Origin of the sequence: Micromonospora sp. NPDC049240, assembly GCF_040647835.1 — a bacterium.
Lineage (GTDB): Bacteria > Actinomycetota > Actinomycetes > Mycobacteriales > Micromonosporaceae > Micromonospora.
In genome coordinates this window covers 165,846-219,729 of the sequence record NZ_JBEZCX010000008.1, presented here as the reverse complement: position 1 = coordinate 219,729, position 53,884 = coordinate 165,846, and the positions used below count along the sequence as shown (strand labels likewise).

The window sequence follows — 53,884 nt, the reverse complement described above, 5'->3', positions numbered from 1 at the left end:
GGGGTGCGCTGGTGGCGGTCCTGTTGATGGTGATCCTCGGGGTGGCCGGGATCTTCGCCGTCTCCTGAGCCGCGCCGGGCGCCCCGGCGAACCGGAGCGCCCGAGCGGGGCCGTGCCCCTGACCGCCCGGTCAGGGGCGGTCGCCCTGACCGTCGCTGTGCGGCAACCGCCCGGTCGGGATCACCCCGAGCCGGCCGGCCTGGAAGTCCTCGACCGCCTGGATCAGCTCGGCCCGGGTGTTCATCACGAACGGGCCGTAGTGCGCCACCGGCTCGCGGATCGGCTGGCCGCCCATCAGGTAGAGCTCCAGCGCCGGGGTGTTGCCGTCCTGCGTCCGGTCGGCGGTGATCCGCAGCGCGTCGCCGGGCCCGTGCACGGCGAGCTGACCCAGGTGGATCGGCTGCCGGTCGGTGCCGACCGTGCCCCGGCCGGCCAGCACGTAGACGAGCGCGTTGAAGTCCGGCCGCCAGGGCAGGCTCAGCTCGGCCCCGGGCTGCAACGTCACGTGCGCGATGGTGATCGGCGTGTGGGTCGAGCCCGGCCCCCGGTGCCCGGCGATCTCGCCGGCGATCACCCGGATCAGGCCGCCGCCGTCGGGCGTGGTGAGCAGCGCCGACTCCCGGCCGCGGATGTCCTGGTAGCGCGGCGCGCTCATCTTGGCCACCCGGGGCAGGTTGACCCAGAGCTGGAGACCGTGGAACAGGCCGCCGCTCATCACCAGCTGCTCCGGCGGCGCCTCGATGTGGAGCAGGCCGCTGCCGGCCGTCATCCACTGGGTGTCGCCGTCGGTGATGGTGCCACCACCACCTGTCGAGTCCTGGTGGTCCATGATCCCGTCGATCATGTAGGTCACCGTCTCGAAGCCCCGGTGCGGATGCCACGAGGTGCCCTTCGGCTCACCCGGCGCGTAGTCCACCTCGCCCATCTGGTCGAGGTGGATGAACGGGTCGAGATCGGTCATGGAGACCCCGGCGAAGGCGCGGCGGACCGGGAAGCCCTCGCCCTCGTAGCCGCTGGGCGCGGTGGTGACCCGGCGGACCGGGCGGTAGCTGGTGGACTCGTCGAGCTTCGGCAGGCGGGGCAGGACGAGGACGTCGTCGACGGTGATCGCGGGCATCACGGGCTCCTTTACTTGTCGGCCGGGGTGGACGACGCGACGCGGTCGGCGCGCAGGCGCCGGCCGAGCCGCTCGAAGACCCGGGTGAGGCAGGCGACCTCGGCGTCGTCGAGGTCGTCGATCAGGTGGGTGCGCACGGAGCGCCTGTGGTGCGGCGCGGCCTCGCGCAGGGCCAGCAGGCCGGCCGCGGTGAGCACGGCCTCGCTGCCGCGCCGGTCGGCCGGACAGGACTCCTTGGCCACCAGGCCGCGCTTCTGCATCGAGGTGACCTGGTAGGTCAGCCGGCTCGGGGAGAACACCAGCCGGTCGGCCAGCTCACCCATGCGCAGCCGCTGCCCCGGCGCCTCGGAGAGCAGCACCAGCACGTGGTAGTCGGCGAAGCTCAGCTCGCTGGCCACGCGCAGGTCGTCCTCCAGTTGGGTGAACAGCCGCTGGCTCGACTCGATGTAGGCCCGCCAGCAGGCCATCCGCTCCGCGTCCAGGCTCTCCGTCATGCCGCAAAGATAGCACTACTTAAAATTTAAACAAGTGCCTTCGACGTGGCCGCCAGCACAGTCCCGTCCGTAGGAAGTCGATCGGTCGAAATTTGAAGCGACCGCCCGGCTAGGGTCGGGGGATGGATGACCTCGACGTGCTCGACTGGCGGGAGCGGGTGGCCGGGCTCTACCTGTCCGACCTCGACCTGAGCGGGTTCCGGGCCGCCCGGGACGAGCTGTTCCGCAGCCACCCGAGCAGCCCGGTGCCACCCGCCGACCGGGTCGGGTTCACCGGACTGCGGTGGTACCCGCCGGACCCGGCCGCCGTGGTGGAGGCGCCGCTGCGGCCCGCCACCGGCGCGCTGAGCATCGACACCGGCGGGCCCGACGGGGTGGTCGACTACCGCCGGGTGGCGGTCGCCGAGACACCCTGGGGGCCGCTCACCCTGTGGTGGATCGACGCGTACGGGGGCGGGCTGTTCGTGCCGCTGCGCGACGCGAGCTGCGGCGACGGGTCGTACGGCGGCGGGCGCTACCTGACCGACACGGTGAAGGGCACGTTCGGGCGGGGCCTGACCGTGCTGCCCGGCAACCGGGTCCGGCTCGACGCCAACTACCTCTACAACCCGAGTTGCGCCTACGACGACCGGTGGGCCTGCCCGCTCGCCCCGCCGGAGAACCGACTCGACGTGCCGCTGCGCGCCGGGGAGCGGGCGTACCACTAGTGACGCGGAACGGGAGGGCCCCGACCGGGACCCTCCCGCGGGTGGCCGCCGGCCGCCTCAGCGGGCGGTGGCCCCGGTGGGCGTCAGGTGCATCCGACCGAGCATCTGCCGTGCCTGCTCCGCCAGCTCCGCGTCCACGGTGACCGCGTACTGGCTGGCCCGCAGCGAGCTGGCCGAGGTGAAGTCGCGCTGTCCACCGCTCATGGCGTGCGCGACCGCGCCGAACACGGCGCCCCAGATCGCGCCGATGACCAGCCCGACCAGGATCACCGCCAACCAGTTGCCGGCCGTGAAGATGCCGAAGAGCAACCCGATGAACAGGCCGAACCAGGCTCCGGTGCCGGCGCCCAACAGCGCCGCCCGGCCCGTGGTGAGTCGCCCCATCACGGTCTCCACAAGCGTCAGGTTGGTGCCGACGATCGACGTCCGTTCCACCGGGAACCGGTTGTCGGCCAGATAGTCCACCACGCGTTGGGCGGACGGATAGTCCGGGTACGAGCCGATCGTGACGGTCGGCGGGCCGGCCTGCGGCCCGTGCCCGTCCCCGCTCGGCGGCGTCGGGCGACCGCCCGGGCCGGACGGGAGGTTGTCGCTGCCCGGCATTCCGGGTCGCCAGGCCGCGGTCGGAGTCGAGGGTCTGGTCATGAGCATCCTCCTTCGTCAACCCGCCGCGTTCCCGACACCGGCGAGCGGTAACGCGCCGGCCCGCGCCGATCCGGCGAGGCATGGTGACGGCGAGGCCGGGTAGCCCGTGACGTGCGGACCGGACGGATCAGTGAGCACGGCTTCCTCGCCGACGGGCGCAGCGCCGCCCTGGTGGACACCGCCGGCGCGGTCAACTGGTGGTGTCCGGCCCGGTTCGACGGGCCGTCGGTCTTCGGGCGGCTGCTGGACGACGACGCCGGGCACTGGGCCATCCATCCGGAGGGCGAGTTCACCAGTACCCGGTCCTACCTGAACGACGCGCTGGTGCTGCGTACCGTCTTCACCACACCGACCGGGACGGTGGCGGTCACCGACGCGTTGGCGCTGGAGCCCGGCGCGCGCGGGCACGACGTCGGGCTGCGGTCGCCGCGGGTGCTCGCGCGGCTGGTCGAGGGGATCGACGGCGAGGTGCCGATGTGGGTGGACTACGCGCCGCGGTTCGAGTACGGCCGGGTCGGCGCCTACCTCACCGAGCACGACGGGGTGGTGGTGGCCACCGCCGGCGCGTGCCGGCTGGAGCTGCGCGCCGACGTGGACCTGACGTTCGCCGACGGGACCGCCGTCGGGCGGTTCACCGCCCGCGCCGGCAGCGCCCACCACTTCACCCTCGGGTACGCCCCGACGTACGCCGGTGGGACGCCGACGCTGCCCGACGCCGCCGAGATGGTGGCCGGGACGGTCGCCGGCTGGCGGTCCTGGGCCGAGCTGCACGACTACCGGGGGGAGTACCGCGACCTGGTCCGGCGCAGCGCGCTGGTGGTGCAGGGGATGACCTACGGGCCGAGCGGCGCGGTCGTCGCGGCGGCCACCACCGCGCTGCCGGAACAGCTCGGCGGGGACCGCAACTACGACTACCGTTTCGTCTGGCTCCGCGACTTCAGCCTGACGCTCCAGGCGCTCTGGCGGGCCGCCTGCCCGGACGAGGCGGACCGGCAGTTCACCTGGGTGGCCCGGGCGATGGGCCGGCTCGGCGACGCCCCCGCCCCGATCATGTACGGGGTCGAGGGGGAGCGGGACCTGACCGAGCACGACCTCGACCACCTCGCCGGGTACGCCGGCAGCCGGCCGGTGCTGGTCGGCAACGACGCCTGGCGGCAGCGGCAGAACGACGTGCTGGGCGAGGTGCTCGACGCGGCCTGGCTGATGCGGCACTACCTCGACCCGATGTCACCCGACGTGCGCCACCTGCTCCGCACGCTCGCCCACCAGGCGGTACGCGACTGGCACCGGCCGGACGCCGGGATGTGGGAGGCGCGCGACGCCGAGCGGCACTACGTCTCGTCCAAGGTGCAGTGCTGGACCGCGCTGGACCGGGCGGTCCGGTTCGGGTCGCGGCTCGGCGACCCGGCCGACGTGGCCCGCTGGGCGGCGGCCCGGGACGAGGTCCGGGCGGCGGTGCTCGCCCAGGGCTGGAACGAGCGGGTCGGCGCGTACACCGGCGCGTTCGACTCCGACGACCTGGACGCCTCGGTGCTGGTCATGCCGCTTGTCGGGTTCCTGCCGGCGGACGACCCGCGGATGCGCGCCACGATGGACGTGATCGAGCGGCGGCTGTCCCACAACGGCCTGCTGCGACGCTGGGACGGTGACCCGGCCGGCTTCGTGATCTGCTCGTTCTGGCTGGCCAGTTGCCTGGCCGAGGCGGGCGAGCTGGACCGGGCCCGGCGGTTGTTCGAGCAGCTCGCCGCGCGCACGAACGACCTCGGCCTGTACGCCGAGCAGATCGACCAGGTCACCGGCGAGCAGCTCGGGAACTTCCCGCAGGCGTTCTCGCACATCGGCCTGATCAACGCCGCCGGCCGGATCACCGAGGCCGCCGCGCGGTTCGCGCACGACCGACCGGCCGTGCCGACCGGCGCGGCCCGCACGGAGGGAGCACGCGGATGACCGGACGGCTGGCGGGCAAGACCGCCCTGATCACCGGCTCGGACTCGGGCATCGGCCAGGCCACCGCCATCGAGTTCGGCCGGGAGGGCGCCGACGTGGTGGTGCACTACCTGCACGACCACGCCGGGGCCAACCACACCCGGGCCGAGATCGAGTCGGCCGGCGGGCGGGCCGTGGTGGTGCAGGGCGACATCAGCGTCGAGCACCAGGTCGACGCGATGTTCGACGAGGCGCTGGCCGAGTTCGACCGGCTGGACGTGCTGATGAACGACGCCGGCGTGGACGCCTCCGGCATCCCGGTGGCCGACCTGGACACCGAGACCTGGGACCGGTGCATCCGCACCAACCTCTACGGCATGTTCTTCTGCTGCCGGCGGTTCGTCCGGCACCGCCGGGACGCCGGCGGCGGCGGAAAGATCATCAATATCACCTCGATCCACCAGGAGGTGGCCCGGGCCGGCGGCGCGGACTACGACGCCAGCAAGGGCGGCATGCTGGAGCTGGCCAAGAGCCTGGCGCTGGAGGTCGCCCCGATGCGCATGAACGTCAACAACATCGGGCCCGGGATGGTGCTCACCCCGTTCAACCAGGAGGCCATCGACGACCCGAAGTACCTGCACGAGCAGGTGCAGAGCATCCCGTGGAAGCGGGCCGCCGAGCCGGCCGAGATCGCGAAGCTGGCGGTGTTCCTGGCCAGCGCCGACGCCGACTACGTGACCGGGTCGACGTACTTCATGGACGGCGGCCTGATGCAGAACCAGGGCCAGGGCGCCTGAGCGGCGCCGCCGCGCCGGGTGCGGGAGGATGGCGCGGTGAAGCTGGTCGTCATGGCGGACACGCACGTGCCGAAGCGGGCGCGGGACCTGCCGGAACCGCTCTGGGCGGCGGTGGACGCCGCCGACGTGGTGGTGCACGCGGGGGACTGGGTGGACGAGGCGCTGCTGGACGCGCTCGAGGCACGGTCGCGCCGGCTGGTCGGCGTGTACGGCAACAACGACGGGCCGGCGTTGCGGGCCCGGCTGCCCGAGGTGGCCCGCGTCGAGCTGGCCGGGCTCAGGGTCGCGGTGGTGCACGAGACCGGGCCGAAGACCCGGCGGGAGGAGCGGTGCGCCGCCGCGTACCGCGACTGTGACCTGCTGGTCTTCGGCCACTCGCACATCCCGTGGGACACCGTCGCCCCGGGCGGGTTGCGGCTGCTCAACCCGGGCTCGCCCACCGACCGGCGGGCCCAGCCGTACGCGACCTACCTGACCGCCCGGGTGGCGGCGGGGCGGCTCGACCGCGTCGAGCTGCACCGCCTCCCCCCGCGCTGATCGCCGGGCTCAGCGCCCCCGGCCGGTCTCCGCCTGGAGCTCGTCGATCCGTCGGGACGCCTCCGCCTTGGTCAGCCCCTCCGGCACCGTCTCGCCCGCCTCCTGGGCCAGGGTGTGCAGGTAGGACTCCTGGGCCGCGGTGGGCGGCTCGTCGCCGGTCACCCAGTCGTCCGGGTCCTTGACGGCGGCGTCCGGGTTCACGGTGGTGCGGTCGTTGGTGCGGTCGGCCATGATGATCACCCTTTCTCGAACGGATGTGCCATTACCCCCGTGCCGGCCGGTTCATGCCGGCCGGCACCTACGATCAACCGATGACAGCGGACCGGGCGGGTGTGGTGGTGGTCGGCGCGGGCATCGCCGGGGTGGCGTGCGCGACCGAGCTGGCTCGGGCCGGCATCCCGGTCGAGGTGCGCGAACGCGCCCGGGTGACCGGTGGGCGAATGGCCAGCAAGCGCTTCGACGGGCGTCCCGCCGACCTGGGTGCCGCCTACTTCACCGTCGACGACCCGGACTTCGCCGCCGTGGTCGCCGGCTGGCAGGCCGCCGGGCTGGTCCGGGAGTGGACCGACACGCTCGTCGCGTACGGGCCGCGCGGCCGGGAGCAGGTGACCGGCCCGATGCGCTGGGCCGCCCCGCGCGGGCTGCGCTCGCTCGTCGAACACCTGGCCGCCGACCTGCCGGTCACGCACGACCGGCTGATCATGGTGGTCGAGCCGGGACCCCGGGTGGACGGCCGGGCCGCCGAGGCGGTGGTGCTCGCCATGCCGGGCCCGCAGGCCGCCCTGCTGCTCGACCCGGCGCTGGAGACGGCCACCCGCGCGGTGGCGACCCAACGCTGGTCGTCCACGCTCGCCGCGGTGCTGCACTTCCCGTCCCGCCGCTGGTCCGACTTCCGGGGCGCGTTCGTCAACGACCACCCGGTGCTGAGCCTGGTCTGCGACGACGGCGACAGGCGTGGCGACGGCGCTCCGGTGCTGGTCGCGCACACCACGCCGGCGTTCGCCGCCGGGCACCTGCTCCAACCGACCGCCGCCCGGCCGGAGATCGAACAGGCCGTCCGGGACCTGCTCGGGCTGCCCGAGCCGGCCCTGTCGACCCACGTGCACCGATGGACGTACGCCCGGCCGGTGGCGACCGGCGCGGACGGCACGTTCCACCTGGACGACGACGGGATCGGCCTGGCCGGCGACGCGTTCGGCCGGCCCCGGGTGCAGAGCGCCTGGCGGTCCGGCCACGATCTCGGTCGGGCGTTGGCCGCCCGGCTGCGCGGGGACTGAGCCGCCCCCGCCGGCCGTCGGGGATCGCTCAGCCGGCCGGCACCGGCTCCCTGCCCGCACCGGTCTCGGTGCTGTCCCGGGTGCGGTCGCCCGCCCGGTCCAGTAGCTGCATGACCGGCGTCGCGGCGACCCCGTGGGCCACCACCGAGACCACCACCACCAGGCCGACGGTGGCCCAGAGCAACTCCGCCTGCGGGAAGTCCGTCTTGCTGGTGGCGTACGCCAGGTAGTAGAACGAGCCGACGCCGCGGATGCCGAACGCCGAGATCACCCAGTGCTCGGCCGGCCGGCCCGGCGCGCCGCGCAGCGACAGCCAGCCGACCAGCGGCCGGATCACCAGCACCAGGCCCAGCCCGACCAGCGCCGCCGGCCAGGTGAGCGGCGTCAGCAGCCCACCGATCACCGCGCCCCCGAACAGCAGCAGCAACAGCACGGTGAGCAGCCGTTCCACCTGCTCCGCGAAGTCGTGCAGCACGGAGTGGAACTCGCTGGTGCGTTCGGCGGCCCGGATCGCCCGGGCGGCCACGAAGACCGCCAGGAAGCCGTACCCGCCGATCACCTCGACCAGCCCGTACGCGAGGAACGTGGCGGCCAGCGCGAGGAAGCCCTCGGAGTGCTTGGCCAGCCGCAGCGTGCTCGGGGCGCGGAAGAACAGCTTGCCGAGCAGCCAGCCGACCAGCAGGCCCCCGCCCACGCCGGCGGCGAGCTTGTAGACCACGTCCACGGCCACCCACTCGGCCAACCAGTCGGACGGGGCGAGGCTGGTGCTGGCGATCGCGATGGCGGCGTAGACGAACGGGAAGGCCAGACCGTCGTTCAGGCCGGCCTCCGAGGTGAGCGCGAAGCGCACCTCGTCCTCGGAGTCCTCCACGTCGGTCGGCTCACCCACCTGCACGTCCGAGGCGAGCACCGGGTCGGTCGGCGCGAGCGCCGCCCCGAGCAGCAGCGCCGCCGCCGGCACCAGGCCGGCCCACCACCAGCCGAGCAGCGCCACCGCGGCGATGCACAGCGGCATGGCGATGGCCAGCAGCCGCCAGGTCGACGACCAGCGGGCCCAGCTCAGCGGCCGGTCGATCTTCAGACCGGCGCCCATCAGGGCGACGATCACCCCCACCTCGGTGAGGTGGGTGGTCAGCTCCGGCGAGCGCAGCGGATCCGGTGTCGGCAACCCGGTCGGCAGCGCGAAGACCAGCATGCCGAGCCCGAGGAACGCGATCGGCATCGACAGTGGCCGCTTCTCCAGCACCCGGGGCAGGATGCCCGCCAGCAGCGCACCGACGCCCAGCAGAGCGAACGCGACATCGACCGGTTCCACGACCCCACCCTTCGGCCGCCCGGCGGCCGGGCGGAGGTGGTCAGCAGTGCCCCGAACCGCTGCCGGCTAAGCCTTTCGACGCAGCGGTGTTGACCGGCGGCTCAGCCGAGGGAACCGATCGCGCTGTCCGGCAGCCCGTCGAGCAGCTCGGCCGGGTCCTCGTACACCGCCACCGCGCCGGCGCCCGCCAGCTCGGCCCGGCCGGTGCCGCCGCAGGTCAGGCCGATGCAGGGGATGTCCAGCTTGCCGGCCGCGGCGACGTCCCAGACCGAGTCGCCGACGAACACCACCCGCTCGGCGGCCAACCCCGACTGTTCCAGCGCGGCGGCCAGGATGTCGGGGGCGGGCTTGCTCTCCTTCGCGTCGGCCGAGGAGGTGACCGTGTCGATCACGTCGTCGGCGTCCAGCGCGGCGCGCAGCACCGCCACCTCGTGCTCGGCCGCCGAGGTGGCGAGCACCACCCGCAGGCCCCGGTCCGCGCAGGCGTGCAACAGCTCCCGGGCCCGGGGCAGCGGCGCGAGCCGCTCCCAGTACTCCGCGTAGAGCGCGTCGTGCGCGTCGCGCAGGCGCCCGTCGGCGTCGGTGTCCCGTTCGGCGCCGAGCAGGTGGTCGAGGAGCTTGTCCGAGCCCATGCCGATGGACCGGTGGATCCGCGCCATCGGCACCCGGTGATCGGCCTGGCGCAGCGCCTCCCACCAGCTCACCGCGTGCAGGTAGGTGGAGTCGATCAGGGTCCCGTCGACGTCGAAGAGGACGCCGTGGCGCGTGTCGTCGGTCATGGCGTGCCTCCTACCCGGGACGGATGCGGGCGACGCGCGGCTCACCCGGCCGGAATGAGGATCTCGAACCAGACCGTCGAGCCACGTACGGTCGGGTCGGTGCCCCACGCGTCGCTCAGCTCCTCGATCAGGCCGAGCCCGCGGCCACGGCTGCTCAGCGTGTCGGTCTGGGCGCGGGTGACCTGCCCCCGGGTGCCCGAGTCGGCGACCGACACCAGCAGCCGCTCCGCGCTCAGGTCGATCTCGACCCGGGCGGCGGTGCCGGCGTGCAGCAGCGCGTTGGTGGTCAGCTCGCTGGTGCAGAGCACCGCCGCGCCGACCACCGCCTCGGGCACCTGCCACTCGGTGAGCTGGGCGGTCAGCCAGTGCCGGACCCGGCTCGGCGCGGTCGGCTCGGCCGGCACCTCCATGCCGGCCGACCGGCTGGGCCGGACCGCGTGCTCCACCGCCAGCACGGCCACGTCGTCCTCGGTGGCGCCCGGCACGGCGGCGGTCGCGACCGCGCACAGCGCCCGGGGGTCGCTGCCGTTCGCGGCGCTCACCGCCGCGCCCAGCCCGGCCAGCCCGGAAGCCAGGTCCTGCCAGCGTCGCTCCACCACGCCGTCGCTGTAGAGCAGCAGCGTGTCGCCGGGACGGAACGGCACGGTGACCGGGCGCGGGACGCCGCCGAGGCCCAGCGGTGGGCCGGGCGGCACCTCGACGAACTCCGCGGCCGGGCCGGCGTCCGTCCGGCCGCGCCGGATCAGCGGCGCGGGATGGCCGGCGCTGGCCAGCGTGACCTGCTCCCGGTCGGCGTCGACCACACCGAACACGACGGTGACGAACAGCTCGTGCGTGCCGCCCTCGACGCCCAGGCTCGCCACCAGCCGGTCCAGACCGCCGAGCACCGCGTCCGGCCGGGGATCGGACAGGGCGAGCGCGCGCAGCGCGGCGCGGACCTGACCCATCCGGGCGGCGGCCTGCACGTCGTGCCCGGCCACGTCGCCCAGCACCACGCCGAGCGCGCCGGTGGGCAGCAGGAACGCGTCGTAGAAGTCGCCGCCGGCGGCGTTGCCGTCGACGCCCGGCTCGTAGCGGGCCGCGATGCGCAACCGGGGCAGGTCGGGCAGTTGCTCCGGCAGCATGCTGCGTTGCAGCAACTGGGCGGTGCCGTGCTGGGTCTCGAAGCGGCGGGCCCGCTCGGCGGCCTGGCCGATCAGCTCCGCGGACGCGGCGAGCAGCGCCCGTTCCGCCGGCGACCAGGGGCGTGGCGCCTGGTAGCCCACGGTGAGCGCGCCCCGGACCACGGTCGAGCGCAGCGGCAGCGCGGCGAGCGCCCGGATCTTCTCGTCGTGCCGGTCCGCCGCGACGTCGCGCAACGGCTGCCCGTCGGCGGTGAACGAGGGCACGCCGCTGCGCGCGGTGACCACCGCCGGCAGCGTCGCGTCGGCGCTCGTCCGGCGCCACAACGGCGGCAGCCGCTCGTCGGCCTCGTCGAGCAGCTCGCCCCGGATCCGGCGGACCAGCCGCCAGGTGGTGCCCTCGTCGACCACGAAGGAGACCCGGTCGGCGTCGAACGAGTGCAGGCAGTAGCGCAACGTCACCCGGGCCACGTCGTCCAGGGTGAGCGTGCCGGAGAGCGCCGCGGCGAAGTCGCTGAGGCTCTGCAACTGCCGGGTGAGCTGGGTGGTCTGCGCCGAGACGGTGAGCACGCCGACGATGCGGCCGGTGGAGTCCCGGACCGGGGAGTGGCCGCGGGTGAACACCGCCGGCTCGGCCGGTCCGGCGCCCTGCCGGTCGGCCGGCAGCACCGCCTCGCGCTCCAGGAACGGCTCGCCCTGCCGGTAGACGCGCGCCAGCGCCTCGCCGGCGCCGGCCTCCCGCCACACCTCGGCGAACACCTCCGCCGCCGGCCGGCCCAGCGCGTCCGGGTGCCGATCGCCGATCAACTCGGCGTAGCCGTCGTTGTAGAGCAGGACCAGGTCGTCACCGAGGAGCAGGGCCATCGGTACGGGGGAGGACAGCACCACGTCCGCCACCGCGCGCACCGCCGGGTCCCAGCGCTCCGGGGCGCCCAACGGCGTACCGGCCCACGGGTGGGCCGCCGCTCCCGGAGTGGGGGCGGACGGCGTGGGAATCCGACCGACGGTGCCTGGCATGACCGCAGCCTAACCGGCGGGTGGCCGACGGGTTCCGATCATGCGGCCACCGTCGCTGCCGGTCACCGTCGGCGTGAACGTTAAGGGCAGGTCAGGGCCGGTTCGGCGGGTCATGTCGGGAAATTGCCCCGGTCCGGCCCGGCGTGCTGTCCAGAGCGACGGGTATGCGGGCGGCGCAGTTCACGCGACAGGAGGGACATCATGCCGAAAACCCTCGCGGTCGGCCAGGTCGACATCAGTGCGGCCTGGACCGACTTCTGGAGGTCGGTGCTGCTCTTCGTACCGAGGGCCATCGCGTTCATCGCGATCCTCGTGGTGGGTTGGCTCATCGCCCGAGCCGTCCTCAAAATCGTGGACGCGGCACTGGAACGGGTCGGGTTCGACCGCGCCGTGGAGCGCGGCGGGATCAAGCGCGCCCTGGAACGCACCAAGTACGACGCCAGCGACATCCTGGCCAGACTGGCCTACTACGCGGTCCTGTTGTTCACCCTGCAGTTCGCCTTCGGGGTGTGGGGACCCAACGCGATCAGCGACCTGATCCGCGGGGTGGTGTCCTGGCTGCCGCGGGCCTTCGTGGCGATCGTCATCGTGGTGATCGCGGCCGCCATCGCCAACGCCGTCCGGCAGTTGGTGTCCGGCGCGCTCGGCGGGCTCTCGTACGGCCGGATCCTGGCCGACGTGGCGGCGTTCTTCATCCTGGCGCTCGGTGTCATCGCGGCGCTGAACCAGGTGGGCATCGCCACCACGGTGACCACGCCGGTGCTCATCGCGTTCCTCGCCACGGTGGCGGGAATCCTGGTCGTCGGTGTCGGCGGTGGTCTGATCAAGCCGATGCAGAACCGCTGGGACGGCTGGCTGGACCGGGTCTCGGAGGAGTCCCGGGCGTTCCGGCAGCAGCGGCAGGGGCAGCAGACCGGCCGCGGCGACTACGAGCGGCGGATGGCCGACCGGGGCGGACAGCCGGCCCCGACCGGGCCGCAGTCGTCCATGTCGGGAGCGGGCACGTACCGCTCCGGCGAGCGGGGCGACGAGACGCAGCAGTTCCGTCGGCCGGGCGGCTGACGGCAGCACGGGTGACGGGGTGTCCGCGGGGCGATCGCGGGCGCCCCGCGCCGTGTCTCAGGCCAGGTGGCGCGGGTCCAGCGCGCGGGCCAGCAGGCAGACCGCGAGCAGCCGGGTGAGCAGCCAGCCCGGCGCGGACCAGTCGACCGGCCCGACCGGCGGCGTCCAGCCGTGCTCGGACGCCGCCTCCCGCAGCCCCTCGGCGTACCCGGCGAGCGCCGCCACGGTCAGCGGCCTGCGGTCACCGTGCAGGCTGTCGCGTACCCCGGCGGCGTGCTGGTCGACCTCGGCGAGCAGCCCGGGGTTCAGGCGGGCCGCGGCCAGGCCGGCGGCGCCGACGGCGGCGGTGAGCGTGGTGAGGGTCGACCGTGCGGCCACCGCCGCGGACGGGGTCGCGACCCGGTTGTTCGGCACGCGCATGGGGACCGAGGCTAGCCCCGCGCGGACCGGGGCGACCTCGGCCGACCGGACGATGCCCGGCTCGTCCGGGCGACCCGACCCGCCTCGGCCCCGGGGATTGAGCCGCCCGCGGCGGGGCAGAAGGGAACCACGCAGACGACGCAGCCGAGTCCGCGGAGGCACACGATGGGACAGCAGGCCGACGGACCGGACCGGGCGCACCGCCGGCCGGACGGGGTGAGTGACGCCACGGTCGAGGCGCTGGGCAAGCTCGGTGAGGCGCTGGAGTGCGTCGAGCGGGCCCGCGGCCACCTCTACGAGCTGCACCAGCTCATCGGCCACGCCGATCTGATGCTGGACGAGGCGGTGGAGCGGTTCCGCTCCGCCGGCCACCCGACCATCGCCGAGCGGATCGACCGGGACCTGCTCGGCCGCAACGTGATCGCGGGTCGGTGGACGTTCCAGATCGTCGAGGACTTCGACGACGGCTACCACGCGCTCTTCCGAGAGGTGGACCGGCAGGCCCGGGACGAGCTGGTCGGGGGCCGGCGGCACCTCTACGAGGCGGAGCTGAAGGAGCGGCGCCGCAGCCGGGGACGGCCGGGGCACGAGGCGCGCCCGGCCGAACGGTGATCAGTCGGAGGAGCGGGCCTGCGCCGGGCGACGGCGGCGGGCGCCGTCGTCGGCGATGATCACGGTCGCGACCATCAACGCGACCACCACGCTGAACAGCCAGGAGCTGTCGTCGCTGAACTTCGCCGCAACGGGAGCCTGGACGGCGGCGAGCAGGAAGCCCAGCCAGGCGAGGCGGCGCTGACGATTGGAGAGGAAAGCGGAGCCCTGATCCATCCCGAAATTCTTACGCGCCGGACCCGGAGAACTGCCAGCCGTTCGGCCGATTCTGGATGGGCTGTCCGTTTTCCCGACCGTCCGTACGGCAGTTTTTGTCGTTTCGGTCGATGCGCGCTCCCGGTTCCGGGCACTCGACGGTGCCCGGAACCGGGGTAAGTCAGATGCTGTCCGGTCCGGTCCGACCGGTGGTGGACGGCCGGTACGCCCGGTCCGCGTCGGTCATCTCCCGACGCTCGGCCTCCGCGCCGGCGCCCCGGTCCACCGCCTCCGGACCGTGGCCGAACGCGGCCTCCTCACCGGCGTCGTTCCCGGTGGCGTCGTCGGCCTGGCCGTCCAGCGTCGACCGGGCGATCGCCTGGTCCAGCTCGTGCAGGGGAGTGCGGTCCTCGTCGCGCCACTGGCGGTCGTTGTCGGTCATTCCCCTGCGGTACCCGGGCCGGATGATCGCAAACGGACCACGGGCACGGCGATGGCCGCCGGCGGAGCCGGCGGCCATCGGGGTTCGTGCGGGGGAGACGCTCAGGGGGTGGGGCGGTCGACCCCGCCGCGCCAGGCGCCGGTCTCCTGACCGCGTCGCTCGATGAACTGCTTGAACCGCTCCAGGTCGCCCTTGGCCCGGCGGTCCACCACGCCCAGCTTGTCGCCGGCCTGCTCGACCACGCCGTGCGGCTCGAACTCCATCTGCAACGTGACCCGGGTGTGCCCCTCGTCGAGGCGGTGGAAGGTCACCACACCGGCCTGCTGGGTGCCGCCGGTGGACCGCCACGCCACCCGCTCGTCCGGGAGCTGCTCGGTGATCTCGGCGTCGAACTCACGCTTCACACCGGCGATCTCCACGGTCCAGTGCGTCATCGTGTCGGAGAGCTGCCGGACCTCCTGCACGCCCTCCATGAAGTGCGGGAACTCCTCGAACTGGGTCCACTGGTCGTACGCGGTCCGGATCGGGACGTCCACATCCACGTGTTCCACAACGCCGCTCATGTCGGGGTTCCTCCTGTTCCGCCGGTGTGCTGTCGCGAACCGTGGGCCGGCCCGCTCACCAGCGCGTCGTCTCGTTCCTGTGCCCGAGTGCGGCCCACACCTCGGAAACCGTCTGGTAACGCGTGTCGTCCGGCAGGCCCTCCAGGGCGGCGACGATGTCCGCCGGCGCCTCGTTCTCCCGGGCGTTGGCCACCAGCGCGTCGCGGTCGCCGGGCAGCGCCGCCATGCCGATGAACCGACCCAGCCGGCTGCGCGCCTCCACGTCCGTGGAACTCATCCCCTGCGGGGAGCCGGTGCGCAGGTCGCCGGCCGGCGCCGTGGTGGCCTCCGGCTGGTCCTCGCCGGACGGCTCGGCCTGGCGGAACTCGTCGACCCGGGCACCACCCGTGCCCGGACCCTGGACCAGGCCGCTGACCTCGCTGCTCATCTGGTCGTCGACCCTGGGCGAGTGCTTGCTGCTGCCACGTTCCATGCCCTCAGGGATGCCCCGGGGGACCGCCGGTAAACCGGAGCCGGTCCGGCGGGCCGGTCATCCGGCCCGCAACCGGGCGGGCGGTGTCAGGAGTCGGCCGGCGCGCGGGGCGGCAGCACCGGCTCCGTCGGGTCCTCGACGCCGGCCTGTATCGCCCGGCCCCGCTGCAACTCCGCGTTGACCTGCACGCCGAGCATCAGCGCGCAGTTCGACAGGTAGAGCCAGACCAGGAACGCGATCACCGCGCCGAGACTGCCGTAGGTGACGTCGTACGAGCCGAAGTTCGCCACGTAGAGGCCGAAACCGAAGGACGCCAGCACCCAGGCCAGCAGCGCCAGCCCGCCGCCCGGGGTGAGCCAGCGGAAGCGCGGCTGCCGCACGTTCGGCGCGATCCAGAACAGCAGCGACAGCAACGTCATCGCGACCAGCGCGAGCAGCGGCCACTTCGTCACCGACCAGGTGGTCCGGGCCAGGCCGCCGGCGTGCAGCCGGTCGCCCACCGCGTCGGTGACCGGGCCGCTGACGATCAGCCCGGTGGCCACCACCGCCAGCAGCAGCATGGTCACCGCCGCCATGCCGATCTGGAGCGGGCGGAGCCGGTAGAACGGCCGGCCCTCCTGGACCCCGTAGATCGCGTTGGAGGCCCGGGTGAACGCGCCGATGAACCCGGACGCGGACCAGAGCGCGCCGAGCAGACCGAAGCTCAGCAGCGCCTTCGCCGGGCCCTGCTGCTCGACCACGGTGTGCACCACGCCGACGAACGCGTCGTTGCCGACGACCGAGCCGGCGCCGATCTCCCGGGCCAGGTCGATCACGGTGTCCACCGTGCGCGGGCCGTCGGAGACCAGCCCGACCAGGGCCACCACCACGATCGTGGACGGAAAGAGCGCCAGCACCCCGTAGTAGGTGAGCGCGGCGGCCCAGTCGGCGCAGTTGTCCTTGACGAAGCCCTGGCCGCTGCGCATCAGCACGCCCCGCCAGGTGCGCCAGTCGAGCTGGCGCATCCGGCGGGGGAAGCGGGCGCGGGTCGCACCGTCGACAGTGGGTGGTGTCGTCGCCGTCATGACCGCCTCCTCCACGCGCCGGTGCGCCACCGGGGCGTGGCCGGGCGGTACCCCACGGTGGAAATCGACAAACCGTGCACCGGTTTGTCCCCCGGACCGGAGGGAACGACACCTGACACCCGACCGAGACGGAGGTGGACGAGATGCCCGGGCGCGAGGTGTTGCCCAGCACGTTGAAACGGTCCCCCGCCAAGGCGCAGCGGACCTGGGAGAAGACGCACGACTCGGCGGTCGAGACGTACGGCGAGGGGGAACGCGCGCACCGCGTCGCCTTCGCCGCGGTCAAACACGAGTACGAGAAGGTGGGCGACCACTGGGAGGCCAAGGGCCGCAAGGGCCCGAGCGACAAGCAGGCCGCCGGCGGCGGACCGGCCCGGCGCGCGCCCACGGCCGGCGGGGTGGACGCCAACGCCACCAAGGACCACCTGATGTCGGTGGCGAAGAAGCTCGACGTGCGGGGCCGCTCCCGGATGACCAAGCCGGAGCTGGTGAAGGCGATCGAGAAGGCGAACAACAACGCCACCCGCAAGGCCCGCGGCGGTCGCTGACCCGCCAGGGGTACGACGAGGGAGCCCGGGACCGCGCGGTCCCGGGCCCGCCGTTGAGGGTGCTCACCAGTGGCCGCCGCCCGGTGCCTCCAGGTGGACCACCTTCACGGTGCTGAACTCGTCGAGCAGCTCCGGGCCGTACCCGAAGCCCTGGCCGCTGCCCCGGCGCGGCTGGGCGGCCCCGCCCGGCGCGCCACCGAACACGGCGTTGAGCTTGACGGTGCCCACCGGCAGCTCCCGCCAGGCCCGCTGCGCGTGGCTCATCGAGCCGGTCAGCACGGTGGCGGCCAGCCCGTACGGCGAGTCGGCCGCGCACCGCAGCCCCTCGTCGAACGAGTCGACCAGCACCACCGGCGCGACCGGGCCGAACGTCTCCTCGCGCACCAGCGCCATCTCGTGCCGGCAGCCGTCCACGACCGTGGCCGGGTAGAACGCGCCCGGCCCGCCCGGCGCCGCGCCCCCGGTGCGGATCCGGGCGCCCTGCGCCACCGCGGCGGTGACCTGCCCGTGCACGTGGTCCCGGTGCCGCCGGTCGACGAGCGGGCCGAGCTGGGTTTCCGGGTCGCGGCCGGGGCCCATGGCGAGCGCCTCGGCACGGGCCACCAACGCGTCGACGAACTCCTCCGCGACGTCGCGGTGCACGTAGACGCGTTCCACCGCGACGCAGATCTGCCCGGCGTTGGCGAAGCAGCCCAGCGCCGCCTGCTCGGCCGCCCAGACCGGGTCGACGTCGGCGTCCACCAGCAGCGGGTCGCTCCCGCCGTTCTCCAGCAGCACCTTGGCGCCGGTCCGCGCGCCCGCGGCGGCGATCGCCCGGCCGGTGCCGGTCGAGCCCACGTGGGCCACCACGTCCAGCTCCTGCCCGGCCAGCGTCGCGCCCACCTCGCCGCCGCCGGTGAGCAACGACAGCACGCCGGCCGGCAACGCCGAGTCCAGCGCCCGGGCCAGCAGCCAGCCGGTGCCCGGGGTGCGTTCGCTCGGCTTGAACACCACCACGTTGCCGGTCACCAGCGCCGCGCCGAGCAGGCCGCAGGAGACCGCCACCGGATCGTTCCACGGCGTGATCGCGGCGACCACGCCGCGCGGCTCCGGGGCCATGAAGTCCACCGCGGCGTGGCCGCCGTGCAGCGTCCGGCCGCCCCGCAGCGGGGCCAGCTCGGCGTACTGCCGGAGCGTGCCGACGCCCGCCGCCACGCCGCCGCGGGCGTCGTCGAGCGGTTTGCCCATCTCCGCGGTGGTCGCCTCGGCCAACTCGTCGGCCGCCGCCTCGACCGCGTCCGCGGCCCGGTGCAGCGCGGCGGCCCGCTCGGCCGGGGCGGTCGCCGCCCACTCCGCCGCCGCGCCCCGGGCCGCCTCCACCGCCTTGGCCACCTCGTCCACGCCGGCCACCGGCGCCCGGGTCACCGGCGTCCCGTCGGCCGGATCGTGGACGACCAACTCGCCGCCCTCGCCCCCGGCACCCCACACCCCACCTATGAGCTGCGCAACCGTGTACATGCCCGTGGTTGCCCCGGTCCGGGCCGGACAAACGCGTTTTGCCCGGTCACCGGCCGGGTAGGCGGATCGGATGACTTCCACCGCCGACGCCGTCGTCATCGGGGCCGGGCACAACGGGTTGGTGGCGGCCAACCTCCTGGCGGACGCCGGCTGGGACGTGCTGGTCCTGGAGGCCACCGAGGCGCCCGGCGGCGCGGTGCGTTCCGCGCACGTGACCGCCCCGGGCTACCTCAGCGACCTGTACAGCTCCTTCTACCCGCTCGGCTTCGCCTCCCCGGTGCTGCGCGGGCTGAACCTGGACCGCCACGGCCTGTCCTGGACCAACGCCCCCGACGTGCTGGCGCACCTGCTCCCCGACGGGCGGGCCGCGGTGGTCAACCGCGACCTGGACACCACCGCCGCGTCGCTGGAGGCGTTCGCCCCCGGCGACGGGGAGCGCTGGCGGCACGCGTACGCCGACTGGCTCCAGGTGGCGGAGCCGATGCTGGACGCCATCACCAGCCCGTTCCCGCCGGTCCGCGGCGGGGTGGGACTGTTGCGCCGGCTGCGGGTCGCCGGCGCGCTGCGGCTGGCCCGCCGGCTCGTGCTGCCGGTGCGCAAGCTCGGCGCGGAACTCTTCGAGGGTGAGGGCGGGCCGGCACTGCTGGCCGGCTGCGCGCTGCACACCGACCTGTCCCCGGAGGAGGCCGGCTCCGGCGTGTACGGCTGGCTGCTCGCCATGCTCGGCCAGCAGGTCGGCTGGCCGGTGCCGGTGGGCGGCGCGCAGCGGATCACCGACGCGCTGGTGGCCCGGCTGGTGGCGCGCGGCGGCCGGATCGAGTACGACGCCCGGGTCGAGCGGGTGCTCACCGCCCGGGGCCGGGCCATGGGGGTGCGGACCGCGGACGGGGCGGACTGGCGGGCGCGCCGCGCCGTGCTCGCCGACGTCCCCGCCCCGGCGCTCTACCTGGACCTGGTCGGCGCGGCGGCGCTGCCGCCCCGGCTGGTCGAGGATCTGGCGCACTTCAAGTGGGACGGCTCCACGCTCAAGGTCGACTGGGCGTTGTCGGCGCCGGTGCCGTGGCGGAACCGGGACGTCGCCGGCGCCGGCACCGTGCACCTCGGCGCGGACCTGGACGGCCTCACCACGTACGCCGCGGAACTGGCCCGGGGCGAGGTCCCGGTGGACCCGTTCCTGCTGGTCGGACAGATGACGGTGGCCGACCCGAGCCACTCGCCGCCGGGCACCGAGTCGCTGTGGTCCTACACCCACCTCCCGTTCCGCCGGAACTGGCGGGCCGAGGAGATCGCCGGGCACGTGGAGCGGATGGAGGAGGTGCTGGAGGCCGCCGCGCCGGGCTTCCGCGCGTCCGTCGTCGGGCGGCACGTGGCCGGTCCGGCCGATCTGGAGGCGGCCGAGCCGAGCCTGGTGGGCGGCGCGTTGGGCGGCGGCACCGCGGCCGCGTACCAGCAGCTCTTCCTGCGGCCGATCCCGGGACTCGGCCGGGCGGACACCCCGGTGGACCGGCTCTACCTGGCCAGCGCCTCGGCCCACCCGGGCGGTGGGGTGCACGGCGCGCCGGGCGCGAACGCCGCCCGCGCCGCGCTGGCCCGCGACCGCGCGTTCACCGGCCAGGTGTACGCCCGCGCGATCGCCGCCGCCCACCGCACCGTCTACCCCTGACGCCGCGCTGCCGCTGCCCCTGCCCCTGCCCCTGCCCCTGCCCGCGGTCCGGGCCCGGTGCCCGGCGCGCCTGACGCCCGACCGGGCGTCTCCCTGGCGGGATGATGCCATCACGGAAGGTAGTCGTTGTTGGGGGTCAGTGAGTGTCCATCCGCCGCCTTTGCTCTGCAGCCATCGACGCATCGGTGACGCAACGTGCCGACGGCGGGTCGCGTGCCGGCCGAACGGAAACGCTCGGTCGCAGGTCAGCGCGGTGCTGCGTCGAAGGCTGCAGAGCAAAGGCGGCGAGCATGTCACCTTACCGACGGCAAAGAAATCACGCTGCGTCATGTTGACGCAGCGTGATGGCTTGGCGTGCGACGGCTCGGTCAGGAGTCGATGTTGCGGTGGCGGGTGCGCAGCTTGAACGGCATCAGCGCGCTCTCGATCTTGGTGGCCGTGGTCATCTTCGAGTCGCCCTCGCGGCGCTCCTCGAAGCGGATCGGCACCTCCAGGATGGTGTGACCCAGCTTCGTGGCGAGGTAGTGCATCTCCACCTGGAAGCTGTAACCGTTGGACTGCACCCGGTCCAGCCCGATGGCGCGCAACGCGTCGGCCCGCCAGATCTTGAAGCCGGCGGTCAGGTCGCGGATCCGCACCCGCAGCAGCGTGTGCACGTAGAGGTTGGCCCAGCCGCTGAGCGCGCGACGGTAGAGCGGCCAGTTCTCGTCCAGCTCGCCGCCGGGCACGTAGCGGGAGCCGATGACCACGGACGCCTGGGTGGAGAGCAGCGCGCCGAGCATGCCGGGCAGCGCCTCCGGCGGGTGCGACATGTCCGCGTCCATCTGGGCGACGTACTCCGCGCCGTCGTCGATCGCGCGGCCGATGCCGTCCACGTACGCCCGGCCGAGGCCCTCCTTGCCGGGGCGGTGCACCACCAGCACCCGGTCCGGGTGCTCGATGGCCAGCTTGTCGGCGACCTCGCCCGTGCCGTCGGGGGAGTTGTCGTCCGCGACGAGCACCTTCAACCCGGGCAGTGGCAGCGCGAGGAGGCGCTCGACCAGCACCGGGAGGTTGCCCGCCTCGTTGTAGGTCGGAACGACGACGGTCAGGCGCGCGTCCGCCCACGGGGAGGGCAAGTGCACGGGTTCGATCATCACGGACTTCCTCGGTCGGCCGACAGGTTCACCTCAGAGGGTAGCCAGTCCGCTTTCCGGCGTCCGCACAGACGCCCCGCGATCGACGGCTCACCGCTCCGACTTCTGTCGCGTCGCGATGTCGGAGAGCCGGGCCAGCGTCTCCCGGTTCCGTAGATGCAGCACGAGGTCGTTCAGCTTGGTCCGGACCCACCGCAGCGGTCCGGCCGCGAAGTCCTCGCCGAGGGTGACCCGGGTCCGGCCGTCGTCCAACGGCTCCAGGACGAACGCCACGACCGCCTCGCCGGCCGGCCAGAGCCCGGCGCGCAGCACCAGCCGATGCGGCGCCTGACACTCCAGCACCGTGGACTTGTCCTGGAGCGAGAACGGCCACGGGCCGGCCCGGTGGTGCAACCGGCTGCCCACCCGGGGCCAGGTGTCGTCCACGTCCCGCACATGGGCGGTGCCCACCACCCAGTCGCTGTACGTCCAGCCGTCGGCCAGCACCTCGAAGACCCGGTCCGGGGGCGCATCGATCACTTTTTCCACAACCGCCACGAGTGTCCGGTACCCCGGGGCGGCCGTCGCTAACGGCAGCCGGGTTAGCTTCTCGGAGGCGGCGGGTAACCGGGGCTGACGTTTACTCCTCGGGGGGTCGGGAACCCGCCGCCCGTGCGACGGGACCACGAGCGGGATCAGTGCAGGTCAGCCCGGGTTTACCCGGGTGCTGACCGGCTCCCGTCCGGCCTGTACGAGGCGGTGCTGCTGGACCGCGACGGCACGCTGGTGGAGGACGTGCCGTACAACGGTGACCCGGAGAAGGTCCGGCCGGTGCCGGGCGCCCGGGAGGCGCTGGACCGACTGCGCGCGGCCGGGTTGCGGCTGGCCGTGGTCACCAACCAGTCCGGCCTGGCCCGGGGCTGTTTCACGGCGCACGACCTGCACCGGGTCAACGCCCGGGTCGAGGAGCTGCTCGGCCCGTTCGACAGCTGGCAGATCTGCCCGCACGCGGAGCCGGACCGGTGCGCCTGCCGCAAGCCGGCGCCGGGGCTGGTGCACGCCGCCGCGCGTGCGCTCGGCACCACGGCGAGCCGGTGCGTGCTGATCGGGGACATCGGCGCCGACATGGCCGCCGCCGCGGCCGCCGGCGCCGCCGGCGTCCTGGTGCCGACGCCCGCCACCCGGGCCGCCGAGGTGGCCGCCGCGCCGACCGTCGCCGCCGACCTGCCGGACGCGGTGGACACCGTGCTGACCCGGATGCGGCTGGTGGCCGCGCCGGCGCCCGACCGTCGGCGTCGCGCCGGCACCGTGCTGGTGGTCCGCAGCGACGCGGCCGGGGACGTACTGGTCACCGGTCCCGGCATCCGGGCCGTCGCGGCCGGCGCCCGCCGGGTGGTGCTGCTCTGCGGTCCCCGCGGCCGGGCCGCCGCCGAACTCCTGCCCGGCGTCGACGAGATCGTCGAATGGCCGTTGCCCTGGATCGACGCCCCCGCCCCACCGGTCGACCCCACCGCCATCCACGCGCTCACCGACCGGCTCGCCGCCGTGCACGCCGACGAGGCGGTCGTCTTCACCAGCTTCCACCAGTCCCCGCTGCCCCTGGCCCTGCTGCTGCGCCTGGCCGGCGTGCCCCGGATCAGCGCCGTCAGCGACGACTACCCCGGCGCCCTGCTCGACGTGCGCCACCGCGTCCCGGTCGGCGTGCCCGAACCCGAACGCGCGCTCTCCCTCGCCGCCGCCGCCGGCTACCCGCTGCCCGAGGACGACGAACCCGCGCTCCGCCTGCGCACGGACCGGTTGTCGCCCGTCCCGGCGGCGGCCGGAGCGCCCGGCTACGTGGTGCTGCACCCGGGCTCCTCGGTGGAGACCCGGGCCTGCCCGGTCGAGCTGGCCACCCGGGTGGTCCGGGTGCTCGGCGCCGCCGGCCACCGGGTGGTGGTCACCGGCGGGCCGGACGAGCGGGAGCTGACCGCGCGGGTGGCCGCCGCCGGCGGCGTCGACCTGGGTGGCCGGACCGGGCTGGCCGAGCTGGCCGCCGTGATCGCCCGGGCCGGCGCGCTGGTGGTGGGCAACACCGGTCCGGCGCACCTGGCCGCCGCGCTGGGCGTGCCCGTGGTCAGCCTGTTCGCCCCCACCGTCCCGTTCGGCCAGTGGGGACCGTACCGGGTTCCGACCGTCCGCCTCGGCGACGCGGGCGCGGCCTGCCGGGACACCCGCGCCACCACCTGCCCGGTCCAAGGCCACCCCTGCCTCTCCGCGGTCGAGCCGGGCCGGGTGCTGGAGGCGCTGCGGCTGCTCGGGGTGGCCGGATGAACATCCTGCTGTGGCACGTGCACGGGTCCTGGACCACCTCGTTCGTGCACGGCAAGCACCGCTACCTCATCCCGGTCAACCCGGCGCGCGACGCCTACGGACTCGGCCGGGCGCGCACCTACCCCTGGCCCGACAACGCCGTCGAGGTCACCGCGGAACAGCTCCGCACCACCGACGTCGACGTGGTCGTCCTGCAACGCCCCGAGGAACTCGACCTGGCGACCGAGTGGCTCGGCCGCCGCCCCGGCCGCGACCTCCCGGCCGTCTACGTCGAACACAACACCCCCAAGGGCGACGTCCCGAACACCCGCCACCCGATGGCCGACCGCGACGACCTGCTGCTCACCCACGTCACCGGATTCAACGAACTGTTCTGGGACAACGGCGCCACCCGCACCACAGTGGTGGAACACGGCGTCGTCGCACCCGCGGTCGAATGGACCGGCGAACTCGACCGCCTCGCCGTGGTGATCAACGAACCGGTACGCCGCTGGCGGGTCACCGGCACCGACCTGCTCGCCCGGTTCGCCGCGGTCGCCCCGCTGGACGTCTACGGCATGAGGGTGGCCGGGCTCGCCGCCCACCTCGGCCTGCCCGAGGACCGCCTGACCAGCCACGACGACGTGCCGCAGCACGCCATGCACGCCGAGCTGGCCAAGCGTCGCGCCTACCTGCACCTGTGCCGCTGGACCTCGCTCGGCCTCAGCCTGATCGAGGCCATGACGATCGGCATGCCGGTGATCGCGCTGGCCACCACCGAGGCCGTCGAGGCGGTACCGCCCGACGCCGGAGTGCTCTCCACCCGGGTCGACGTGCTGCTCGACGCCGCCCGGGGCCTGCTGGACGACCCGGCGGCCGCCCGCCGCGCGGGCGCCGCGGCCCGGGCCGCCGCCCGCGACCGCTACGGCCTGGAGCGTTTCCTCGCCGACTGGGACCGGCTGCTGGAGGAGGAAGTATGCGCATCGCGATGATCTCCGAACACGCCAGCCCGCTCGCCGTCCTCGGCGGGGAGGACGCCGGCGGCCAGAACACGCACGTCGCCGAACTCTCCGCCGCGCTCGCGGCAGCCGGACACGACGTCCGCGTGCACACCCGCCGCGACGCGGTGGACCTGCCGGTGACCGTGGCCGCCCCGGACGGGTACGAGGTGGTGCACGTGCCCGCCGGCCCGGCCGAGCCGGTGGCCAAGGACGACCTGCTGCCGTACATGCCGGCGTTCTCCGACTGGCTGACGGACCGGTGGCGCACCGAAGACTGGCAGCCCGAGGTGGTGCACGCGCACTTCTGGATGAGCGGGCTGGCCGGGCTCGCGGCGGCCCGGCGCACCGGCGTGCCGATCGTGCAGACGTACCACGCGCTCGGCACCGTCAAACGCCGCCACCAGGGCGCCCAGGACACCAGCCCGCCGGGGCGCGTCGACCACGAACGCGAGTTGGGCCGCGCGGTGGACCGGGTGGTCGCCCAGTGCCAGGACGAGGTCGCCGAACTGGTCCGGCTCGGGGTGCCGCGGTCCCGGATGACCGTCGTGCCGTCGGGGGTGAACCTGTCCACCTTCGACCCGCTGGGCCCGGTCGCCGACGCCGACGGCGGCCGGGCCCGCATCCTCACCGTCGGACGGCTGGTCGAGCGCAAGGGCTTCCAGGACGTCATCCGCGCCACCGCGCTGGTGCCGGACGCCGAGTGCGTGGTGGTCGGCGGCCCGCCCGCCGGGCTGCTGGAGACCGACCCGTACGCGATGCGGTTGCGGGCGCTGGCCCGGTCGCTCGGCATCGCCGACCGGGTACGCCTGGTCGGCGCCGTGCCGCGTGAGGAGATGGGCCGCTGGTACCGCTCCGCCGACGTGCTGGTGGCCGCCCCCTGGTACGAGCCGTTCGGGCTCACCCCGCTGGAGGCGATGGCCTGCGGCGTACCGGTGATCGGCACCGCGGTCGGCGGGCTGATCGACACGGTGGTGCCCGGCCGCACCGGCGACCTGGTGCCGGCCCGCGACCCGGGGGCGCTCGGCGCGGCGATCCGGGGCCTGCTGGCCGACCGGATCCGCCGCTTCGCCTACGCCACGGCGGCGCTGGAACGGGCCCGGACCCGCTACTCGTGGGCAACCGCGGCCGAGCGCCTCGGCGCGCTGTACGGCGAGGTGGCCGGCGTGCGTCGACCCACCCGGGTGGTCGCCTGATGACGGCCGCCCCGACGGCCGGCGGGACGGTGCTGGCGGACCACCTGACCCGGCTGGCCGGCGCGTTGCCGCCGCTGCGCGAGGCGGAACACCTGCTCGCCCGCTGGGGCGGGGAGCTGGCGCACCGCCTCGCCGCCGGCGGCCGGTTGCTGGTGGCCGGCAACGGCGGCAGCGCCGCCGAGGCCCAACACCTCACCGCCGAACTCGTCGGCAAGCTCCGCCACGACCGTCAACCCCTGTCCGCCATCGCCCTGCACGCCGAGACCAGCGCCCTCACCGCCATCGCCAACGACTACGGCTACGACGAAGCCTTCGCCCGCCAGGTCCGCGCCCACGGCCGACCCGACGACCACCTCCTCCTGCTCTCCACCAGCGGCACCAGCACCAACCTCCTGACCGCCGCGCACGCCGCCCACGACACCGGCCTGCGCTGCTGGGCCTTCACCGGACCCGCCCCCAACCCCCTCGCCGACCTCTGCCACGAGCGGCTGGCGGTCGACTCACCGGACGCCCAGGTGGTGCAGGAACTGCACCTGGTGGCCGTGCACGTGCTCTGCGAGTACGTCGACCGGGCGTTGCCGGCGGCGCTGGCCGCCCGGACCCCGGCCGGCCCGGTGCGCACCGGCGTCGAGGTGGTGCTCGGCGACCCGGCTCCGGAGGTGCAGACCCGATGAGGAGGTCGAGCATGGCGGGACCCGTGGTGGTGCTCGGTGACACGCTGCTGGACCGGGACGTCGAGGGGGCGGTGAACCGGCTCTGCCCGGACTCCCCGGTGCCGGTGCTCGACGAGACCGCGTCCGTCGACCGCCCCGGCGGGGCCGGCCTGGCCGCCGTGTTCGCGGCCGCGCTGGGCGCCGAGGTCGCGCTGGTCACCGCCGTCGCCGACGACGCCGGCGGGGCCCGGCTCGGCACTCTGCTCGCCGCCGCCGGGGTGCAGCTCTACGCGCTTCCGCTGGCCGGGGCCACGCCGGAGAAGGTCCGGCTGCGGGCGCGCGGGCGGGTGCTGCTGCGCCACGACCGGGGTGGGCCGACCGGGGTGCCGGGGGAGCCGGGGGAGGCCGTGCGGCGGCTGCTCGCCGGCGCGTCCGCGGTGCTGGTCAGCGACTACGGCCGGGGCGTCGCCGGGCACCCCGCGTTGCGTGCCGCGCTGGCCGCCACCCGGGCGCCGGTGGTGTGGGACCCGCACCCGCGCGGCCCGGCTGCCGTGCCCGGGGTGCACCTGGCCACCCCCAACGAGCCGGAGGCCCGGGACCTGGCCAAGACGCCGCCGGGCGGGTCCCGGCTGGCGAACGCGTCCCGGAGCGCGCAGGCGTTGCGCCGGCGTTGGCAGGCCGGCGCGGTCGCGGTCACGTTGGGCGGGGACGGCGCGTTGCTCTGCCACGCCGGTTCCACCCCGCTGGTGGTCCCGGCGCCGCCCGCCGAGGGGGACACCTGCGGCGCGGGGGACCGGTTCGCCGCCGCGGCCACGCTGGCGCTGGCCCGGGGCGCGCTGGTGTCCGAGGCGGTGCAGGAGGCGGTCGCCGAGGCGTCCGCGTACGTGGCCGGCGGAGGCGTGACCACGGCGTTGCCGGCGCCGGTCCGGGCCGTCGCCCCGACGGTGGTCGCCGCCGGTGGGGACCGGATCGGCGCGGTCGCCGCCGGCGAGGTGCTGGCCCGGGTACGCGCCGCCGGCGGCACCGTGGTGGCCACCGGCGGCTGCTTCGACCTGCTGCACGCCGGGCACGTGGCGACGCTCCAGGCGGCCCGGCAGCTCGGCGACTGCCTGGTGGTCTGCCTCAACTCCGACGCGAGCGTGGCCGGGCTCAAGGGGCCGGAGCGCCCGGTGGTGCCGCAGGGCGACCGCAGCCGGCTGCTCGCGGCGCTCGGCTGCGTCGACGCGGTGCTGGTCTTCGACGAGCCGACCCCGCACGCGGCGCTGTCCTGGGTGCGTCCGGACATCTGGGTTAAGGGCGGTGACTACGCCAGCGGCGGCGGCGCGGAGACGCTGCCGGAGTCGGCGATCCTGGCCCGCTGGGGCGGCCACACGGTGGTGGTGCCGTACCTGGCCGGGCGGTCCACCACCGACATGATCGCCGCGGCCCGCGCCGGCCGCGGCAGCGCCGGCTGGCCGGCCGGCCCGGTCGCGGAGACCGGTCCGGAGCCGGTCGTCCGGTCCACGGCGAAGGGAGCACGATGAACGCGCCTCGCAACCGGCCCGGTGCCGGGCCGACCGTGCTGGTCACCGGCGGGTCCAGCGGCCTCGGCGCGGCGGTGGTCGCGGCCGTGGCCGGCGCCGGTGGCCGGCCGCTCGTGCTGGACCGGCAGCGCCCCGCCGACGGGGTGCCGTGGGTCGAGTGCGACCTGGCCGACACCCGGGCCGCCGAGGCCGCCACCCGGGACCTCGCGGAACGCTCCGGCGGCCTGGACGCGGTGGTCACCGCCGCCGGCCTGGACGTGCCCGGGAAGCTGGCCGACGTGCCGGCGGAGACCTGGGAACGCATCGTCACGGTGGACCTGCTCGCCACCGCTGCGGTGATCCGGGCCGCGTTGCCCTTCCTGGAGGAGTCCCGGGGCACCATCGTCACGGTCGCCTCCACGCTCGGCGTCAAGGCGGTCGGCGACGCGACCGCCTACTGCGCGGCGAAGTTCGGGGTGGTCGGGTTCACCCGGGCGCTCGCCGCCGAGCTGGCCGGCGCGGTCGGGGTGACGCTGTTGATCCCCGGCGGCATGCGCACCGCGTTCTTCGACGAGCGCGACGAGCAGTACCGGCCCGGGCCGGACGCCGTGCTCAACGAGCCGGCCGACACCGCCGCCGCGGTGCTGTTCGCGCTCTCCCAGCCCGCCGGCTGCGCGGTCCGCGAGCTGGTGGTCTGCGCCGAGCGGGAGTCGTCGTACCCGTGATCCTGGTGCTGCGCGCGCTCGGGGTCGGTGACCTGGCCACCGCGGTCCCGGCGCTGCGTGGCCTGCGCGCCGGGCTGCCCGGCCGGGAGTTGGTGCTGGCGGCCCCGGCCTGGCTGGCACCGCTGGCGGCGCTGACCGGGGCGGTCGACCGGGTGCTGCCCACCACGGGACCGGACCGGATCCGGTGGACCGGGCCGCCGCCCGAGGTGGCGGTGAACCTGCACGGTCGGGGACCGGAGTCGCATCGGGCGCTGGCCGCCGTCCGGCCGGGCCGGCTGGTCGCCTTCCGGAACCCGCCGGCCGGCCACCTCGACGGTCCGGCCTGGGACGCCGACGAGCACGAGGTGCGTCGCTGGTGCCGGCTGCTGCACGCGTACGGCCTGCCGGCGGACGCCGGGGACCTGGCGCTGCGGCGGCCGGCCGCGGTCGGCGTACCGGCCGGCGTGACGGTGCTGCACCCGGGCAGCAAGGTGCCGGCGAAGCGCTGGCCGGCGGCCCGTTTCGCGGGGCTGGCGCGGGTGCTCACCGCGCGCGGCCACCGGGTGGTGTTGACCGGTTCGGCAGACGAGCGGGCGCTGGCCGCCCGGGTGGCCCGCGACGCCGGCCTGCCGCCGACGGCGGTGCTGGCCGGGCGGACCGGCCTGACCGAGCTGGCCGCGCTGGTGGCCGACGCCCGGGTGGTGGTGAGCGGCGACACCGGCGTGGCGCACCTGGCCACCGGGTACCGGACCGCCTCGGTGGTGCTGTTCGGCCCGGTGTCGGCGGCACTCTGGGGCCCGCCGCCGGAGCGGCGCCGGCACCTGGTGCTCGGCCGCGTCGAGGCCGCCGGATCCGACCCGGATTCGACCGGTTCCGGCGGGGTAGGAACGCATCCGGCGTTGGATGCCATCGGGATCGACGAGGTGGTGGCGGCGGTGGCCGAGGTGGAACGGGTCTCCGGTGCGGTTGCGGCGTAGCGACCCGGGCCGGGCGGGGTACGCCCGGCGGCGGCGCGGCAAGGGCTGGCTCTTCCTGGACGCGACTGGCGAACCGGTGCGCGACGCCGACGAGCTGGCCCGCCTGCGCGAGCTGGTGGTGCCGCCCGCCTGGCGGGACGTGTGGCTCTCGCCGCACCCGAACGGGCACATCCAGGCCACCGGCATCGACGCGGCCGGCCGCAAGCAGTACCTCTACCACCCGCAGTGGCGGCGCAAGCGGGACGAGGCGAAGTTCGACCACGTGCTGGAGGTGGCCCACCGGCTGCCGGCGCTGCGGGACCGGGTCGCGCACGACCTGACGCTGCGTGGGCTGCGGCGGGAGCGGGTGCTGGCCACCGTGACCCGGCTGCTCGACATGGGCGCGTTCCGGGTGGGCAGCGACCAGTACGCGACCGGCGACGACCCCACGTTCGGCGTGGCGACGCTGCGACCGGAGCACGCCCGCTCCCGCGGCGGGTGCGTGGTGTTCGAGTTCCCGGCCAAGGGCGGCATCGACCAGGTCCGCCGCGTCGAGGACGCGGAGCTGTGCCAGGTGCTGCTCAACCTGCGCCGGCGGCGGCGCGCCCAGGAGCGGCTGTTCGGCTACTGGGACGGTCGCGCGTGGCGCGACGTGCGCAGCGACGAGGTGAACGACTACCTGCGCGACGCCAGCGGTGGGGAGATGACCGCGAAGGACTTCCGCACCTGGCACGCCACCGTGCTGGCCGCCGCCGAGCTGGCCTCGGTGGGCCCGCAGCGGTCCGCCACCGCGCGCCGCCGGGCGGTGGCGGTGGTGATGCGCTCGGTCGCCGAACTGCTCGGCAACACGCCGACGGTGGCCCGCACGTCGTACGTGGACCCGCGCGTGGTCGACCTGTACCACGGCGGGGTGCTGGCGCCGGTGCAGCCGGAGATGCCGCGCGAGGCGGTGGAGAAGTCGGTGCTGGCGCTGCTGGAGGAGGAGGCGGCCGACTGACCCCCGACCGGCCCCGTCGGTCCTGGGGGGAAAGCGACGGGGCCGGAACCCGGGTGCCGTCCGATGCGGCGCGAGGGGATCACCGGGCGGCCGCCCGCGGCTGGACCGCCGCGGGCGCCACGCCACGGCCCCCCGTTACCAGCGGGTCGTCACCGTCGCCGGTGGCGGCCCGGGTTCATTGTGTCCGGGTCGAGTTGACTTCGGATGCCGTGCTGTTGACGATCCGTGCCTGTTCCAGGTGACGCGTCCGGAACGCCTGCGGCGTCTCCGCCTGGGTGGCCCGGAAGGCGCGGCTGAAGTGGGCCTTGTCCCGGAACCCCCAGCGGCCGGCGATGACTTGGATCGACCGGTCGGCCAGCGCCGGGTCGGCGAGGTCGCGCCGGCACCGGGCCAGCCGCTCGTCCCGGATGTACGCCGCGACGGTGGTCTCCTCGTCCTCGAAGAGCCGGTGCAGGGACCGCACCGACAGGTGGTGGGCGTCGGCGATCGTGCCGGGGCCCAGCGTCACGTCGCCGAGGTGCTGCCGGACGTACGCGTGCACCTGGGCGAGCAGCGCGCGGCGCCGGACGTCGGTCGGCACCGCCTCCTCGGAGACCAGGTGGCGACCGAGCAGCGTGGCGATCAGGTCGAGCGCGACGCCGCCCAGCCGGTCCGCGTCGACCGCGTGGTACTGGTCCGGATGGCTGGTGATCCGGATGAGGTAGTCGGCCAGCAGCGCGCCGATCCCCTCGGCGCCGGACATCCGGCTGGCGAACAGCGGGGTGAGCCGGCGGTGCGGCAGCGGCAGCGCGTCGTACGGGATGAGCGCCGCGATCGACGCGGCGGACCGGTCGTCGGCACGGTCGGTGTGGTGGCTGAGTTCCTGCGGCCGGGCGCAGTCGTAGAAGGTGAGGTCGCCCGGTGGGCAGACCCCCCGCTGCCCGTCCTGGTCGGCGATGCCGGTGCCGTTGAGCGTCAGCGCCAGCACGTAGCAGTCGGCGTCGGAGCGGCTGATCAGCTTGCGGGTCCGGATGCCGTCCAGCGACGGGTAGCGGTGCCGGATGAGCTGGATCGGCCCCAGTTCGAGGAACTCGGCCCGCGCCTCGAAGTTGTCGGCGTGCTCGGTGTGGACGCGCATCAGCGTGGGCGTCTGGGCGAGCATCTCCAGCCAGAGCCCGAAGCGGTCGGCGGCGGGTATCTGCGCCGTGTCGAAGATCTGCGCTTGCATCGGTGTGTCCATGAACGACCCCCGTGGTCTGTCGACATCCCTCCACAAACACGACGCCCCACGGGGCCGAAATGCGGCACCCGTGGGGCGTGACGTCCGTCATTGACGAACGTGGAAGCCTCTGTTAACTCTGCGTTCAGTCGTTGAGCACGTGGGAGAGTCGGTCCCGGAACCGGCGCTCGGAGTCGCTCACCACGTCCCCGCCGATGCCCAGGATGCCGCCGGTGGAGGCGGCGCCCACCACCTGCTCGGCGATCTCCACCAGCCAGTGCCGGTACGCTCCGGCCTGCCCCTCGTCCACCTTGCCGGTGAGCAGGGCGGAGGCCTGGCCGGCCCGGGTGAGCACGTCCTCGATCATCGCGGTCGGGTCGTCCGGCGTGATGACCGGCAGTTCCGCGCCGGTCTCCGGGTCGCCGACCCGGGAGACGATCTCGCCGGCCACGGCGGCCACCAGCGGGCTGGCCGACTCCCGGCCGGCGGCGATGGTCTCCAGCCCGGCCGCGTTCTCGGCCATGGTGCGCCGGGTGCCGTCGGACTCGGCGGCCGCCGCCGCGGTGAGCACCGACTGCGGCAGCCCCACCAGCAGCCCCCACTCCTCGTCCGAGACGCCGAACCGGGTGTACGCCGGCTGCTCGATCACGATCAGGTTCCTTTCGCCGCGGTCGTCGTTGTCGACGGGCACCGTCGCGGTGCCCGAATCAGGCTAGTCCAGCTCCAGCAGGCCCTGTTCGGACACCACGCGCACGGACAGCGTCTTGTAGCCCACCTCGTCGAAGAGCACCGTCATCCGGCCCTCCTCATAGCTGAGCACCAGGCCCGACCCCCACTCGGCGTGGCGGACCTGACTGTGCACCGGGAACGGCCCGACCGCGCCGTCGTTGGCCACGCTGGTGCCGGCGTGGCAGTTGTCGCAGTGGCCGCAGACCTCGCTCATCTGCTCACCGAAGTACGCCAGCAGCGCCTGCCCGCGGCAGCCGGTGGTCTCGGCGAACGCGCGCATCATGTCGGTCCGCGACCGGGTCACGGTCTGCTGCCGTTCGGCCTCGGCGCGCGCGGCCCGGCCGGCCTCGGCGGCGTCCGGCGCGTAGCGGGGCACCCCGACGCGTTGCCGGGCGCGGGGCTCGGCGGCGCCGATCTGCTCCAGCAGGGAGAGGTACTGGCCGAGCTTGCGCGGGCCCAGCCCGGTCAGCTCACGCAGTTCCTTGCGGGTGCGGGCCTTGCTCCGCAGCACCGCGGCCAGGTCGGACAGTTCCTTCTCGTCGGGCAGCCCGCCGCTGAAGTAGCGCTGGAGGCCGACGTCCTCGGAGCGCCACAGCAGCAGCACCCGGGACGGGGAGCCGTCCCGGCCGGCGCGGCCGATCTCCTGGAAGTAGCTGTCCGGCGAGTCGGGCAGCGCCATGTGCACCACCCAGGCGATGTTCGGCTTGTCGATGCCCATGCCGAACGCCGAGGTGGCCACCATGATGGGCACCCGGTCGGCGAGGAACGCCTCGTGCAGCTCGTGCCGCGCCGCGGTGGGCATGCCGCCGTGGTAGAACTCGGACGGGAAACCTGCCTTGGTCAGTCGCTCGGCCAGTTCCTCGGCCGCGCGCCGGGTCGGCACGTAGATGATGCCGGGCCGCTCGTCGTCGCGCAGCAGCGCGACCAGCCGCCGCCACCGGTAGTCCTCGGTCGGGCAGTGGGCCACCTCGAGGAACAGGTTCGGCCGGTCCAGCCCGGAGACCACCACCTCGGGCTCGCGCAGCCGCAGCCGGGCGATGATGTCGTCGCGCACCGGGGGCGAGGCGGTGGCGGTCAGCGCCACCACCGGCGGCCGGCCGAGCCCGTCGATCAGGTGGCCGAGCGCGAGGTAGTCCGGCCGGAAGTCGTGGCCCCAGGACGAGATGCAGTGCGCCTCGTCGATCGCCACCAGCGCCGGGGACAGCGAGCGGACCTCGGCCAGCCGGTCCGGGTTGCTCAGCGCCTCGGGCGTGATGAACAGGAACTCGGCCCGGCCGGCCCGGACGTCCTCGATCGCCTCGGCCTGCTGGGCGGCGCTCTCGTCCGAGCTGATCCGCACCGCGCGCAGCTCGGGCCGTTGCCGCTCGTTGAGCGCGGCGATCTGGTCCTGCTGGAGCGCGAGCAGCGGGGAGATGACCACGGTCGGGCCGGGGATCAGGCTGGCCGGGATCTGGTAGATCGCCGACTTGCCGGCGCCGGTGGGGAGCACCACCAGGGCGTCGTGGCGCTGCATGACGGCGCGCATGGCGGCCAGCTGGTTGGGCCGCAACGCGGTCCAGCCGAACAGGTTCTTCGCCGCGCGGCGCAGAGTGGTGGCGTGCCTGGTCAGTTTCATCAAGCGCCTCAGCTACCCCCGGAGTCCGACCCCGAAACCGGCCTCGGCGATCACCGCAGTCGGGGCAGCACGTGGCGGATGGTAGTGGTCGGAGATCCACAGTGCCTCGAAGCCGGCGTGTGCTCCTGACTGGACAGGAAGTAACCGATCTTCATGCGCCTCACCCTCCGCCGTGTCGGGACACCGACACCCCTACCCCGGCGGGCCCTGTCGTACCGGGTGTCAGCGGCGGAACATGGCCCGGATCGCGATCAGCAGGAAGAGCGCGCCGACCACCAGGCCGAGCAGGCGTACGCCGGGGATGTCGGCGGCGCCGGTGGCGTCCGCGAGCGGCAGGGCGGGCATGGACGAACTCTCCCACGGGGTGGGGCGGGACGCCAGCAGCTAACAGTAAGGATTGTTGACTATTTAGCTGCGCGGTGTGACCATGTCAGCACCCGTCGATCCCCGGCGGGTTCCGTGGGGATACGGGGGTAGCACAGCGTGAGGGAACGGATCGTGGGCGCCAGCGGAGACCTGGCGGCGCTCGCCGCCGCCGTCCTGCAACCCGGTTTCGTCGGCACCACCCCGCCGCCCTGGGTCTGCCGTTGGCTCGGCGAAGGGCTCGGCGGGGTGGTCCTGTTCGCCCGCAACGTCGTCGACCACGAGCAGGTCGCGACGCTGACGGCGAACCTGCGGGCGGAGCGGCCGGACGTGATCGTGGCGATCGACGAGGAGGCCGGCGACGTCACCCGGATCGAGTCGGCCCGGGGCAGCTCGCGGCCCGGCAACTTCGCGCTCGGCGCGGTGGACGACGCGACGCTGACCGAGGACGTCGCCCGCGACCTGGGCGCCGAGTTGGCCGCGGTCGGCATCACGCTCGACTACGCCCCGGACGCCGACGTCAACTCCAACCCGGCCAACCCGGTCATCGGGGTGCGCTCGTTCGGCGCCGACCCCGAGCTGGTCGCCCGGCACACCGCCGCCTGGGTGCGCGGCCTCCAGGCCGGCGGCGTCGCCGCCTGCGCCAAGCACTTCCCCGGGCACGGCGACACCCGGGTCGACTCCCACCTCGACCTGCCCCGCATCGGCGGCGACCGGGACCGGCTGGACGCGGTCGAGCTGGCCCCGTTCCGCGCCGCGGTCGCGGCCGGGGTCCAGGCGGTGATGACCGGCCACCTGCTGGTGCCGGCGCTCGACGAGGAGCTACCGGCCACGCTCAGCGCGCGCATCCTGGGCGGGCTGCTCCGCGAGGAGCTGGGCTTCCACGGCGTGGTGGTGACCGACGCGGTGGAGATGCGCGCGGTGTCCGACCGGTACGGCTTCGCCGGGGCGGCGGTGCGGGCGCTCGCCGCCGGCGCGGACGCGATCTGCGTGGGCGGGGAACGGGCCACCGAGGCCGACGCCCGTGAGCTGCGCGACGCGATCGTGGCCGCGGTGGTGCGCGGCGAGCTGCCGGAGGAGCGGCTGGCCGAGGCGGCGAAGCGGGTCGGTCAGCTCGCCGCGTGGAGCGTCGCCGCCCGCGCCCACCGCAGCGGTGGGCGGCCGGCCGCCGACGGGTCGCCGATCGGGCTGGCCGCCGCCCGCCGGGCCGTCCGGGTCACCGGTGACGCCGGGCTGCTGCCGCTGGCCGGGCCGGCGCACGTGGTGGAGTTCGCGCCGCCCCGCAACATCGCCATCGGTGAGGAGACCCCGTGGGGGATCGCCGCGCCGCTGGCCCACCTGACGCCGGGCACCACCACCGCCCGGTACGCCGCCGACGCCGTCCCGGCCGACCCGGCCACCGGCCCGGCCGACCGGCCGCTGGTGCTCGTGGTCCGCGACCTGCACCGGCACGGCTGGATGCGGGACGCGGTGACCCGGGCGCTGGCGGCCCGCCCGGACGCGGTGGTGGTCGAGCTGGGCGTGCCCGAGCTGGCCGCCGGTCGGGTGCACCTGGCCACCCACGGCGCCACTGCGGCGGCGGCCCGGGCCGCCGCCGAGCTGCTGGCCGGCGTCCGCTGAACTCCCGGCCCGGCCGGGTGGGGAGGTCCCCCGGTCGGGCCGGGCCTCAGGGCGCGTCGACCACCAGGTCGGCGTAGTCCGGGTGCCGTTCGATGAACGCGGCCATGAACGGGCAGCGGGGCACCACCCGGCCACCGTTGGCGCGCACCTGGTCCAGCGTGCCCCGGATCAGCGCGGCGCCCACGCCCTGCCCCTGGTAGCGGTCCTCGACCTCGGTGTGCGTGAAGACCAGCACCTCGCCGCGTGGCAGGTACGCGGTGAAGCCGGCCAGCGCGTCGTCGACCAGGATCTCGAAGCGGTGCTTGGCGGGGTTCTCCTCGACCAGGAAGCTCACCGGACCATTGTCCCCTCGCCGTCGGCCAGCCGGTCGAGTTCGGCCAGCAGCCGGTCCACCTCGTCGACCGTGTTGTAGTGGTAGACGCTGGCCCGCACCGCGCCGCCGCTGTCGCGCAGGCCCATGGCCTGGAAGTACTCGTACGCGTAGTAGTCGCCGGAGGAGAGGCAGAGGCCCGCCTCGCCGAGCGCCGCGGCGGTCTCCGCCGGGGTCCGCCCGGCCACCCGGAACGACACCGTGGGGCAGCGCCGGGCGGGCGCGCCGTACACCGTGACGAAGGGTCGGGAGGCCAGCCCGGCGAGCAGCCGGTCGAAGACCGCCTCCTCGTGCGCCTGGGCCGCGGCCAGGCCGGCGTGGACCCGTGCCCGGCGGTCGCCGGTCGCGGCCGGGTCGAGCGACGCCAGGTGGTCCACCGCGGCGGTCACGCCGGCCAGCAGCGGGAAGCTGGGCGTGCCGTACTCGAAGCGGTCCGGGACCGTGTCGGCGGAGGGCAGCAGCTTCGCCGGGCGCAGCGCCGCCCACCGTGCCGGGTCGGCGACCATCGCCGCCAGGTGCGGGCCGGACCACTTGTACGCGCTGGTGACCAGCACGTCCGCGCCCAGTGCGGCCAGGTCGGTGGGGCCGTGCGGCACCGAGTGCACCCCGTCCACGCAGACCAGGGCGCCGACCGCGTGCGCGGTCTTGGCGATCGCCGACACGTCCGGCGCGGTGCCGATCGCGTTGCTGCCGGCGGTCACCGCGACCAGCCGGGTGCGCTCGCCGACCAGGTCGGCGTACTGGCCGGCGGGCAGCTCACCGGTGGCCCGGTCGAACTCGGCCCAGCGCACCGTCGCGCCGGCCGCCTCGGCGGCCTGCACCCAGGGCCGGACGTTGGCGTCGTGGTCCAGCCGGGAGACCACCACCTCGTCGCCCGGTCGCCAGCCGGCGCCCAGCGTCCGGGCCAGCGTGTAGCTCAGCGCGGTGGCGCTGGGCCCGAGCACCACGCCCGACGGGTCCGCGCCGAGCAGGTCGGCGACCGCGGCCCGGGCGTCGGCGACCAGTTCCAGCGCGCGCCGCCCGGGCTGGAAGGCGGTGCTGCGGTTGCCCATGGCGGCGCGCATGGCGTCGGTCACCGCCTCGATCACCCCGGTCGGGGTCTGGGTGCCACCGGCGCCGTCGAAGTGGGCGAAGCCCTCGCCCAGCGCGGGATACGACCCCCGCACCCGGGCAACATCAAAAGCCATCCCCGCACCCTAGCTTGCGGGACCGGGAGCGGTGGTGGTGAGCACGTACCGTTGGGGAGGTGACGAACCGACGCGCCATCTTCCCCCCGACCCCCACCCGTCGTGCCGCCGGGCTGCTCGCCGGTCTCGCCCTCGGCGCCGCGTTGCTCGCCGGGTGCAGCTCCAACGGCGCCGACACCGACTGCGGCCTGGACGCCTGCACCATCACCTTCGACCGTGGCGTGGACGCCAGCGCCACCATCCTCGGCGTCGAGGCCAAGCTCATCGGCGCCCAGGACGACCAGGTCACCGTCGAGGTGGCCGGGGAGCAGCTCTCGCTCACCACCGGCCAGCAGGCCACCGAGGTCGGCGGCTTCCAGGTCAGCCTGGACAGCGTCACCGACCAGAACGTCACGCTGCGGGTGGCCCGCAACCCCAACAACTGATCGGATTCGGCCGGGCGGCGGTCGGTGGCGACGGGCGGTGACGTTTGGAAAACTGCACGTCGGGAGATTGAGGGCCCATGTCTCTCACCCGGAACGCCGGAGCCACCGCCGCCCAGGCCAAGAACAGCCGGTGGCTCGAACTGCTGACTCGCGCCGGTTTCATCGGCTACGGAATCGTCCACCTCCTCTTCGCCTGGCTGGCGCTACAGATCGCCTTCGGGAATTCCGGGGAGGAGGGCAACCAGAACGGCGCGCTGCGCACGCTCGGCGAGCAGCCGCTCGGCAAGTTCGTGCTGGTGGTGATCGCCGTCGGCCTCTTCGCCATGGCCATCTGGCAGGCCTCCGAGGCGCTTGTCGGTCACCAGTCCAGGACCGGCAAGGAGCGCACCTTCGAGCGGATCGCCTCGGTCGTCCGGGTGATCATCTTCGTCTGGCTGGGCTGGACCGCGATCAAGGTCGTCCAGGACGCCAGCTCCAACTCCTCGGACCAGCAGCAGCAGCTCACCGAGAAGCTGATGGCCTCCGACGGCGGCCGGTGGCTGGTCGCCCTCGCCGGTGTGGTGCTCGCCGCGGTCGGCATCGGCATGGTGATCTACGGTCTGAAGAAGAAGTTCGAGCGCAACCTCAAGACCGGTGAGATGAGCCCGAAGACCCGCCAGCTCACCCGTCGGCTCGGCATGGCCGGGTACGCCGCCCGGGGCGCCGTCTTCGCCATCGCCGGCCTGCTGATCGTGGTCGCCGCCGTCAAGTACGACCCGGAGAAGGCGCGCGGCCTGGACGCCGCCCTGCGGACGCTGCGCGACCAGGCGTACGGGCCGTGGTTGCTGGCGCTGATGGCGCTCGGCATCGCCGCGTTCGGTGTCTACTGCTTCTTCCAGTCCCGGTACCGCAAGGTCTGAGCCTGGTCGATACCCGGACCGCGGGGCACCATTGGGCCTTTGTGCCCGAATCCGCGCGGGCCGGAGGGAGAGAATGTCGTGCAGAGCTATCTGGTGACCGTCGCCGCCGCGCTCGCCGCGGCGGCGGTCGCGCTGGTGCTGGTCGAGGTGGTGCACCGGCTCACCCGCCGGCTCGGTCGCCGCTCGCTGCTGATGACCGAGCTGACCGAGCACTCGCACCGCGCGTTCCAGGTCGCCGCCACCGTGGTCGGCGTCCAGCTCGCGGTGCGGTTCACCACGCTCTACGCGGTGGGCAGCCCGTGGCGGCAGTTCGTCCTGCACACGCTGGTGCTGGCGATGATCGCCGCGGCGGCCTGGCTGGTGGCCTCGCTGCTGGTGGTGGCGGAGGACACCGCGTTGGCCCGGTTCCGGGTGGACGTGCCGAACAACCGGCACGCCCGTCGGGTACGGACCCAGGTGGTGCTGCTGCGCCGGCTGACCATCGCGGTGATCGTGATCCTCGCCGTCGGCGTGATGCTGATGACGTTCCCGGCCGTACGCGGCGTCGGCGCCGGCGTGCTCACCTCCGCCGGTGTGGTCGGTGTTGTCGCCGCGCTCGCCGCGCAGAGCCTGCTCGGCAACGTCTTCGCCGGCCTCCAGCTCGCCTTCAGCGACGCGGTACGCCTCGACGACGTGGTGGTGGTCGAGGGGGAGTGGGGCCGGATCGAGGAGCTGACGCTCAGCTACGTGGTGGTGCAGATCTGGGACGACCGCCGGTTGATCCTGCCCACCTCGTACTTCACCAGCAAGCCGTTCCAGAACTGGACCCGCACCGAGGCGGCGGTGCTCGGCACCGCCGAGTTCGACCTCGACTGGGCCATCCCCGTGCAGGCCATGCGGGAGGAGCTGCGTCGGCTCTGCGAGGGCACCGAGCTGTGGGACGGCCGGGTCTGCGTGCTCCAGGTGACCGACGCGACCGGTGGGATGGTCAAGGTCCGCGCGCTGGTCAGCGCCGCCGACGCCGGCAGCCTCTGGGACCTGCGCTGTCTGGTCCGCGAGCATTTGGTGACCTGGGTACGCGACCACCGCCCGACCGCCCTGCCCCGGCTGCGTGCCGAGGTGGGCGACGCGACCGGCCCGCTGCCCTGGCAGGTGGTGCAGCCGCGCCGGGCGGCCCGCCGGCCGGCCGACACCGAGGCGCACGACGACGCGCGGGTCTTCGGCGGCAGCGACGACGGGGACGCCCGCAGCGAGGTGTTCGTGGGCCGCGAGGACCACGCCGACGCTCGCCGCTGAGCCGTCGTACCCCCGATCGGAGCCCTCGGCCGCCCGCGCGGCGCCGGGGGTTCTCCGTGCGTGCCGAGCCTGGGGCGGACGGCCGGGGTTCGTAGCGGGCCGGGCCGGACGGGTTTGCCCGGCCGAGTTCCGGGGACCTGCTGCGCACGCCCCGGATTCCGGCTGGTCGACGCCGGGCGCCGGTGGCGCGCGGCCGGGCCGACCGGCCGCCCCGCGCAGGATTGACGGGCGGCGACTCCGGGCATACAGCGCGGTGATGAAGAAAGGAGGACAGCATGGCTGACGTCGCGAGTCACAGTACGTCCCGGACCGGGCACGAGCCGTCCACCGCGGAACTGGTGCAGCGGGCCACCGAACAGGTCACCCGTCTGGTACGGGACGAGTTGACGCTGGCCCGGGCGGAGCTGACCCAGAAGGGCAAGCACGCCGGGATCGGGATCGGTCTGTTCGGCGGCGGCGGGGTGATGGCCCTCTACGGCGCCGGCGCGCTGGTCGCCACCGTGATCCTGCTGCTGGCGCTGGTCATGCCGGCGTGGCTGGCCGCCCTGATCGTGGCGGTGGCGCTGTTCCTGCTCGCCGGGATCCTGGCGCTGGTGGGCAAGAAGCAGGTCAGCCGTGCCGTCCCGCCGGTGCCGGAGGCGACGGTCCGCAGTGTCCGGGCGGACGTCGACACGGTCACCGCCGCGGTGAAGGACGGGAGGCGGGCGTGACCGGCAACGGGAACGAGAAAGCGAACGGGAACGGGACCCCGGACGTGGCGGCGCTCCGGGAGGAGATCCGCCGGACCCGGGTGGAACTCGGTGAGACGGTGGAGCTGTTGGCGGCCCGGGCCGACCCGAAGGCGCTGGTGCGGCACTCCGCCGAGCAGGCCAAGGCGAAGGTGCGCCAGGAGGCGTCGCTGACCGTCGCCCGGGTGCGCACGCGGGCCACCGAGCGGGCCCGGCAGGTCCGGGCGCAGGCGTACGAGTCGGGTGAGGCGGTCGGGCGCAACCCGTTGCCGTGGGCGGCCGTCGCGGCCGGCGCGGTGGTGACCGTGGTGGTGCTGTTGGTGGTCCGAGGGAGGCGCAGGTGAGCGGCAGGATCGGCAAGGCGGCCTACAAGCCGGTGGGGGTGCTGCTCGGCCTGGCCGCCGGCACGGTCGCCGGAATGATCTTCCGGCAGGTCTGGAAGCTGACGGCGGGCGACGGTGACGCGCCGAGCGCCACCGACGAGGACCGCGGGTGGGGCGAGGTCCTGGCCGCCGCGGCGCTCCAGGGTGCGATCTTCTCGGCGGTGCGCGCCGCCGTGGACCGGGGCGGCGCGGTCGGCGTACGCCGGCTGACCGGGCACTGGCCGGACTGAACCAGCTCGATCGAAGGCCCCTTTCCCATCGCGTGGGAGAGGGGCCCTTCGCGCTTCCGGACCCCGGCCATCCGTCGATCTCCGGACAACTTTCAGGTCACATGTCGGAGAACTTCGTCCGGTAGGCTGTGCGAAGTTTTTGCGTACGTGGTTTGCTGTCTCACGCTGTTGCGAGACGCGTGGGTTGAGGGACGTTCCCTGCACGGGGGCCGCCTCAGGCGCCGCTGCTCGAAAACGGCCAATCGGCCGCACGGCGTGCTCGGCCGCCAGTTTTAGAAGGAGTTGCACATGGCGCAGGGAACCGTGAAGTGGTTCAACGCTGACAAGGGCTTCGGCTTCATCACCGTCGACGGCGGGGGTGCAGACGTGTTCGTCCACTTCTCGGCCATCCAGTCCAGCGGCTACCGCACGCTGGAGGAGAACCAGCGGGTGGAGTTCGAGATCGCCCAGGGTCAGAAGGGTCCGCAGGCCGAGCAGGTCCGCCCCATCTGAGCTGACACCGCGCCGGCCGCGCCGGCCGGTGCACGAAGCCCCGCATCCCGTACGGGAGGCGGGGCTTCTCCGTGTCCCGCCCGGCAGGCGTGCCGGTGCGCCTCAGCGGCGCCGGGCCCGCATGCCGAGCCAGAGCGCCACGAACCCGACCAGGACGACCACCGGGCCGACAAGTGCCCAGATCCGCCGGTCGGTCAGCACGCTGCCCTCGACGTAGCCGAGCCCCAGCACGGTCCAGAGCGCGCCGATCACCACCGCCAGCAGGCCCATGGTGAGCCGGAACCAACCCCTCATCGTGCCCCCTCCGACGACGTCCGCCCCACCCCAGCATGCCCGCCGACGCCGGTCGTGGGCGACGCCGCGCCGACGGGCCGGGCCGGTGCGGTCACCACCGGTCGTGCACCTGCGGCCGGATCAGCTCGTCGTAGGTGGCCCGCACGGAGGCCAGCTCCACCTCGGTCAGCGGCGGCTGGCCGGCCGCCTCGGCGTTGCGCCGGGCCTGCTCGGCGGAGCGGGCGCCGGGGATCACCACGGTCACGCCGGGCTGGTCGAGGATCCAGCGCAGCGCGAACTGCGCCATGGTGCGGTCGTCGCCGACCAGTGGTGCGAGCCGGCGTACCGCGGCCAGGCCGAGGTCGTAGTCGACGCCGGAGAACGTCTCGCCGACGTCGAACGACTCGCCGTGCCGGTTGAAGGTGCGGTGGTCGTCCGCCGGGAACGTGGTGTGCTCGTCGTAGCGGCCGGAGAGCAGACCGCTGGCGAGCGGGACCCGGGCGATGACGCCCACCCCGGCCGCGGCGGCGGCCGGCAGCACCCGTTCCAGCGGCTTGTGCCGGACCGCGTTGAGGATGATCTGCACGCTGGCCACGCCGGGTCGGGCGATGGCGGTGAGCGCCTGGTCGCAGGTCTCCACGCTGACGCCGTACCCGGCGATGCGCTTCTCGGCGACCAGCGTGTCCAGGCCGTCGAAGACGCGGTCGTCGGCGAAGACCGCGGTGGGCGGGCAGTGCAGCTGCACCAGGTCGAGCGTGTCGACGCCGAGGTTGGTCCGGGACCGGTCGGTCCAGGCCCGGAAGTTGTCGAGCGTGTACGCCTCCGGCGTCTGCGGCACCCGCCGGCCCATCTTGGTGGCCACGGTCAGCCCGTGGCCCGGGTGGGCCCGCAGGAACCGCCCGATGAGCTGTTCGCTGCGGCCGTCGCCGTACACGTCGGCGGTGTCCAGGAAGGTGACGCCGGCGTCGACGGCGGCGGTCAGCACGTCGAGCGCCGCGTCCTCACTGACCTCGCCCCAGTCGGCGCCGAGCTGCCAGGCGCCGAGTCCGATGATGCCGACGTGCCGGCCGAGCCGGTCGAAGTTGCGCTGTTCCACCCGGTCGAGCCTAGTGAGCGGGTTGCCGTGGCGCTCGTCGGGCCGTACGGTCGTTAGCAAGACGTACGTACGGTTTGGAGGCTGTCATGTGGGATCCGAGCACCTACCTGCGCTACTCCGACGAACGCTCCCGGCCCTTCCACGACCTGCTGGCCCGCGTCGGCGCCGAGCGCCCGCGCGCGGTGGTCGACCTCGGCTGCGGGCCCGGCACGCTCACCGCCGGGCTCGCCGAGCGCTGGCCCGGCAGCCGGATCACCGGCCTCGACTCCTCGCCCGAGATGATCGGCCGGGCCGCCGCCCTGGCCGCCCCGGTCACGTTCGCCGTCGGCGACGCCCGCGACTGGCGGCCGGCGCCGGACGTCGACGTGCTGGTCGCCAACGCGGTGCTCCAGTGGGTGCCCGGCCACCGCGAGCTGCTCACCCGCTGGGCCGTCGAGCTGCCGCCGGACGCCTGGCTGGCGTTCCAGGTCCCCGGCAACTTCGCCGCGCCGTCGCACCGCGCGCTGCGTGAGGTCGCCGGCCGGGACCGGTGGCGCCAGCCGCTCGCCGGGCTGCTGCGCGAGGCCCCGGTCGGTGAACCCGTCGACTACGCCACGCTGCTGACCGGAGCGGGCTGCGCGGTGGACGCCTGGGAGACTACCTACGTGCACCTGCTCCCGGTCGCCGGCGCGGACCACCCGGTGCTGACCTGGATGGAAGGCACCGCGCTGCGCCCCGTCCGGGCCGCGCTGGACGCCGCCGGCTGGGCCGACTTCCGGGCCGAGCTGGGGGCCCGCCTCGCCGAGGCGTACCCGGTGCGGCAGGGTCAGGTGTGTTTCCCGTTCCGCCGGATCTTCGTGGTGGCCCGCACCGGCGCCCGCGCAGAGGAGAACCCGTGACCGACCTGTCCACCTTCATCGCCGGCCTGCCCAAGGTGGAGCTGCACGTGCACCACGTCGGCTCCGCCTCGCCCCGGATCGTCGCCGAACTGGCCGCCCGGCACGAGGGGCGCAGCCCCGTCCCGGCCGACCCGGAGGCGCTCGCCGACTACTTCGCGTTCCGCGACTTCGCCCACTTCATCGACATCTACCTGAGCGTGGTGGACCTGATCCGGGACGCCGACGACGTCTGGCTGCTCACCCACGAGGTGGCCCGCGAGCTGGCCCGCCAGCAGGTCCGCTACGCCGAGCTGACCGTCACCCCGTACTCGCACGTGCACCGGGGCATCCCCGCGCCGGCGTTCTGCGAGGCGATCGAGGACGCCCGCAAGCGCGCCGAGGCCGACTTCGGCATCGCGCTGCGCTGGTGCTTCGACATCCCCGGCGAGGCCGGGCTGCCGGCCGCCGAGCAGACGCTGCGCATCGCGCTGGACCAGCGGCCGGACGGGCTGATCAGCTTCGGTCTCGGCGGCCCCGAGATCGGCGTGCCCCGGCCCCAGTTCAAGCCCTGGTTCGACCAGGCCCGCGCGGCCGGGCTCCGGTCGGTCCCGCACGCCGGTGAGACCACCGGGCCGGAGAGCATCTGGGACGCGCTGCGCGAGCTGGGCGCCGAGCGGATCGGCCACGGCATCTCCGCCGTGCTCGACCCGGCGCTGCTGGCCCACCTGGCGGAGCGCCGGATCCCGCTGGAGGTCTGCCCCACCTCGAACGTCCGCACCCGGGCGGTGGCCAGCCTGGACGAGCACCCGCTGCCGCAGCTCGTCGAGGCCGGCGTGCCGGTCAGCATCAACTCCGACGACCCGCCGATGTTCGGCACCACGCTCGACGAGGAGTACGCGGTCGCCGCCCGGCTGCTGAAACTCGACCCGCACGGGGTGGCCGCGCTGGCCCGCGCCGCGGTGGACGCCGCCTTCCTGGCGCCGGCCGAGGCGACCCGGATCAAGGCCGAGATCGACGCGTACACGGCGGGCGCGGCGGGCTGACCGACCGGACGGAGAGCGGCGCGCGACGGGAGCGAGGTGTGGGGGGACCGGACTCCCGCCGCGCGCACGGATCCGCCGGCCGGAAGGTGTTACGGGGCGTCCCGGCCGACGGAACTGATGGGTTCTGTCAGAGATCCTGGCATTTCGCGGCGGTGTCGGGGCGGTCGTTAAACCACTCCTAAGGAGAACTTGCGCCGGCCCACAACCAGGGGTCAGCGCGGGCGCGGCCAGCGCCGTCCGGCGCGTGGCTCCCGGGCCTCCCGGGTCATCCGACCCACCAGCCCGAACCGGTTGACCTGCCGGGGCGCCGCGGCCGGATCGGCCAGCAACATCACCACGCTGGCCCCGCCGAGCCGGGCCCGGTCGATGCTCACCGAGCCGTTGGCCTGCAACGCGACCCGCTTGGCGATGTCCAGCCCGAGCCCGGTGGAGCCCTTGTCGCTCTCGCCCCGGCGCAGTGCCCGGTCCGGGTTGGCGATGCCCGGCCCGGCGTCGTCGATCCGGATCGCCACCCAGCCGTCCCGGCGGCTCACCGCCACCTCGAACGCGGTGCCCTGCGGCGTGTAGCGGAACACGTTGCCGATCACCGCGTCGAGCGCGGCGGCCAACTCGGCCCGGGGCACCGGCGCGGGGATGCGCAGTTGCGCCCCGACCACCCGGTGCGGCCGGTTCTGGTCTCCGGCCAGCGCCGACCAGAAGACCATCCGGTCCCGCACCACCTCGCTGACGTCGCAGGACGCCGGGGCGGTCTCCTGGCTGACCGCCTTGCGGGTCGTCTTGATGAGCTGGTCGACCTCGCCCTCCAGCGTGACGATGGCCTGCCGGATCCGCCGGATGCCGCGTCGCCGGTCCAGCTCCGCCTCGCTGAACGTGCCGATGCTGGTGTCGTCGGACTCCAGGGCCTCCGCGTCCAGCCGCAGCGCGGTCAGCGGGGTACGCAGCCGGTGCGACAGGTCGGCGACGAGTTCGTGCTCGTCGGCGCGGAGCGCCACCAGCCGCTCCGCCATCCGGTTGAACGCGTGCCCCGCCTCGGCCAGCTCCCGGGGACCGGCCGGCTCGACCCGTACGCCCAGCTCGCCGTCGCCCACCGCGAGCGCCGCCTTGACCAGGTCGCCGGTGGCGTCCACGGCCCGGGCCGCCACCCGGTCGACCACGATCACCGCGGCGCCGACCAGCGCCAGCGCCACCGCGAGCAGCAGCAGCCACCGCCCACCGCTGCCCGCGTCGAGCACCTCGTCGGGGACGAAGACCTCCACGACGGCCACCCGGTCACCGAGCACCACCGGGTCCAGCCGCAGCACGCCACCGTCCACCTCGGTCACCACCGAGCGCCGCTGCGCGGCGGCGTCGGCCAGCGCGGCGGAGTCGGCACGGCCGGCGGACTCGTCGGAGCCGACGCCGTGCACGACCGGCCGCAGCGCCGGGTCGTCACCGCTGGCCGCCACCGCCCGCCGGACCACCTCCGGGTCGGTGCTGACCGCCAGCGCGCCGGTGACCAGCGCGCCGCGCCGGGCGGCGTCGGCCAGCTTCTCCTCGCGGGACTGGTCCGACAGGGTGATCCCGAGCGGGACGAGAAAGGCGAGCGCGACCAGGCTGCACATGCCGGCGGTGAGCCAGGCCAGCGCCGTCCTCAGTCCGGTGCCACCAGCCGGAAGCCGACCCCCCGCACGGTGCGCAGGTAGCGCGGCTTCGCCGCGGACTCGCCCATTTTGCGGCGGAGCCAGTACAGGTGAACGTCGATGGTCTGGTCCTCGCCGACCGATGGCTGCCGCCATACCTCCTCCAAGAGTTCCCGCCGGGACACTACCCGGCCGGGACGCGCGGCGAGATACGCCAGCAGGTCGAATTCCTTGCGGGTCAGCGCCAGCGCCTCCCCGTCCAGCACCGCGCTGCGCTCGCCGACGTCCACCCGCAGGCCGCCGACCGTGTGCACGGCCGGTTGCACGGTACGGCTGGCCCGGCCGGCCCGGCGCAGCACGGTGGTGATCCGGGCGTCCAGGTGCGCGCCGGTGAACGGCTTGACCATGTAGTCGTCCGCGCCGGCCCGCAGCAACCGGACCACCGACTGCTCGTCGTCGCGGGCGGTGGCGATGATGATCGGCACGTCCGTGATGCCGCGCAGCATCCGCAGCGCGTCCGAGCCGTCCAGGTCCGGCAGGCCCAGGTCGAGCACCACCAGGTCGGGCGTCTCCGCGGCGACCCGGCGCAACGCGTCCAGCGCCGTGCCGACCGCGTGCACCGCGTGGCCCCGGTCGGTCAGCGACCGCAGCATCGCGCCGCGGACGACGTGGTCGTCTTCGACCAGCAGGACGGTTGCCACGTCAGCACCGTACTCGGCGTGGCAAGTCGGTCGCGTTGCGGCAGGCCGGGGAACCGGGCAAGCTGGAACGGCGATGACGTTCACCCTCTTCCCCGACGCCCGCCTCACGCTCGCCCGCGACGCGCTGGCCGGCCTGTCGGTGGGCGACGCGCTCGGCTCCCAGTTCTTCGTGCCCGGCCGGCACCCGGCCGACCTCGCCGAGGGCCGGCTGCCCGCGCCGCCGTGGGAGTGGACCGACGACACCGAGATGGCCTGTTCCGTGGTGGCCGAGCTGGCCGCCGCCGGGCGGATCGACCGGGACCGGCTGGCGCTGGCGTTCGCCGAGCGCTGCGAGCCGTACCGGGGTTACGGCCCGGGCGCGGTGACCGTCCTGCGGCTGATCCGCACCGGCACGCCGTGGCCGGTGGCCGCCGCGTCGGCGTTCGACGGGCAGGGCTCCTGCGGCAACGGCGCGGCCATGCGGGTGGCCCCGCTCGGCGCCTGGCACGCCGACTCCACCCGGCGCGCCGCCGACCAGGCCCGGGCCTGCGCCGAGGTGACCCACGCGCACCCGGAGGGGATCGCCGGTGCGGTGGCCGTGGCGGTGGCCGCCTCGTTGGCCGCCCGGGCCCGCCTCGACGGCGACCGGCCCGAACCGGCCCGCCTGCTCAACGCCGTGGCCGGCGCGCTCGACCCGGCCGGCGAGGTGCACCGGGGCGTCCGCCGGGCCGCCGCGATGCTCGGTCGCCCGACCGTCGAGGTGGTCGACGCGGTGGGCAACGGCTCGCGGGTCACCGCGCAGGACACGGTCCCCTTCACGCTCTGGGTCGCCGCCACGCTGCTGGCCGACTACCCGGCCGCGATCCGCGCCTGTGTGGAGGCGGGCGGCGACGTGGACACCACGGCCGCGATCGTCGGCGGCGTCGTCGCCGCGTACGCCGGGGTCGGCACGCCCGGCGGCGTCCCGGAGGGCTGGCTGACGGCGCGCGAGCCGCTGCCCGGCTGGCTCACCGCCCCGGCCTGACCCCACCCCGTCGGCGCTCCGGCGGGGCTCACTCGGCGCCGATCCGTGCCCGTCACGCTCCTCGCGCCCGCTGTGCCGCCCGCGCCCGTCACGCCCGCTGTGCCGCCCGCGCCCGTCATGTTCGCTGTGCCGCCCGCGCGCGGTGCCGCCCCCGGCGGCTGCCGCCGGTCCCGCCATTACCGTGAGTGACGGCCCGGTGGGGCATGGCGCGGAGAATCGATATACCTCAGCGTCATAATTATGACTCCGAGGTATATCGCTTGGCGGACTTACTGTCCCCGCGGCGCGACACGCCGAAGAATTGCCGTCCCGACACGCCCGCAAGCTCACGCGGGCGGGCGCGCGCCGCCGACCGGGACGGGCTCGACCATGGTCACGCCGTCGCCGTCGCCGTCGCCGTCCGCCGCGCTTCGGTGCGGCGCGGGGTCGACCGGGGGTCCGTCGGCGGTGGGGGAGTCGGGTCCGGGCGACAGGGTCATGGTGCCGCGTCGGCGGCGGCTGAGCAGCCAGCCGATCGCCCCGCCGCCGGCCAGGCCGGCGAGCAGGCCACCGCCGAGCAGCAGGTCCGCGCTCGGCCCGTCGTCGGCCGCCGGCGCCGCGGCGGTCACGTCGGCCGGCGCCGGGTCGCCCGGCGCGCCGTGGCCGCCGTGCGCGCCACCGGCCGCACCGGCATCGCCGCCGTGCGGGGCGGCGCCCGACAACGGCGGCAGCAACGCGACAGTCGGCGCCGGGTGCGCGCCACCGGCCGGGTCCGCCCAGCGGACCACCGTGCCGTCGGCGTACGTCTGCACCACGGTGAAGGTCAGCCGGTCGGTGGCCGGCATCGGGCCCATGCCCAGCGGCAGCCGGACCGTCCCGGCGCCGCCACCGGGCACCCGCAGCCAGGTCACCGCGTGCGTCACCTGGTTCAGCTCGGCGGCGTGGATGCCGGCCACCGGCTGGTCCAGGGTGCGGGTGGTGATGGTCGGCGCCCAGTCCGGCACGGACAGCGGGTAGACCTCGCCGATCGGCGCGTCCGCCGGCATGGTCAGCTCGATCTTGCTGGTCCGGGTGCCGGGGCGGTCGGCGGGCACCACCACCGACAGCTCGATCGCGTCGCCCTGGCGCACCTCGCCGGGAGAGGTCGTGACGGTCACGCCGGCGGCGGCGGCCGGGCCCGGCCAGCTCACCGCTCCGGCCAGCGCGGCGGCCAGCAGCGACGCCGCCCACCGGCCCTGACGGGTCATCCTCATGGTCGTCCCCATCCTCGTCGACTGGGGTCGGTTCCGGCTCCGGCCCCACCCGGTAGTTCGGCCGGGACGGCGGAAAGGTTCAACGCGGCGGGGAAGTCGTGACCGGCGGGCCGGCGTCGGCGTCGGCGTGGTCGGGGTGACCGATAGCATCGCAGGGGCCGGTCCCCGGCAGATCCGTACCGTCGACGACAGGAGTCACCGTGTCCGCACCCCGTACCCCCGCCGTGGCCGACCCCGTCGTCGTCGCCGCCGGGACCACGGCGGCCGACGCGGTGGCCGCGGCCGGCCTGCCCACGACCGGGCCCAAGGCCGTCGTGGTGGTCCGCGACCCGCGCGGTCAGCTCCGCGACCTGGACTGGGTGCCGGCCGAGGAGACCACCGTCGAGCCGGTGGCGCTGAACAGCCCGGCCGGCCTGGAGGTGCTGCGGCACTCCACCGCGCACGTGCTCGCGCAGGCCGTGCAGGACGTGTTCCCGGAGGCGAAGCTCGGCATCGGCCCGCCGATCGAGAACGGCTTCTACTACGACTTCGGCGTCGACAAGCCGTTCCAGCCGGACGACCTGGCGAAGCTCGAGAAGCGGATGCAGGAGATCGTCAAGTCCGGCCAGCGGTTCCGCCGGCGGCGCTTCGCCAGCCTCGACGAGGCCCGCGCCGAGCTGGCCGCCGAGCCGTTCAAGCTGGAGCTGATCGAGGTCAAGGGCGAAGGGCTGGACTCCTCCGAGGTGATGGAGGTGGGCGGCGGCGAGCTGACCATCTACGACAACCTCGCCGCGAACGAGGAGAAGGTCTGCTGGTCGGACCTGTGCCGGGGCCCGCACCTGCCGAACACCCGGCTGATCGGCGCGTTCAAGCTGATGCGCTCCGCCGCCGCGTACTGGCGGGGCTCCGAGAAGAACCCGCAGCTCCAGCGCGTCTACGGCACCGCGTGGCCGACCCGGGACGAGCTGAAGGCGTACCTGAAGTTGTTGGAGGAGGCCGCCCGGCGCGACCACCGCAAGCTCGGCGCGGACCTCGACCTTTTCAGCTTCCCCGACGAGATCGGCTCCGGCCTGCCGGTCTTCCACCCCAAGGGTGGCGTGCTCAAGCGGGTGATGGAGGACTACGTCCGCACCCGCCACATCGAGGAGGGCTTCCAGTACGTCGGGACGCCGCACATCTCCAAGGAAGGTCTCTTCCACACCTCGGGACACCTGCCCTACTACAAGGACACGATGTTCCCGCCGATGGAGATGGAGGGCAGCGACTACTACCTCAAGGCGATGAACTGCCCGATGCACAACCTGATCTACCGGTCGCGCGGGCGGTCCTACCGGCAGCTCCCGATCCGGCTGTTCGAGTTCGGGTCGGTCTACCGGTACGAGAAGTCGGGCGTGATCCACGGGCTGACCCGGGTGCGCGGCTTCACCCAGGACGACTCGCACTCCTACTGCACCCGCGAGCAGGCGCCGGCGGAGATCAAGCACCTGCTGGGCTTCGTGCTCAGCCTGCTGCGTGACTTCGGCATCGACGACTTCTACCTGGAACTGTCCACCCGCGACGACACCCGGCCGGACAAGTTCGTCGGCACCGACGAGGACTGGGCCACCGCCACCGCCGTGCTGGAGGAGTGCGCCCGGGAGACCGGCCTGGACCTGGTGCCCGACCCGGGCGGCGCGGCGTTCTACGGCCCGAAGATCTCCGTACAGGCCAAGGACGCCATCGGCCGGACCTGGCAGATGTCGACGATCCAGTACGACTTCAACCAGCCGAAGGGCTTCGGGCTGGAGTACCAGGCCGCCGACGGCACCCGGCAGCAGCCGGTGATGATCCACTGCGCGAAGTTCGGCTCGATCGAGCGGTTCATCGGCGTGCTCACCGAGCACTACGCGGGCGCGTTCCCGGCCTGGCTCGCGCCGGTGCAGGTGGTCGGCATCCCGATCCGCGACGACCACGGCGACTACCTGGAGGAGTTCGCGGCGACGCTGCGCCGGCACGGGATCCGGGCCGAGGTCGACCTGGGCGACGACCGGATGCAGAAGAAGATCCGCAACGCGCAGCAGCAGAAGATCCCGTTCATGGTGATCGCCGGCGACGACGACGTGGCCGCCGGCACGGTCTCGTTCCGCTACCGGGACGGCTCGCAGCGCAACGGGGTGCCGTTGGCCGAGGCGGTGGCGCACGTCCGCGAGGTGACGGAGTCCCGCACCAACAGCGGCCCCAGCGCCGCCTGAGCGGCGGCGCTGTTCAGCGGCGGTGGGGCGCGGATCGTAGGATCGCCGGTGTGACAGGGGTGGAGCGGCACACGGACAGTGGCCTGGCGGACGGGCTGGACCGGCTCTGGACGCCGCACCGGATGACCTACATCTCCGGCGACGACCGACCCGAGGGCGGGTACGAGAAGCCGACCGGCTGCCCGTTCTGCCTGGCCCCGGGCCGGCCGCCGGAGGAGAGCCTGGTGGTCGCCCGGGGCGAGCACGTCTTCGCGGTGCTCAACCTCTATCCCTACAATCCGGGCCACCTGCTGATCTGCCCCTACCGGCACGTGGCCGACTACACCGAGCTGGACGCGCCGGAGACGACCGAGCTGGCCGCGTTCACCAAGGACGCCATGCGGGTGGTCCGGCGCACCTCCAGCGCGCACGGGTTCAACCTGGGCATGAACCAGGGTGGCGTGGCCGGTGCGGGCATCGCCGCGCACCTGCACCAGCACGTGGTGCCGCGCTGGGGCGGCGACGCCAACTTCATGCCGGTCATCGGCCGCACCAAGGTGTTGCCGCAGTTGCTCGCCGACACCCGCGCCCTGCTCGCCGAGGCGTGGCCCACCTGACTCGGCGCGGCCGGCCCCGCACCGGCGCGACTCAGCGCAGCCGGCCCCGCACCCGGGCGAGTCGGCGGCGGGCCCCGGTGGCGGTCCGCTGGGCCGCCGCGGCCCGGTCGGCGGCGAGTTCCGCGCGGACCGCGAGCTGACGCAGCCGACGCTGCACCATCCGGTCGCCGTGCCGCGCGATCCACAGGCAGACCCCGGCCAACGGCAGCTCGACCAGCACCGCCAGCACCACCGACACCACCAGGTCCGGCCCGGGCGGCGTGGTCGTCACGTCGAACCAGGCGTCCACCGCGAGCATGGTCGCGGTGGCGGCGGCCGCGAGCACCACCTGCCGGTTTCCCCGGTACGCGTGCCAGGCGGTCAGCCCGAGCAGCGCCACCAGGCCCAGGTCGAAGCCGACCCAGGCGGCCCGGTAGTGCACCGTGACCTGGTGCCGGGGCAGGGTGAACGCCAGGTAGCCGATCCAGGGCAGGGTGAGCACGGCCAGCGCCACGAACGTGGGCGCCACCCAGCGCGGCGCCGGGCGTACCCGCGCCGCCTCGTCGACCTGATCCACCGACGTCTCCATGCGCGCCTCCCGGCCCCGGTGGTGCCCGCGTCACCGGGCTCGGCAAACCCGATGGTCACCCCTCGACAGTACGATCTTGCGCATGGCCCTGTTGCACCGCGCGGAACTGCGCCCCTCGAAGTTGGAGCTGCTCGCCGGGTGGCTGCCCGGCCGGCCCTGGTTCACCGGCGGCGCCGACGGGCCGGTGACCCGGGTGGCGGCCTACCGGTTCGACGACCCGGCCGGCGAGGTCGGCATGGAGACGCTGCTCGTGCGCGCCGGAGACGGGCCGGTGCTCCAGGTGCCGCTGACCTACCGGGGTGCCCCGCTGCCCGGCGCGGAGCGGTTCCTGGTGGGCGTGGTCGAGCACTCGGTGCTCGGCCGCCGCTGGGTGTACGACGCCTGCGGTGACCCGGTATACCCGCCGGCGCTGGCCGCCGCGGTGCTCGCCGACGCGGGCCAGGCGGAGGAGCACTTCGAGGTCGACGGCGAGCGGGAGGTGCGGGCCCC

At 74.5% G+C, this 53,884-nt stretch carries 60 protein-coding genes (2 of these 60 only partly in view); 32 read left to right on the top strand and 28 right to left on the bottom strand.

What is annotated here, in order from left to right:
• Positions 1-68: the 3' portion of a hypothetical protein gene (locus AB0B02_RS14615; RefSeq protein WP_255563042.1), read on the top strand. It extends 61 nt beyond the left edge of the window; 68 of the gene's 129 nt are visible here — the last part of the coding sequence; the start codon falls outside the window, past its left edge; it ends in the stop codon at positions 66-68.
• 62 nt (positions 69-130) lie between these two features.
• On the opposite strand, the gene AB0B02_RS14610 is transcribed toward AB0B02_RS14615, so the two are convergent.
• Together AB0B02_RS14610 and AB0B02_RS14605 are read right to left on the bottom strand one after the other, a co-directional pair.
• Positions 131-1,117: a pirin family protein gene (locus AB0B02_RS14610; protein WP_281939484.1), complete on the bottom strand. Its 987-nt coding sequence runs from the start codon at positions 1,115-1,117 to the stop codon at positions 131-133.
• 11 nt (positions 1,118-1,128) lie between these two features.
• Positions 1,129-1,611, bottom strand: a complete 483-nt coding sequence (locus AB0B02_RS14605) for a MarR family transcriptional regulator (RefSeq protein WP_357300493.1) — start codon at positions 1,609-1,611, stop codon at positions 1,129-1,131.
• A 122-nt stretch (positions 1,612-1,733) separates the two neighbouring features.
• Here AB0B02_RS14605 and AB0B02_RS14600 point away from each other — a divergent pair, with 122 nt between their 5' ends.
• Entirely contained in the window at positions 1,734-2,318 is a 585-nt protein-coding gene (locus AB0B02_RS14600; RefSeq protein WP_357300491.1) for a DUF1684 domain-containing protein, read from the top strand.
• 57 nt (positions 2,319-2,375) lie between these two features.
• Here AB0B02_RS14600 and AB0B02_RS14595 read toward each other — a convergent pair whose 3' ends face one another.
• Positions 2,376-2,963, bottom strand: a complete 588-nt coding sequence (locus tag AB0B02_RS14595; protein WP_281939490.1) for a general stress protein — start codon at positions 2,961-2,963, stop codon at positions 2,376-2,378.
• A gap of 111 nt (positions 2,964-3,074) precedes the next feature.
• Between AB0B02_RS14595 and AB0B02_RS14590 the strand changes: the two genes are divergently transcribed.
• From AB0B02_RS14590 to AB0B02_RS14580, 3 genes are read left to right on the top strand one after another with little or no spacing between them, the layout of a single operon-like run.
• Positions 3,075-4,910 (top strand): glycoside hydrolase family 15 protein, encoded by a 1,836-nt coding sequence (locus tag AB0B02_RS14590; protein WP_357300489.1) that lies wholly within the window; start codon positions 3,075-3,077, stop codon positions 4,908-4,910.
• Positions 4,907-5,686, top strand: a complete 780-nt coding sequence (locus AB0B02_RS14585) for an SDR family oxidoreductase (protein WP_281939494.1) — start codon at positions 4,907-4,909, stop codon at positions 5,684-5,686. The genes AB0B02_RS14590 and AB0B02_RS14585 overlap by 4 nt, the downstream gene beginning before the upstream one ends.
• Positions 5,687-5,722: 36 nt before the next feature.
• Positions 5,723-6,223 (top strand): YfcE family phosphodiesterase, encoded by a 501-nt coding sequence (locus tag AB0B02_RS14580; protein ID WP_281939496.1) that lies wholly within the window; start codon positions 5,723-5,725, stop codon positions 6,221-6,223.
• Between the two features lie 9 nt (positions 6,224-6,232).
• Here the strand turns inward: AB0B02_RS14580 and AB0B02_RS14575 are convergent, their stop codons facing one another.
• Complete coding sequence (locus AB0B02_RS14575; protein ID WP_281939498.1) at positions 6,233-6,454, bottom strand: DUF3072 domain-containing protein; 222 nt, start codon at positions 6,452-6,454, stop codon at positions 6,233-6,235.
• Between the two features lie 80 nt (positions 6,455-6,534).
• Between AB0B02_RS14575 and AB0B02_RS14570 the strand changes: the two genes are divergently transcribed.
• Positions 6,535-7,500, top strand: coding sequence for an FAD-dependent oxidoreductase (locus AB0B02_RS14570; protein ID WP_281939500.1), 966 nt, complete (start codon positions 6,535-6,537; stop codon positions 7,498-7,500).
• Between the two features lie 28 nt (positions 7,501-7,528).
• Here AB0B02_RS14570 and AB0B02_RS14565 read toward each other — a convergent pair whose 3' ends face one another.
• The 3 genes from AB0B02_RS14565 to AB0B02_RS14555 all read right to left on the bottom strand — a co-directional run bounded on the left by AB0B02_RS14565 (position 7,529) and on the right by AB0B02_RS14555 (position 11,732).
• Entirely contained in the window at positions 7,529-8,815 is a 1,287-nt protein-coding gene (locus AB0B02_RS14565) for a cation:proton antiporter (RefSeq protein WP_281939502.1), read from the bottom strand.
• Positions 8,816-8,916: 101 nt separating this feature from the next.
• Complete coding sequence (locus AB0B02_RS14560; RefSeq protein ID WP_281939503.1) at positions 8,917-9,594, bottom strand: HAD family hydrolase; 678 nt, start codon at positions 9,592-9,594, stop codon at positions 8,917-8,919.
• Between the two features lie 41 nt (positions 9,595-9,635).
• Entirely contained in the window at positions 9,636-11,732 is a 2,097-nt protein-coding gene (locus AB0B02_RS14555; protein ID WP_357300484.1) for a SpoIIE family protein phosphatase, read from the bottom strand.
• A gap of 201 nt (positions 11,733-11,933) precedes the next feature.
• On the opposite strand from AB0B02_RS14555, the gene AB0B02_RS14550 reads away from it, so the two are divergent.
• Positions 11,934-12,794 carry a hypothetical protein gene (locus tag AB0B02_RS14550; RefSeq protein ID WP_281939506.1) on the top strand — a complete coding sequence of 287 codons (861 nt, stop codon included), beginning with the start codon at positions 11,934-11,936 and terminating at the stop codon, positions 12,792-12,794.
• A gap of 57 nt (positions 12,795-12,851) precedes the next feature.
• On the opposite strand, the gene AB0B02_RS14545 is transcribed toward AB0B02_RS14550, so the two are convergent.
• Positions 12,852-13,214, bottom strand: coding sequence for a DUF6401 family natural product biosynthesis protein (locus AB0B02_RS14545; RefSeq protein ID WP_281939507.1), 363 nt, complete (start codon positions 13,212-13,214; stop codon positions 12,852-12,854).
• 165 nt (positions 13,215-13,379) lie between these two features.
• On the opposite strand from AB0B02_RS14545, the gene AB0B02_RS14540 reads away from it, so the two are divergent.
• On the top strand, positions 13,380-13,826 hold the full coding sequence (locus tag AB0B02_RS14540) for a hypothetical protein (protein WP_281939508.1): 447 nt from the start codon (positions 13,380-13,382) through the stop codon (positions 13,824-13,826).
• Here the strand turns inward: AB0B02_RS14540 and AB0B02_RS14535 are convergent, their stop codons facing one another.
• The 5 genes from AB0B02_RS14535 to AB0B02_RS14515 all read right to left on the bottom strand — a co-directional run bounded on the left by AB0B02_RS14535 (position 13,827) and on the right by AB0B02_RS14515 (position 16,562).
• Entirely contained in the window at positions 13,827-14,042 is a 216-nt protein-coding gene (locus tag AB0B02_RS14535; protein ID WP_281939511.1) for a hypothetical protein, read from the bottom strand.
• Between the two features lie 160 nt (positions 14,043-14,202).
• Positions 14,203-14,463, bottom strand: coding sequence for a hypothetical protein (locus AB0B02_RS14530; RefSeq protein WP_107160680.1), 261 nt, complete (start codon positions 14,461-14,463; stop codon positions 14,203-14,205).
• Between the two features lie 101 nt (positions 14,464-14,564).
• Entirely contained in the window at positions 14,565-15,026 is a 462-nt protein-coding gene (locus AB0B02_RS14525; RefSeq protein ID WP_357300480.1) for an SRPBCC family protein, read from the bottom strand.
• Positions 15,027-15,081: 55 nt separating this feature from the next.
• Complete coding sequence (locus AB0B02_RS14520) at positions 15,082-15,498, bottom strand: DUF2795 domain-containing protein (RefSeq protein WP_281939515.1); 417 nt, start codon at positions 15,496-15,498, stop codon at positions 15,082-15,084.
• Between the two features lie 86 nt (positions 15,499-15,584).
• Entirely contained in the window at positions 15,585-16,562 is a 978-nt protein-coding gene (locus AB0B02_RS14515) for a YihY/virulence factor BrkB family protein (RefSeq protein WP_357300477.1), read from the bottom strand.
• A gap of 143 nt (positions 16,563-16,705) precedes the next feature.
• Between AB0B02_RS14515 and AB0B02_RS14510 the strand changes: the two genes are divergently transcribed.
• Positions 16,706-17,110: a ChaB family protein gene (locus AB0B02_RS14510; RefSeq protein WP_281939519.1), complete on the top strand. Its 405-nt coding sequence runs from the start codon at positions 16,706-16,708 to the stop codon at positions 17,108-17,110.
• Positions 17,111-17,173: 63 nt separating this feature from the next.
• On the opposite strand, the gene AB0B02_RS14505 is transcribed toward AB0B02_RS14510, so the two are convergent.
• On the bottom strand, positions 17,174-18,607 hold the full coding sequence (locus AB0B02_RS14505) for an aldehyde dehydrogenase family protein (RefSeq protein WP_357300474.1): 1,434 nt from the start codon (positions 18,605-18,607) through the stop codon (positions 17,174-17,176).
• A 70-nt stretch (positions 18,608-18,677) separates the two neighbouring features.
• Here AB0B02_RS14505 and AB0B02_RS14500 point away from each other — a divergent pair, with 70 nt between their 5' ends.
• A complete protein-coding gene (locus tag AB0B02_RS14500; RefSeq protein WP_357300472.1) occupies positions 18,678-20,270 on the top strand; it encodes an NAD(P)/FAD-dependent oxidoreductase in 1,593 nt (530 codons plus the stop codon).
• 368 nt (positions 20,271-20,638) lie between these two features.
• Here the strand turns inward: AB0B02_RS14500 and AB0B02_RS14495 are convergent, their stop codons facing one another.
• Together AB0B02_RS14495 and AB0B02_RS14490 are read right to left on the bottom strand one after the other, a co-directional pair.
• The gene (locus tag AB0B02_RS14495; protein WP_281939525.1) at positions 20,639-21,406 is read right to left on the bottom strand and encodes a polyprenol monophosphomannose synthase; all 768 of its coding nucleotides are present in this window, start codon (positions 21,404-21,406) and stop codon (positions 20,639-20,641) included.
• Positions 21,407-21,496: 90 nt separating this feature from the next.
• Positions 21,497-21,943 (bottom strand): SRPBCC family protein, encoded by a 447-nt coding sequence (locus tag AB0B02_RS14490; RefSeq protein WP_357300470.1) that lies wholly within the window; start codon positions 21,941-21,943, stop codon positions 21,497-21,499.
• A 201-nt stretch (positions 21,944-22,144) separates the two neighbouring features.
• Here AB0B02_RS14490 and AB0B02_RS14485 point away from each other — a divergent pair, with 201 nt between their 5' ends.
• The 8 genes from AB0B02_RS14485 to AB0B02_RS14450 are packed head-to-tail and all read left to right on the top strand — an operon-like array spanning position 22,145 to position 30,683.
• Positions 22,145-23,698 carry an HAD-IIIA family hydrolase gene (locus AB0B02_RS14485; RefSeq protein ID WP_357300468.1) on the top strand — a complete coding sequence of 518 codons (1,554 nt, stop codon included), beginning with the start codon at positions 22,145-22,147 and terminating at the stop codon, positions 23,696-23,698.
• Positions 23,695-24,669 carry a glycosyltransferase gene (locus AB0B02_RS14480; RefSeq protein ID WP_357300466.1) on the top strand — a complete coding sequence of 325 codons (975 nt, stop codon included), beginning with the start codon at positions 23,695-23,697 and terminating at the stop codon, positions 24,667-24,669. Before AB0B02_RS14485 ends, AB0B02_RS14480 begins: the two co-directional genes overlap by 4 nt.
• Positions 24,654-25,871, top strand: coding sequence for a glycosyltransferase (locus tag AB0B02_RS14475; RefSeq protein ID WP_281939531.1), 1,218 nt, complete (start codon positions 24,654-24,656; stop codon positions 25,869-25,871). The genes AB0B02_RS14480 and AB0B02_RS14475 overlap by 16 nt, the downstream gene beginning before the upstream one ends.
• Positions 25,871-26,545, top strand: coding sequence for an SIS domain-containing protein (locus tag AB0B02_RS14470; RefSeq protein WP_357300464.1), 675 nt, complete (start codon positions 25,871-25,873; stop codon positions 26,543-26,545). The genes AB0B02_RS14475 and AB0B02_RS14470 overlap by 1 nt, the downstream gene beginning before the upstream one ends.
• A gap of 11 nt (positions 26,546-26,556) precedes the next feature.
• Positions 26,557-28,047: a PfkB family carbohydrate kinase gene (locus AB0B02_RS14465; RefSeq protein WP_281939534.1), complete on the top strand. Its 1,491-nt coding sequence runs from the start codon at positions 26,557-26,559 to the stop codon at positions 28,045-28,047.
• The gene (locus tag AB0B02_RS14460) at positions 28,044-28,751 is read left to right on the top strand and encodes an SDR family oxidoreductase (protein ID WP_357300461.1); all 708 of its coding nucleotides are present in this window, start codon (positions 28,044-28,046) and stop codon (positions 28,749-28,751) included. The genes AB0B02_RS14465 and AB0B02_RS14460 overlap by 4 nt, the downstream gene beginning before the upstream one ends.
• Positions 28,748-29,707 carry a glycosyltransferase family 9 protein gene (locus AB0B02_RS14455; RefSeq protein ID WP_357300459.1) on the top strand — a complete coding sequence of 320 codons (960 nt, stop codon included), beginning with the start codon at positions 28,748-28,750 and terminating at the stop codon, positions 29,705-29,707. Before AB0B02_RS14460 ends, AB0B02_RS14455 begins: the two co-directional genes overlap by 4 nt.
• Positions 29,691-30,683: a DNA topoisomerase IB gene (locus AB0B02_RS14450; protein WP_357300457.1), complete on the top strand. Its 993-nt coding sequence runs from the start codon at positions 29,691-29,693 to the stop codon at positions 30,681-30,683. Before AB0B02_RS14455 ends, AB0B02_RS14450 begins: the two co-directional genes overlap by 17 nt.
• Before the next feature lie 175 nt (positions 30,684-30,858).
• Here the strand turns inward: AB0B02_RS14450 and AB0B02_RS14445 are convergent, their stop codons facing one another.
• The 4 genes from AB0B02_RS14445 to AB0B02_RS14430 all read right to left on the bottom strand — a co-directional run bounded on the left by AB0B02_RS14445 (position 30,859) and on the right by AB0B02_RS14430 (position 34,570).
• Positions 30,859-31,890 (bottom strand): helix-turn-helix domain-containing protein, encoded by a 1,032-nt coding sequence (locus AB0B02_RS14445; protein WP_281939542.1) that lies wholly within the window; start codon positions 31,888-31,890, stop codon positions 30,859-30,861.
• A 136-nt stretch (positions 31,891-32,026) separates the two neighbouring features.
• A complete protein-coding gene (locus tag AB0B02_RS14440) occupies positions 32,027-32,530 on the bottom strand; it encodes a hypothetical protein (RefSeq protein ID WP_357300455.1) in 504 nt (167 codons plus the stop codon).
• A gap of 63 nt (positions 32,531-32,593) precedes the next feature.
• Complete coding sequence (locus tag AB0B02_RS14435; protein WP_281939546.1) at positions 32,594-34,225, bottom strand: ATP-dependent DNA helicase RecQ; 1,632 nt, start codon at positions 34,223-34,225, stop codon at positions 32,594-32,596.
• A 222-nt stretch (positions 34,226-34,447) separates the two neighbouring features.
• Positions 34,448-34,570: a hypothetical protein gene (locus tag AB0B02_RS14430; protein ID WP_255563043.1), complete on the bottom strand. Its 123-nt coding sequence runs from the start codon at positions 34,568-34,570 to the stop codon at positions 34,448-34,450.
• 138 nt (positions 34,571-34,708) lie between these two features.
• Here AB0B02_RS14430 and AB0B02_RS14425 point away from each other — a divergent pair, with 138 nt between their 5' ends.
• Positions 34,709-36,208, top strand: coding sequence for a glycoside hydrolase family 3 N-terminal domain-containing protein (locus AB0B02_RS14425; protein ID WP_281939548.1), 1,500 nt, complete (start codon positions 34,709-34,711; stop codon positions 36,206-36,208).
• Positions 36,209-36,254: 46 nt separating this feature from the next.
• Here the strand turns inward: AB0B02_RS14425 and AB0B02_RS14420 are convergent, their stop codons facing one another.
• Both AB0B02_RS14420 and AB0B02_RS14415 read right to left on the bottom strand, forming a co-directional pair.
• On the bottom strand, positions 36,255-36,542 hold the full coding sequence (locus AB0B02_RS14420) for a GNAT family N-acetyltransferase (protein WP_281939550.1): 288 nt from the start codon (positions 36,540-36,542) through the stop codon (positions 36,255-36,257).
• On the bottom strand, positions 36,539-37,765 hold the full coding sequence (locus AB0B02_RS14415) for a cysteine desulfurase-like protein (protein ID WP_281939552.1): 1,227 nt from the start codon (positions 37,763-37,765) through the stop codon (positions 36,539-36,541). The genes AB0B02_RS14420 and AB0B02_RS14415 overlap by 4 nt, the downstream gene beginning before the upstream one ends.
• A gap of 59 nt (positions 37,766-37,824) precedes the next feature.
• Here AB0B02_RS14415 and AB0B02_RS14410 point away from each other — a divergent pair, with 59 nt between their 5' ends.
• The 7 genes from AB0B02_RS14410 (at position 37,825) to AB0B02_RS14380 (ending at position 42,197) form a co-directional block, all read left to right on the top strand.
• The gene (locus AB0B02_RS14410) at positions 37,825-38,190 is read left to right on the top strand and encodes a hypothetical protein (protein WP_281939554.1); all 366 of its coding nucleotides are present in this window, start codon (positions 37,825-37,827) and stop codon (positions 38,188-38,190) included.
• A 77-nt stretch (positions 38,191-38,267) separates the two neighbouring features.
• Complete coding sequence (locus tag AB0B02_RS14405) at positions 38,268-39,089, top strand: DUF1206 domain-containing protein (protein ID WP_281939557.1); 822 nt, start codon at positions 38,268-38,270, stop codon at positions 39,087-39,089.
• A 78-nt stretch (positions 39,090-39,167) separates the two neighbouring features.
• A complete protein-coding gene (locus AB0B02_RS14400; RefSeq protein WP_281939559.1) occupies positions 39,168-40,364 on the top strand; it encodes a mechanosensitive ion channel family protein in 1,197 nt (398 codons plus the stop codon).
• A gap of 275 nt (positions 40,365-40,639) precedes the next feature.
• A complete protein-coding gene (locus tag AB0B02_RS14395; protein ID WP_281939561.1) occupies positions 40,640-41,074 on the top strand; it encodes a phage holin family protein in 435 nt (144 codons plus the stop codon).
• Positions 41,071-41,436, top strand: a complete 366-nt coding sequence (locus AB0B02_RS14390; protein WP_281939563.1) for a DUF3618 domain-containing protein — start codon at positions 41,071-41,073, stop codon at positions 41,434-41,436. The genes AB0B02_RS14395 and AB0B02_RS14390 overlap by 4 nt, the downstream gene beginning before the upstream one ends.
• Entirely contained in the window at positions 41,433-41,705 is a 273-nt protein-coding gene (locus AB0B02_RS14385; protein ID WP_107160738.1) for a DUF4235 domain-containing protein, read from the top strand. The genes AB0B02_RS14390 and AB0B02_RS14385 overlap by 4 nt, the downstream gene beginning before the upstream one ends.
• A 288-nt stretch (positions 41,706-41,993) precedes the next feature.
• The gene (locus AB0B02_RS14380) at positions 41,994-42,197 is read left to right on the top strand and encodes a cold-shock protein (RefSeq protein WP_091424054.1); all 204 of its coding nucleotides are present in this window, start codon (positions 41,994-41,996) and stop codon (positions 42,195-42,197) included.
• 102 nt (positions 42,198-42,299) lie between these two features.
• On the opposite strand, the gene AB0B02_RS14375 is transcribed toward AB0B02_RS14380, so the two are convergent.
• The gene (locus AB0B02_RS14375; RefSeq protein WP_281939568.1) at positions 42,300-42,491 is read right to left on the bottom strand and encodes a hypothetical protein; all 192 of its coding nucleotides are present in this window, start codon (positions 42,489-42,491) and stop codon (positions 42,300-42,302) included.
• Between the two features lie 91 nt (positions 42,492-42,582).
• Complete coding sequence (locus AB0B02_RS14370) at positions 42,583-43,566, bottom strand: aldo/keto reductase (RefSeq protein ID WP_357300447.1); 984 nt, start codon at positions 43,564-43,566, stop codon at positions 42,583-42,585.
• Positions 43,567-43,652: 86 nt separating this feature from the next.
• Between AB0B02_RS14370 and AB0B02_RS14365 the strand changes: the two genes are divergently transcribed.
• Positions 43,653-44,444 carry a trans-aconitate 2-methyltransferase gene (locus tag AB0B02_RS14365; protein WP_281939573.1) on the top strand — a complete coding sequence of 264 codons (792 nt, stop codon included), beginning with the start codon at positions 43,653-43,655 and terminating at the stop codon, positions 44,442-44,444.
• A complete protein-coding gene (locus AB0B02_RS14360) occupies positions 44,441-45,466 on the top strand; it encodes an adenosine deaminase (protein ID WP_357300444.1) in 1,026 nt (341 codons plus the stop codon). The genes AB0B02_RS14365 and AB0B02_RS14360 overlap by 4 nt, the downstream gene beginning before the upstream one ends.
• Before the next feature lie 212 nt (positions 45,467-45,678).
• On the opposite strand, the gene AB0B02_RS14355 is transcribed toward AB0B02_RS14360, so the two are convergent.
• Both AB0B02_RS14355 and AB0B02_RS14350 read right to left on the bottom strand, forming a co-directional pair.
• Positions 45,679-47,067 (bottom strand): HAMP domain-containing sensor histidine kinase, encoded by a 1,389-nt coding sequence (locus AB0B02_RS14355; protein ID WP_357300442.1) that lies wholly within the window; start codon positions 47,065-47,067, stop codon positions 45,679-45,681.
• 29 nt (positions 47,068-47,096) lie between these two features.
• A complete protein-coding gene (locus tag AB0B02_RS14350) occupies positions 47,097-47,786 on the bottom strand; it encodes a response regulator transcription factor (protein WP_107160748.1) in 690 nt (229 codons plus the stop codon).
• Positions 47,787-47,859: 73 nt separating this feature from the next.
• Here AB0B02_RS14350 and AB0B02_RS14345 point away from each other — a divergent pair, with 73 nt between their 5' ends.
• Positions 47,860-48,789, top strand: coding sequence for an ADP-ribosylglycohydrolase family protein (locus AB0B02_RS14345; protein ID WP_281939576.1), 930 nt, complete (start codon positions 47,860-47,862; stop codon positions 48,787-48,789).
• Between the two features lie 326 nt (positions 48,790-49,115).
• Here the strand turns inward: AB0B02_RS14345 and AB0B02_RS14340 are convergent, their stop codons facing one another.
• Positions 49,116-50,021, bottom strand: coding sequence for a DUF1775 domain-containing protein (locus AB0B02_RS14340; RefSeq protein ID WP_357300439.1), 906 nt, complete (start codon positions 50,019-50,021; stop codon positions 49,116-49,118).
• A gap of 200 nt (positions 50,022-50,221) precedes the next feature.
• Here AB0B02_RS14340 and thrS point away from each other — a divergent pair, with 200 nt between their 5' ends.
• Both thrS and AB0B02_RS14330 read left to right on the top strand, forming a co-directional pair.
• Entirely contained in the window at positions 50,222-52,231 is a 2,010-nt protein-coding gene (gene thrS / locus AB0B02_RS14335) for a threonine--tRNA ligase (protein WP_281939580.1), read from the top strand.
• 50 nt (positions 52,232-52,281) lie between these two features.
• A complete protein-coding gene (locus AB0B02_RS14330) occupies positions 52,282-52,827 on the top strand; it encodes an HIT domain-containing protein (RefSeq protein ID WP_357300437.1) in 546 nt (181 codons plus the stop codon).
• A 31-nt stretch (positions 52,828-52,858) separates the two neighbouring features.
• On the opposite strand, the gene AB0B02_RS14325 is transcribed toward AB0B02_RS14330, so the two are convergent.
• Positions 52,859-53,395, bottom strand: a complete 537-nt coding sequence (locus AB0B02_RS14325; RefSeq protein WP_281939584.1) for a hypothetical protein — start codon at positions 53,393-53,395, stop codon at positions 52,859-52,861.
• 82 nt (positions 53,396-53,477) lie between these two features.
• On the opposite strand from AB0B02_RS14325, the gene AB0B02_RS14320 reads away from it, so the two are divergent.
• On the top strand, positions 53,478-53,884 hold the 5' portion of the coding sequence (locus AB0B02_RS14320) for a hypothetical protein (protein ID WP_281939586.1). 214 nt of this gene lie beyond the right edge of the window; the window shows 407 of its 621 coding nt (coding positions 1-407); its start codon is at positions 53,478-53,480; its stop codon lies off the right edge, out of view.

Excerpts from the sequence above, each read along its gene's own strand:
- AB0B02_RS14610 (WP_281939484.1), bottom strand. The coding sequence starts at position 1,117 with ATGCCCGCGATCACCGTCGACGACGTCCTCGTCCTGCCCCGCCTGCCG.
- AB0B02_RS14605 (WP_357300493.1), bottom strand. The coding sequence starts at position 1,611 with ATGACGGAGAGCCTGGACGCGGAGCGGATGGCCTGCTGGCGGGCCTAC.
- AB0B02_RS14600 (WP_357300491.1), top strand. The coding sequence starts at position 1,734 with ATGGATGACCTCGACGTGCTCGACTGGCGGGAGCGGGTGGCCGGGCTC.
- AB0B02_RS14595 (WP_281939490.1), bottom strand. The coding sequence starts at position 2,963 with ATGACCAGACCCTCGACTCCGACCGCGGCCTGGCGACCCGGAATGCCG.
- AB0B02_RS14585 (WP_281939494.1), top strand. The coding sequence starts at position 4,907 with ATGACCGGACGGCTGGCGGGCAAGACCGCCCTGATCACCGGCTCGGAC.
- AB0B02_RS14575 (WP_281939498.1), bottom strand. The coding sequence starts at position 6,454 with ATGGCCGACCGCACCAACGACCGCACCACCGTGAACCCGGACGCCGCC.
- AB0B02_RS14570 (WP_281939500.1), top strand. The coding sequence starts at position 6,535 with ATGACAGCGGACCGGGCGGGTGTGGTGGTGGTCGGCGCGGGCATCGCC.
- AB0B02_RS14560 (WP_281939503.1), bottom strand. The coding sequence starts at position 9,594 with ATGACCGACGACACGCGCCACGGCGTCCTCTTCGACGTCGACGGGACC.
- AB0B02_RS14555 (WP_357300484.1), bottom strand. The coding sequence starts at position 11,732 with ATGCCAGGCACCGTCGGTCGGATTCCCACGCCGTCCGCCCCCACTCCG.
- AB0B02_RS14550 (WP_281939506.1), top strand. The coding sequence starts at position 11,934 with ATGCCGAAAACCCTCGCGGTCGGCCAGGTCGACATCAGTGCGGCCTGG.
- AB0B02_RS14545 (WP_281939507.1), bottom strand. The coding sequence starts at position 13,214 with ATGCGCGTGCCGAACAACCGGGTCGCGACCCCGTCCGCGGCGGTGGCC.
- AB0B02_RS14540 (WP_281939508.1), top strand. The coding sequence starts at position 13,380 with ATGGGACAGCAGGCCGACGGACCGGACCGGGCGCACCGCCGGCCGGAC.
- AB0B02_RS14535 (WP_281939511.1), bottom strand. The coding sequence starts at position 14,042 with ATGGATCAGGGCTCCGCTTTCCTCTCCAATCGTCAGCGCCGCCTCGCC.
- AB0B02_RS14530 (WP_107160680.1), bottom strand. The coding sequence starts at position 14,463 with ATGACCGACAACGACCGCCAGTGGCGCGACGAGGACCGCACTCCCCTG.
- AB0B02_RS14525 (WP_357300480.1), bottom strand. The coding sequence starts at position 15,026 with ATGAGCGGCGTTGTGGAACACGTGGATGTGGACGTCCCGATCCGGACC.
- AB0B02_RS14520 (WP_281939515.1), bottom strand. The coding sequence starts at position 15,498 with ATGGAACGTGGCAGCAGCAAGCACTCGCCCAGGGTCGACGACCAGATG.
- AB0B02_RS14515 (WP_357300477.1), bottom strand. The coding sequence starts at position 16,562 with ATGACGGCGACGACACCACCCACTGTCGACGGTGCGACCCGCGCCCGC.
- AB0B02_RS14510 (WP_281939519.1), top strand. The coding sequence starts at position 16,706 with ATGCCCGGGCGCGAGGTGTTGCCCAGCACGTTGAAACGGTCCCCCGCC.
- AB0B02_RS14505 (WP_357300474.1), bottom strand. The coding sequence starts at position 18,607 with ATGTACACGGTTGCGCAGCTCATAGGTGGGGTGTGGGGTGCCGGGGGC.
- AB0B02_RS14500 (WP_357300472.1), top strand. The coding sequence starts at position 18,678 with ATGACTTCCACCGCCGACGCCGTCGTCATCGGGGCCGGGCACAACGGG.
- AB0B02_RS14495 (WP_281939525.1), bottom strand. The coding sequence starts at position 21,406 with ATGATCGAACCCGTGCACTTGCCCTCCCCGTGGGCGGACGCGCGCCTG.
- AB0B02_RS14480 (WP_357300466.1), top strand. The coding sequence starts at position 23,695 with ATGAACATCCTGCTGTGGCACGTGCACGGGTCCTGGACCACCTCGTTC.
- AB0B02_RS14475 (WP_281939531.1), top strand. The coding sequence starts at position 24,654 with ATGCGCATCGCGATGATCTCCGAACACGCCAGCCCGCTCGCCGTCCTC.
- AB0B02_RS14470 (WP_357300464.1), top strand. The coding sequence starts at position 25,871 with ATGACGGCCGCCCCGACGGCCGGCGGGACGGTGCTGGCGGACCACCTG.
- AB0B02_RS14465 (WP_281939534.1), top strand. The coding sequence starts at position 26,557 with ATGGCGGGACCCGTGGTGGTGCTCGGTGACACGCTGCTGGACCGGGAC.
- AB0B02_RS14460 (WP_357300461.1), top strand. The coding sequence starts at position 28,044 with ATGAACGCGCCTCGCAACCGGCCCGGTGCCGGGCCGACCGTGCTGGTC.
- AB0B02_RS14445 (WP_281939542.1), bottom strand. The coding sequence starts at position 31,890 with ATGCAAGCGCAGATCTTCGACACGGCGCAGATACCCGCCGCCGACCGC.
- AB0B02_RS14435 (WP_281939546.1), bottom strand. The coding sequence starts at position 34,225 with ATGAAACTGACCAGGCACGCCACCACTCTGCGCCGCGCGGCGAAGAAC.
- AB0B02_RS14430 (WP_255563043.1), bottom strand. The coding sequence starts at position 34,570 with ATGCCCGCCCTGCCGCTCGCGGACGCCACCGGCGCCGCCGACATCCCC.
- AB0B02_RS14415 (WP_281939552.1), bottom strand. The coding sequence starts at position 37,765 with ATGGCTTTTGATGTTGCCCGGGTGCGGGGGTCGTATCCCGCGCTGGGC.
- AB0B02_RS14405 (WP_281939557.1), top strand. The coding sequence starts at position 38,268 with ATGTCTCTCACCCGGAACGCCGGAGCCACCGCCGCCCAGGCCAAGAAC.
- AB0B02_RS14395 (WP_281939561.1), top strand. The coding sequence starts at position 40,640 with ATGGCTGACGTCGCGAGTCACAGTACGTCCCGGACCGGGCACGAGCCG.
- AB0B02_RS14380 (WP_091424054.1), top strand. The coding sequence starts at position 41,994 with ATGGCGCAGGGAACCGTGAAGTGGTTCAACGCTGACAAGGGCTTCGGC.
- AB0B02_RS14375 (WP_281939568.1), bottom strand. The coding sequence starts at position 42,491 with ATGAGGGGTTGGTTCCGGCTCACCATGGGCCTGCTGGCGGTGGTGATC.
- AB0B02_RS14365 (WP_281939573.1), top strand. The coding sequence starts at position 43,653 with ATGTGGGATCCGAGCACCTACCTGCGCTACTCCGACGAACGCTCCCGG.
- AB0B02_RS14355 (WP_357300442.1), bottom strand. The coding sequence starts at position 47,067 with ATGTGCAGCCTGGTCGCGCTCGCCTTTCTCGTCCCGCTCGGGATCACC.
- AB0B02_RS14345 (WP_281939576.1), top strand. The coding sequence starts at position 47,860 with ATGACGTTCACCCTCTTCCCCGACGCCCGCCTCACGCTCGCCCGCGAC.
- AB0B02_RS14340 (WP_357300439.1), bottom strand. The coding sequence starts at position 50,021 with ATGAGGATGACCCGTCAGGGCCGGTGGGCGGCGTCGCTGCTGGCCGCC.
- AB0B02_RS14325 (WP_281939584.1), bottom strand. The coding sequence starts at position 53,395 with ATGGAGACGTCGGTGGATCAGGTCGACGAGGCGGCGCGGGTACGCCCG.